This window comes from Dyadobacter sp. (assembly GCF_017744695.1).
Taxonomy (GTDB): domain Bacteria; phylum Bacteroidota; class Bacteroidia; order Cytophagales; family Spirosomataceae; genus Dyadobacter.
Genome location: NZ_JAGIAS010000004.1, coordinates 461372 through 519042, shown reverse-complemented (window position 1 = coordinate 519042; position 57671 = coordinate 461372). Strand labels below are relative to the sequence as shown.

General features: G+C 49.5%; 52 protein-coding genes and 1 tRNA gene (2 of these 53 running past the window's edge). 23 read left to right on the top strand and 30 right to left on the bottom strand.

Annotated elements, in window-relative coordinates; all coding sequences use genetic code 11:
• Positions 1 to 915 carry the 3' portion of a DUF5723 family protein gene (locus tag J7619_RS18295; RefSeq protein WP_291201579.1) on the top strand. Its footprint begins 549 nt before the window's first position, so 915 of the gene's 1464 nt are visible here — the last part of the coding sequence; the start codon falls outside the window, past its left edge; the stop codon is at positions 913 to 915.
• A 1-nt stretch (position 916) separates the two neighbouring features.
• Positions 917 to 3244, top strand: coding sequence for a CehA/McbA family metallohydrolase (locus J7619_RS18290; protein ID WP_291201576.1), 2328 nt, complete (start codon positions 917 to 919; stop codon positions 3242 to 3244).
• A 5-nt stretch (positions 3245 to 3249) separates the two neighbouring features.
• Here J7619_RS18290 and J7619_RS18285 read toward each other — a convergent pair whose 3' ends face one another.
• The 8 genes from J7619_RS18285 to J7619_RS18250 form a co-directional block, all read right to left on the bottom strand.
• Positions 3250 to 3573, bottom strand: a complete 324-nt coding sequence (locus J7619_RS18285) for a DUF6787 family protein (protein ID WP_291201573.1) — start codon at positions 3571 to 3573, stop codon at positions 3250 to 3252.
• A 6-nt stretch (positions 3574 to 3579) separates the two neighbouring features.
• A complete protein-coding gene (locus J7619_RS18280) occupies positions 3580 to 4311 on the bottom strand; it encodes an RluA family pseudouridine synthase (protein ID WP_223406131.1) in 732 nt (243 codons plus the stop codon).
• 27 nt (positions 4312 to 4338) lie between these two features.
• A complete protein-coding gene (gene panB / locus J7619_RS18275) occupies positions 4339 to 5157 on the bottom strand; it encodes a 3-methyl-2-oxobutanoate hydroxymethyltransferase (RefSeq protein ID WP_291201568.1) in 819 nt (272 codons plus the stop codon).
• A gap of 238 nt (positions 5158 to 5395) precedes the next feature.
• Positions 5396 to 6736, bottom strand: coding sequence for a murein hydrolase activator EnvC (locus J7619_RS18270; protein WP_291201565.1), 1341 nt, complete (start codon positions 6734 to 6736; stop codon positions 5396 to 5398).
• Between the two features lie 64 nt (positions 6737 to 6800).
• Complete coding sequence (locus tag J7619_RS18265; protein WP_291201562.1) at positions 6801 to 7676, bottom strand: DUF4292 domain-containing protein; 876 nt, start codon at positions 7674 to 7676, stop codon at positions 6801 to 6803.
• The gene (locus J7619_RS18260) at positions 7666 to 9447 is read right to left on the bottom strand and encodes a lipopolysaccharide assembly protein LapB (protein ID WP_291201559.1); all 1782 of its coding nucleotides are present in this window, start codon (positions 9445 to 9447) and stop codon (positions 7666 to 7668) included. Before J7619_RS18260 ends, J7619_RS18265 begins: the two co-directional genes overlap by 11 nt.
• Positions 9448 to 9581: 134 nt before the next feature.
• Positions 9582 to 12017 carry a TonB-dependent receptor plug domain-containing protein gene (locus J7619_RS18255; RefSeq protein WP_291201556.1) on the bottom strand — a complete coding sequence of 812 codons (2436 nt, stop codon included), beginning with the start codon at positions 12015 to 12017 and terminating at the stop codon, positions 9582 to 9584.
• A gap of 59 nt (positions 12018 to 12076) precedes the next feature.
• On the bottom strand, positions 12077 to 13411 hold the full coding sequence (locus J7619_RS18250) for an APC family permease (RefSeq protein ID WP_291201657.1): 1335 nt from the start codon (positions 13409 to 13411) through the stop codon (positions 12077 to 12079).
• 105 nt (positions 13412 to 13516) lie between these two features.
• Here J7619_RS18250 and J7619_RS18245 point away from each other — a divergent pair, with 105 nt between their 5' ends.
• The 4 genes from J7619_RS18245 (at position 13517) to J7619_RS18230 (ending at position 17022) form a co-directional block, all read left to right on the top strand.
• On the top strand, positions 13517 to 14635 hold the full coding sequence (locus J7619_RS18245; RefSeq protein ID WP_291201553.1) for a sensor histidine kinase: 1119 nt from the start codon (positions 13517 to 13519) through the stop codon (positions 14633 to 14635).
• Positions 14632 to 15327 carry a LytTR family DNA-binding domain-containing protein gene (locus J7619_RS18240; RefSeq protein ID WP_291201550.1) on the top strand — a complete coding sequence of 232 codons (696 nt, stop codon included), beginning with the start codon at positions 14632 to 14634 and terminating at the stop codon, positions 15325 to 15327. Before J7619_RS18245 ends, J7619_RS18240 begins: the two co-directional genes overlap by 4 nt.
• A gap of 122 nt (positions 15328 to 15449) precedes the next feature.
• The gene (locus J7619_RS18235) at positions 15450 to 16178 is read left to right on the top strand and encodes an intradiol ring-cleavage dioxygenase (protein ID WP_291201547.1); all 729 of its coding nucleotides are present in this window, start codon (positions 15450 to 15452) and stop codon (positions 16176 to 16178) included.
• Between the two features lie 127 nt (positions 16179 to 16305).
• Positions 16306 to 17022 carry a hypothetical protein gene (locus J7619_RS18230; protein WP_291201544.1) on the top strand — a complete coding sequence of 239 codons (717 nt, stop codon included), beginning with the start codon at positions 16306 to 16308 and terminating at the stop codon, positions 17020 to 17022.
• Here the strand turns inward: J7619_RS18230 and J7619_RS18225 are convergent.
• The 4 genes from J7619_RS18225 to atpD all read right to left on the bottom strand — a co-directional run bounded on the left by J7619_RS18225 (position 17003) and on the right by atpD (position 19555).
• Positions 17003 to 17374: a type II toxin-antitoxin system VapC family toxin gene (locus J7619_RS18225; RefSeq protein WP_291201541.1), complete on the bottom strand. Its 372-nt coding sequence runs from the start codon at positions 17372 to 17374 to the stop codon at positions 17003 to 17005. The genes J7619_RS18230 and J7619_RS18225 overlap by 20 nt on opposite strands.
• Positions 17349 to 17552 (bottom strand): hypothetical protein, encoded by a 204-nt coding sequence (locus tag J7619_RS18220; RefSeq protein ID WP_291201539.1) that lies wholly within the window; start codon positions 17550 to 17552, stop codon positions 17349 to 17351. The genes J7619_RS18225 and J7619_RS18220 overlap by 26 nt, the downstream gene beginning before the upstream one ends.
• A 159-nt stretch (positions 17553 to 17711) precedes the next feature.
• Positions 17712 to 17954 carry an ATP synthase F1 subunit epsilon gene (atpC, locus tag J7619_RS18215; RefSeq protein WP_223406105.1) on the bottom strand — a complete coding sequence of 81 codons (243 nt, stop codon included), beginning with the start codon at positions 17952 to 17954 and terminating at the stop codon, positions 17712 to 17714.
• An 86-nt stretch (positions 17955 to 18040) separates the two neighbouring features.
• Entirely contained in the window at positions 18041 to 19555 is a 1515-nt protein-coding gene (gene atpD / locus J7619_RS18210; protein ID WP_291201534.1) for a F0F1 ATP synthase subunit beta, read from the bottom strand.
• 245 nt (positions 19556 to 19800) lie between these two features.
• Here atpD and J7619_RS18205 point away from each other — a divergent pair, with 245 nt between their 5' ends.
• The 9 genes from J7619_RS18205 to J7619_RS18165 all read left to right on the top strand — a co-directional run bounded on the left by J7619_RS18205 (position 19801) and on the right by J7619_RS18165 (position 27033).
• Positions 19801 to 20055 carry a DUF433 domain-containing protein gene (locus J7619_RS18205; RefSeq protein ID WP_310589810.1) on the top strand — a complete coding sequence of 85 codons (255 nt, stop codon included), beginning with the start codon at positions 19801 to 19803 and terminating at the stop codon, positions 20053 to 20055.
• On the top strand, positions 20055 to 20384 hold the full coding sequence (locus tag J7619_RS18200; RefSeq protein ID WP_291201531.1) for a DUF5615 family PIN-like protein: 330 nt from the start codon (positions 20055 to 20057) through the stop codon (positions 20382 to 20384). The genes J7619_RS18205 and J7619_RS18200 overlap by 1 nt, the downstream gene beginning before the upstream one ends.
• A 26-nt stretch (positions 20385 to 20410) precedes the next feature.
• Complete coding sequence (locus tag J7619_RS18195) at positions 20411 to 23071, top strand: hypothetical protein (protein ID WP_291201528.1); 2661 nt, start codon at positions 20411 to 20413, stop codon at positions 23069 to 23071.
• Positions 23072 to 23111: 40 nt separating this feature from the next.
• Positions 23112 to 23567, top strand: a complete 456-nt coding sequence (locus J7619_RS18190) for a hypothetical protein (RefSeq protein WP_291201525.1) — start codon at positions 23112 to 23114, stop codon at positions 23565 to 23567.
• 38 nt (positions 23568 to 23605) lie between these two features.
• Positions 23606 to 24316, top strand: coding sequence for an ABC transporter ATP-binding protein (locus J7619_RS18185; protein ID WP_291201522.1), 711 nt, complete (start codon positions 23606 to 23608; stop codon positions 24314 to 24316).
• Positions 24317 to 24362: 46 nt separating this feature from the next.
• Positions 24363 to 24524, top strand: a complete 162-nt coding sequence (locus J7619_RS18180; RefSeq protein ID WP_291201519.1) for a hypothetical protein — start codon at positions 24363 to 24365, stop codon at positions 24522 to 24524.
• A gap of 120 nt (positions 24525 to 24644) precedes the next feature.
• A complete protein-coding gene (locus J7619_RS18175) occupies positions 24645 to 25367 on the top strand; it encodes an RluA family pseudouridine synthase (protein ID WP_291201516.1) in 723 nt (240 codons plus the stop codon).
• 74 nt (positions 25368 to 25441) lie between these two features.
• Positions 25442 to 26176, top strand: a complete 735-nt coding sequence (locus J7619_RS18170) for a hypothetical protein (RefSeq protein ID WP_291201513.1) — start codon at positions 25442 to 25444, stop codon at positions 26174 to 26176.
• A 56-nt stretch (positions 26177 to 26232) separates the two neighbouring features.
• Positions 26233 to 27033: a hypothetical protein gene (locus J7619_RS18165; protein WP_291201510.1), complete on the top strand. Its 801-nt coding sequence runs from the start codon at positions 26233 to 26235 to the stop codon at positions 27031 to 27033.
• A gap of 66 nt (positions 27034 to 27099) precedes the next feature.
• Here the strand turns inward: J7619_RS18165 and J7619_RS18160 are convergent, their stop codons facing one another.
• Positions 27100 to 27624 carry a hypothetical protein gene (locus J7619_RS18160; RefSeq protein ID WP_291201507.1) on the bottom strand — a complete coding sequence of 175 codons (525 nt, stop codon included), beginning with the start codon at positions 27622 to 27624 and terminating at the stop codon, positions 27100 to 27102.
• A 141-nt stretch (positions 27625 to 27765) separates the two neighbouring features.
• Complete coding sequence (gene msrA, locus J7619_RS18155; RefSeq protein ID WP_310589809.1) at positions 27766 to 28359, bottom strand: peptide-methionine (S)-S-oxide reductase MsrA; 594 nt, start codon at positions 28357 to 28359, stop codon at positions 27766 to 27768.
• 238 nt (positions 28360 to 28597) lie between these two features.
• Here msrA and J7619_RS18150 point away from each other — a divergent pair, with 238 nt between their 5' ends.
• Positions 28598 to 29143 (top strand): CopD family protein, encoded by a 546-nt coding sequence (locus J7619_RS18150; protein ID WP_291201504.1) that lies wholly within the window; start codon positions 28598 to 28600, stop codon positions 29141 to 29143.
• Between the two features lie 131 nt (positions 29144 to 29274).
• On the opposite strand, the gene J7619_RS18145 is transcribed toward J7619_RS18150, so the two are convergent.
• Positions 29275 to 30546, bottom strand: coding sequence for a M56 family metallopeptidase (locus J7619_RS18145; protein ID WP_291201502.1), 1272 nt, complete (start codon positions 30544 to 30546; stop codon positions 29275 to 29277).
• Positions 30547 to 30551: 5 nt separating this feature from the next.
• Entirely contained in the window at positions 30552 to 30923 is a 372-nt protein-coding gene (locus J7619_RS18140; RefSeq protein ID WP_291201499.1) for a BlaI/MecI/CopY family transcriptional regulator, read from the bottom strand.
• A 180-nt stretch (positions 30924 to 31103) separates the two neighbouring features.
• On the opposite strand from J7619_RS18140, the gene J7619_RS18135 reads away from it, so the two are divergent.
• Complete coding sequence (locus J7619_RS18135; protein WP_291201496.1) at positions 31104 to 31430, top strand: hypothetical protein; 327 nt, start codon at positions 31104 to 31106, stop codon at positions 31428 to 31430.
• A complete protein-coding gene (locus J7619_RS18130) occupies positions 31427 to 32170 on the top strand; it encodes an ATP-binding cassette domain-containing protein (protein WP_291201493.1) in 744 nt (247 codons plus the stop codon). Before J7619_RS18135 ends, J7619_RS18130 begins: the two co-directional genes overlap by 4 nt.
• Here the strand turns inward: J7619_RS18130 and J7619_RS18125 are convergent.
• Positions 32077 to 32745 carry an FAD-binding oxidoreductase gene (locus tag J7619_RS18125; RefSeq protein ID WP_291201490.1) on the bottom strand — a complete coding sequence of 223 codons (669 nt, stop codon included), beginning with the start codon at positions 32743 to 32745 and terminating at the stop codon, positions 32077 to 32079. The two genes, J7619_RS18130 and J7619_RS18125, sit on opposite strands and share 94 nt — an antisense overlap.
• Positions 32746 to 32976: 231 nt before the next feature.
• On the opposite strand from J7619_RS18125, the gene J7619_RS18120 reads away from it, so the two are divergent.
• The gene (locus J7619_RS18120; RefSeq protein WP_291201487.1) at positions 32977 to 35400 is read left to right on the top strand and encodes a T9SS type A sorting domain-containing protein; all 2424 of its coding nucleotides are present in this window, start codon (positions 32977 to 32979) and stop codon (positions 35398 to 35400) included.
• A 31-nt stretch (positions 35401 to 35431) separates the two neighbouring features.
• On the opposite strand, the gene J7619_RS18115 is transcribed toward J7619_RS18120, so the two are convergent.
• The 6 genes from J7619_RS18115 to hpt form a co-directional block, all read right to left on the bottom strand.
• Positions 35432 to 35809, bottom strand: coding sequence for a pentapeptide repeat-containing protein (locus J7619_RS18115; protein ID WP_291201484.1), 378 nt, complete (start codon positions 35807 to 35809; stop codon positions 35432 to 35434).
• Positions 35810 to 35973: 164 nt separating this feature from the next.
• A complete protein-coding gene (locus tag J7619_RS18110; protein ID WP_291201482.1) occupies positions 35974 to 36549 on the bottom strand; it encodes a hypothetical protein in 576 nt (191 codons plus the stop codon).
• A gap of 144 nt (positions 36550 to 36693) precedes the next feature.
• Positions 36694 to 37773, bottom strand: a complete 1080-nt coding sequence (locus tag J7619_RS18105; protein WP_291201479.1) for a type I restriction endonuclease — start codon at positions 37771 to 37773, stop codon at positions 36694 to 36696.
• A 399-nt stretch (positions 37774 to 38172) separates the two neighbouring features.
• Positions 38173 to 38256 (bottom strand) — tRNA-Leu (locus tag J7619_RS18100).
• An 84-nt stretch (positions 38257 to 38340) separates the two neighbouring features.
• Positions 38341 to 39741, bottom strand: coding sequence for an MBL fold metallo-hydrolase RNA specificity domain-containing protein (locus J7619_RS18095; protein WP_291201477.1), 1401 nt, complete (start codon positions 39739 to 39741; stop codon positions 38341 to 38343).
• Positions 39742 to 39780: 39 nt separating this feature from the next.
• Entirely contained in the window at positions 39781 to 40308 is a 528-nt protein-coding gene (gene hpt, locus J7619_RS18090; protein ID WP_291201474.1) for a hypoxanthine phosphoribosyltransferase, read from the bottom strand.
• A gap of 171 nt (positions 40309 to 40479) precedes the next feature.
• Here hpt and J7619_RS18085 point away from each other — a divergent pair, with 171 nt between their 5' ends.
• On the top strand, positions 40480 to 41706 hold the full coding sequence (locus J7619_RS18085; protein ID WP_291201471.1) for a lipopolysaccharide assembly protein LapB: 1227 nt from the start codon (positions 40480 to 40482) through the stop codon (positions 41704 to 41706).
• A gap of 85 nt (positions 41707 to 41791) precedes the next feature.
• Here J7619_RS18085 and J7619_RS18080 read toward each other — a convergent pair whose 3' ends face one another.
• From J7619_RS18080 to prmA, 4 genes are all read right to left on the bottom strand, one after another.
• The gene (locus J7619_RS18080; protein WP_291201468.1) at positions 41792 to 43153 is read right to left on the bottom strand and encodes a dipeptidase; all 1362 of its coding nucleotides are present in this window, start codon (positions 43151 to 43153) and stop codon (positions 41792 to 41794) included.
• Positions 43154 to 43256: 103 nt separating this feature from the next.
• Positions 43257 to 43907, bottom strand: coding sequence for a glycerol-3-phosphate 1-O-acyltransferase PlsY (plsY, locus tag J7619_RS18075; protein WP_291201465.1), 651 nt, complete (start codon positions 43905 to 43907; stop codon positions 43257 to 43259).
• Positions 43908 to 44061: 154 nt separating this feature from the next.
• A complete protein-coding gene (locus J7619_RS18070; protein WP_291201462.1) occupies positions 44062 to 48744 on the bottom strand; it encodes a hypothetical protein in 4683 nt (1560 codons plus the stop codon).
• A gap of 38 nt (positions 48745 to 48782) precedes the next feature.
• The gene (gene prmA, locus J7619_RS18065) at positions 48783 to 49619 is read right to left on the bottom strand and encodes a 50S ribosomal protein L11 methyltransferase (protein ID WP_291201459.1); all 837 of its coding nucleotides are present in this window, start codon (positions 49617 to 49619) and stop codon (positions 48783 to 48785) included.
• A gap of 170 nt (positions 49620 to 49789) precedes the next feature.
• Here prmA and J7619_RS18060 point away from each other — a divergent pair, with 170 nt between their 5' ends.
• Complete coding sequence (locus J7619_RS18060; protein ID WP_291201456.1) at positions 49790 to 50956, top strand: ATP-binding protein; 1167 nt, start codon at positions 49790 to 49792, stop codon at positions 50954 to 50956.
• 48 nt (positions 50957 to 51004) lie between these two features.
• Here J7619_RS18060 and J7619_RS18055 read toward each other — a convergent pair whose 3' ends face one another.
• Entirely contained in the window at positions 51005 to 52819 is a 1815-nt protein-coding gene (locus J7619_RS18055) for a glycosyltransferase (RefSeq protein ID WP_291201453.1), read from the bottom strand.
• Positions 52820 to 53208: 389 nt separating this feature from the next.
• Here J7619_RS18055 and J7619_RS18050 point away from each other — a divergent pair, with 389 nt between their 5' ends.
• Both J7619_RS18050 and J7619_RS18045 read left to right on the top strand, forming a co-directional pair.
• Positions 53209 to 54714, top strand: coding sequence for a glycoside hydrolase family 10 protein (locus J7619_RS18050; protein WP_291201450.1), 1506 nt, complete (start codon positions 53209 to 53211; stop codon positions 54712 to 54714).
• A 2-nt stretch (positions 54715 to 54716) separates the two neighbouring features.
• Positions 54717 to 55934 (top strand): NADH-quinone oxidoreductase subunit D, encoded by a 1218-nt coding sequence (locus J7619_RS18045; RefSeq protein ID WP_291201447.1) that lies wholly within the window; start codon positions 54717 to 54719, stop codon positions 55932 to 55934.
• 71 nt (positions 55935 to 56005) lie between these two features.
• Here the strand turns inward: J7619_RS18045 and J7619_RS18040 are convergent, their stop codons facing one another.
• Entirely contained in the window at positions 56006 to 57016 is a 1011-nt protein-coding gene (locus J7619_RS18040; protein ID WP_291201444.1) for an aspartate-semialdehyde dehydrogenase, read from the bottom strand.
• Between the two features lie 209 nt (positions 57017 to 57225).
• Positions 57226 to 57671 carry the 3' portion of a 5-formyltetrahydrofolate cyclo-ligase gene (locus tag J7619_RS18035; RefSeq protein ID WP_291201441.1) on the bottom strand. It continues 394 nt past the right edge of the window, so 446 of the gene's 840 nt are visible here — the last part of the coding sequence; its start codon lies beyond the right edge, outside the window; it ends in the stop codon at positions 57226 to 57228.

Sequence of the window (57671 nt, the reverse complement as noted above, 5' to 3'; positions counted from 1 at the left end):
GGTGCCCAGCTGTTGGATATTGAAGGGCACAAATTCCGCGTCGGCGTAACCGTGAAGCGCGTTTTCGGTGCACGGGTGGCCTATTTGACGGGCAATGCAGATCGGTACAGCATTCATCCGGTGAGCAGCAGCAATACGGATGTCAGTCAGCTGCAAATTGACAATCTGACTTATGAAAGCGGGTACAGCACGCCTAATCGCGGAATGAGTGTTGGAAACTTGTTTGATTCGGGCAAGTACGGCTCTGGCTGGGGGTATGACCTTGGTTTTTCATACGAAATCGGGTCGGTTTGGAAGGATCGGAAGGAAGTTTATAACGACAGTCCCGATTACCTGGTCCGACTCGCAGGCTCATTGACGGATATTGGCTCCGTCAAATACAAAACGGGCGATTCGCGGGTTATCAAAGGAACACACAGCGATGTGGTGATCGGGCAAACCGAGCTGGAAACCATCAGCGACCGCGGTCCCGAGGGTTTCATGAGCCTTTTCCCGGGCGACACCAGCTCCGCGTTGTCGCGGAAGGCAAAACTGCCCCAGGCCCTCAATCTCGAAGCCGATTTGCAGGTTTTTCACGGTTTCTTCCTGAACCTTTCGCACACGAGCCGCCTGAGCGGTGGTGGAAAGCAATCGCATGGGAGCCAGTCCGATGGTCGGCAGTCATTAGATATGTATGTGCCTAATACTTTTATCATTACGCCACGTTTTGAGGATGAGGATTCCGGCCTTTCTTTCCCGATTTCATTCATTCAGGGAAATAATAGGCCTTCGATCGGCCTTGCAGGGCATTTCGGACCGGTTTTCCTCGGTTTCAGCAATGTAAATGGCCTCATGAAAGGTGGCGGGGCACGCGGGAGCATGATGTACATTGGTTTCACCGCGTGGAAGGCATATCGTAAAAAAGACAAGGATTGATATGAAAACATCGTCTGCCCTACTCCTTTTAGCAGTTTTCTTCCCACTGATGCTGCTCGGGCAGCACGATCAGCACGCCAATCATACCGTCGCCGATGTGGAGCCGCAGCCTTTGCTCGCGCAGGCCATGCGCTTGCAGGAAGCGCTTTCGTTTTCGGGCAACGCGTTACAGGCTGCGGATGCAGCGAAACTGAAAGCATTGCAACGCGGCCCGTTGTCGAAAGAAACGGTTGCCCGAATCCAGGCCATTCTGGATCCCTATTGCCTTAACGTGGTGCACATTAACCCGGAAGGGCGCGTAAAAGTGGACCGCGGTGCCGCGAAAGCGGTTCTGGTGCAAGGTGGCTGGACGGCCTTTCTGGTTAAGGTCTATAATGAGGCAGGCATTACAGCCAAATTTGAGGCTACCAGCCCGAATGCATTAAAACCTTACCATTCCCCTTCCTTCGAGCATAGGGTCAAAAAGGAACACGAACTGACCGAGGGCCAGGTCGCCAATCGTTTTCTTGATATTCAAATTTATGCCGGGAGGCCGTTGCAGCCGAATTTGTCGGGTTTAAAACTCGAATATGCGGTGGTTCAGATTTATTCCAAAGATGCCGGTAAACGTGAAGCGGAAATCGCCTACAATGCAGGCCAGGGCTCGCAGGACATTGGTTTCCGGAATTCCACCCATATTTTATTTGATGCAAAACCGGCTGTTAAGGTCAATTTTGATGTAAAGGATGACGATGGTACGGCCACTATGGCGTCTTTCCTGATCACCGACGGGCAGGAGCATGCGTCCGGCAAGTTTAAAGGTATTTACCCGCTTCCTTCGCGCCGCGTCGCCGCCTTCGACGAATATCCCGATTTCTTTTTCCAGCCACAGATTTACCGCAAAAGCGGCGAACATGTCACCCTGCCCCCGGGCAAATACAAGGTCACCTACTCGCGCGGGCCTGAGTATGTTCCCCAGATCAAAGAAATCGTTGTTCCCGAAGGCGTAGCGTCTATAAACGTCGGATTTCAGCTGAAAAGATGGATTCAGCTGGCAAAGCTCGGATGGTACAGCGCGGATCACCACATTCACGCGGCCGGTTGCAGTCATTACGACAGCCCTACCGAGGGCGTCGATCCGAAAGATATGTTCCGGCAGGTGCTGGGCGAGGATTTGAATATGGCGGCGAATCTGGCCTGGGGGCCAAGCTGGTATCATCAAAAGACTTTTTTCACAGCAAAAGATCACCCGCTGTCGGGCAGAAAAAACGTCATGCGCAATGATGTGGAGGTTTCGGGCTTCCCATCCTCGCACGCGGGGCATATTGTTTTGCTAAGGATCAAAGAGGACGATTATCCCGGCACAACTACTATCGAACAATGGCCCAGCTGGACGGCGCCGGTTCTTTCCTGGGCCAAATCGCAGGGCGGCGTGGTCGGTTATGCGCATTCAGGCTGGGGATTGGAGCCGATGGAAGCGACTAACAAGCTTCCGAATTACGTCACCCCTAAAATGGATGGAATCGGTGCCAACGAGTACATCGTTACGGTTACCGACGGTCTGATCGACTTTTTCAGTGCCGGTGATACGCCAGCCCCCTGTGAGCTCAATATGTACTACCACACGCTCAATTGTGGCTTTAAAACGAGGCTGAGCGGCGAAACCGACTTCCCGTGTATCACGGACGCACGCGTGGGCCAGGCGCGAAGCTATTTCAAACCTAAAAATGCAATGGACTATGATGGATATGTGGAAGCCCTGCAATTGGGCCGAAGCTACGTTTCCGACGGGAAGTCGCATATAATGGATTTTAAAGTCGATGGTTTGGAGGCTGGTACCGGTGAGAGCGAAGTGGCTTTAAAATCGCCTGGTAATGTGAAAGTGACGGCCCGAATTGCCGCCTATTTGCCGGAGAAGCAAGATAGCATTGGAGCAAAAATTGCCAAGGCGCCTATTACGGAAAAGCCCTACTGGGACATCGAGCGGTCGCGGGCAGGACAATCACGGACTGTCAGGGCGGAGCTGATTTTCAATGGGGCTCCGGTCGATACCATTGAGGTACAGGCAGACGGCAAATTGACCGACATTAGTTTTTCACCTAAGATCTCCAAATCGGGCTGGCTGGCGGTGCGCATTTATCCCAGCTCACATTCGAATCCGGTTTTTGTAAAAATCAATAACCAGCCTATCGCCGAAAAGCAAAGTGCGGAATGGTGCCTGGCGGCTTTGGAACAATGCTGGAAAATGAAAGAGCCGAATATCCGTGCGGAAGAACGCAATGCGGCCGCTAATGCTTATGAGAAAGCGCGGAAGGTGTATCGTGAGCTTATCGCAACCGGAAGCAAATAGGGAGGTTATTCGGGTGTAGTTTCAGTCTTTTTGGAGCGGAATAGGCTTCCTATCCGGCTGAACATCCGTTTTTCAAACTCCCAGAAGAAGTTGAATTTGCCCCAAATCCAACCCCAGGCGAGGAGAATGACCTGGTACAGCGGTAAGATGACGAGGATATTGACCGTCCAGCGAAGCCAACCGGAAGAGTCTTCGGTTAACCCGGTAAGTTCGAAAAGCCAGCGCTTGACGTAGAGGACCGAAAAACCGGTACAGGCAAAAACGACGAGAATAATGAGTACATCCCACCCATTTCGGACGTTCCAGCGCTGTTTCAGTTTTTCGATCATCGGTTATTATTCATGAAAGAAATCCAGGTGTTCGGGTTTGATCACCTCTTTATCCAAAGTTAAGAATTCTTCCCAAAAGGCATCGTTCGGAACGCCTGCCCGGCAGATAACCGGCTCTTTTTTAACGGGGTGTTCGAAGTAAAGCCTCCGTGCGTGCAAATTGATGCTGCCGTCCGGGTTGCCTTTGGGATAACCATATTTGACGTCCCCGCGGATAGGGCAGTTCATCGATGCCAGTTGTACGCGGATCTGGTGCGGCCTGCCGGTGACCGGCATTACTTCCAGCAAATGAAATTTGTTGATCTCTCCGATCCAGCGGTATGAGAGCTCCGCTCGCTGCGAACCGGGTACTTCCTGATCGTGGGCAGTAGTAACATTGCGGGCTTCGTTTTTGGTAAGCCAATGCACGAGCTTACCCTTCTTCTCAGCAGGTTTGTTTTTCACAACCGCCCAGTAGGTCTTCTGAACATCCCGTTTGCGGAAAATCTCGTTCATGCGTTCGAGCGCCTTCGACGTGCGGGCGAACACTACGAGCCCGCTTACAGGGCGGTCGAGGCGGTGTACAGTGCCGAGAAACACGGCTCCCGGCTTATTGTACTCCTCCTTAATATAGTCTTTGACCATATCGAGCAGGCACGTATCGCCGGTGACATCGGCCTGGACCAGGATCCCCGGCTCCTTATTGACGATGATCAGGTGATTATCTTCGTAAACAACCCGAAAAGGTTTTTTAGCCATATTATTAGTTTAATACTTTTTGAAAGGTTAGTATGATTCCGACTCGTTCGGGAACGACCTTCCTTTTACATCTGAAATATAATTGGTGATGGCGTCGGTCATGACACCGTTCAAATCGGCATAATGGCGCAAAAAGCGTGGTTTGAATTCCTTGTTAATGCCCAGGAGGTCGTGAATTACGAGTACCTGGCCATCGGCATGCGGCCCGGCACCGATCCCGATTGTCGGGATTTGAATGCTTTCCGATACCTGTTTGGTCAGTTTCGCAGGGATTTTTTCGAGTACTACCGAAAAGCAACCCACTTCTTCCAGCATCTTGGCGTCCTCGATCAACTTCTGCGCTTCGGCCTCCTGTTTGGCACGGACAGTATAAGTCCCAAATTTGTAGATAGACTGGGGTGTAAGGCCCAAATGCCCCATTACAGGCACTCCCGCGCTCAGTATGCGCGTAACGGAGTCCTTAATCTCCAGACCGCCTTCGAGCTTCACAGCGTGTGCGCCGGATTCTTTCATAATGCGGATGGCGGAGTTCAACGCCTCGCGCGAATTGCCCTGGTACGAGCCAAACGGCAAATCCACGACAACCAATGCACGTTTCACCGCCCGTACCACCGATGATGCATGGTAGATCATCTGGTCGATCGTGATCGGCAGGGTCGTTTCGTGGCCGGCCATTACATTGGAAGCAGAATCGCCCACCAGGATCAGCTCGACACCGGCTGCATCCACGATTCCCGCCATCGAATAATCGTAGGCGGTTAGACAGGTTATTTTTTCGCCACGGTTCTTCATTTCCTGAATCACGTGGGTCGTAATGCGCTTGATATCAGCAGTATGTACAGACATGGTGGTTATCGGTAATGGTAATCGAAATTCGTTTAAGTGTGGTCAGGAGTTGTCATGTTTGGTCAAGGATAGTCAAGTCTTGTTATAGGGAGGAGAACTTGTGTGTCCGATACATCAAACCGTCCGATGATGAATGACAATTCCTGACCCCTTGACTATTCCTGACTACACTTGACAATCTCTGACAATTCTTGACACCTCCTGACTCCCGTGTGGCGTTTCATCCCTGCAAAACGCCTTACCGGTGTATCAGCCAGTTTTCGGGGTTCAGGCGCGAAGTATTTTTCCAGATCTGGAATTGCAATTCCGAAGTGCCGTCGCTGTCGGTGGCTACCCGGCCTATATTTTCACGTGCTTTTACCTTCTGCCCGGCACGTACAGCGACACCGGTCATTTTGGCGTAAATCGTCATATAATTCCCGTGCTGGATCGCCACTACACTTCCCATTCCGGGCAGCTCCGTTACGTCGAGTACCGTTCCGTCGTAAACCGACCTTACCGGCTCTCCGGCAGTCGTCTGAATGTCAACGCCAAGGTTATCCACCATCACCCCCTTCAAAACAGCGTGCGGACGCTGGCCGAAATGGCTGGATACAAAGCCTTTTACGGGCCATGGCAGGCGGTTTTGCGAAGCCGTGAACGATGACGCCAACGTGGTTTCTTCCTCGCTCATACCGCTAGAAACGACCGGCTCTTCCTCTACTTCCTTAGGCGCTTCTACCGCAGCCTCCCCTTTCTTTTCCCGTTCGGCATTCTCCCGGGCGATTCTTTCGCGTTCTGCTTTCCGGCGCGCTTCACGTTCTTCACGCTCGCGACGTTCCCTTTCGAGGCGTTCTTTGCGCTCCCGCTCGGCAATGCGGCGGATACTGGCTTCCAAAAGGTCGGTAGCGCGTTTATTTTCAGCAATTTGCTTCCTCAATTCTACCTCTTTCAGTGAAAGCTCCTGGATCACCTCGTTCTGTTTCACTTTCAGGCCTTCCAGCTTGGTATTTTCTGTAACGCGTGTATCAAGGACGTTTTTCTGCTGATTCTTTTTCGAAGTAATGCGTTGACGCTCGGCCATTACCTGTTTTTGCAAAGCATCGATTTCCTTCGCACGTCCCTGACGGGCTTCCGTATATTGTTTCAGATACTTATACCGGAGCACAAACTGGTTGAAAGTACCCGCCGAGAACAGGAAAACAAGTTGATTGAAATAGGCGTTCCGTTTCGAAGCCTCATAAATCATGTGGCCGTACTCTTGCTTCAATACGGCAAGGCTGCTATCCAGCGACTGACGCCGCCTTTCGAGCACTTTTAATTCCCTGTCGAGGATTTCCAGGTCGTCGGTAAGGAGGTCTATCTGCTTTTTGTAAGTGTTGATTTGCTGGTTGAGAGCTTTGAGCTGGCCGAGGTTGACGTTCTTTTGGGAAGAAGTCTGCTTTAAAATGCTCTGAATTTCCCTGATCTTGCCCTGGTTCTCAGCCTTTTCACGCTCCAACTGCTCGCGGGTCTTCTGTGCAAATGCACCTGCGCACGCACAAAGCATGAATGTAAGCACTAACCAAAAACGACGGCTACCAGGGGTACGAAAGGGCATAATATTGATTCTTGCGGCCAAAATACATCTCACGGCGGGCAAAGTTAAGCAGACTTTCTGTATTTTACCTTTTACGCTTATAGCTCGAAGGAACATTAAACGGAAAACCTGGACTTTGGTTTACCAATTCCACCTTGCTGTGTTTGAGGCGCATGGTTGTTTCGAGTTTCTGCTGTTCTTTGGAAAGCACGTTCAGATTGATATGACTTATGAACGGGAAAAGGAAGCTGCCTACTGTTCTGAAATCCTCATAATCCAACGTAAAAGTGTTCTGTGTAGGCACTTCCGTCGCTTTCAGGCGCGACAGCTTCTGGTTTTTTTCGGCAATATAGTTGTCTACTTCCAGTCTGTCGACGGCCTGTTTGAGGACATAAAAGTCATTTTCTTTCACAAAGCGACCGTTTTCCTGCATTTCAAAAGGCATATTACCGATGATGACGGATTGCAGAAGATCGAAATTCAAGTCGAAATTATATTGCTTGCTTAGCTGTTCGTAATTGAAGACAAAGTAATCGCGGTGAATTTTATCCATAAAAACGATGGAATCCCGCGTAATAATACCCCGTGCTACTTCCAGGCCCACACCCGTCACCGACAGCCAGATAATGCTGTCTTTTTTCATCCGGATATTGACATTTGTATTGTCGAAATCCTGTTTTGCACTCTTGAATGAAAACTTGGATTTGGCCGTCAGATAGTCGAAATCAACTTCGGCGACTTTCACAACCGGCATGGGTTCGCCCGCGTCGGGCACTACCGCCACAGTATCTGTCGCGGCGGTATCTGCGGCTATGGTATCTTTGGGTTCCGGGCCCCTGGTGATCAGGGTTGTATCGAGATCCGACTTTTGAGAGACACTTTTGGAAGAACGTGGTTTGTGACAAGCCGTGAACCACATCAGAGATATGGCTACCAGCCCGACGGTAATTTTACTGCTCATGTAATGCACCTGTTGCTATTTTTTTGTCAAGAAGTTCGGTGGTCTCTCCCATTCTCTTGGCTTTTTTCCATTGGGCCACCGCATTGTCCCGTTCCCCTAGTTTGAACAGGACGTCCCCGTAGTGCTCAACAATTGTGCCACTCACGCCGCTGCTGTCGAGCATTGCCTTTTCGAGGAACTCCTTGGCTTTTTTGTAGTCTTTACGAATGTATAATACCCAGGCATAAGTGTCGAGGTAAGTCGGGTTATTTTGATGCTGCTGCACCAGCTTTTCCGACATTTTGAGTGCGAGATCGAGTTTCTCCTTTCTCAGGGAAAGAAAATAGCTGTAATTGTTCAGGACGTGATCGTTGTCCGGGTCGGCCTTCAATGCGAGTTCGTAGGCGGCATCGGATTTATCGTGGTCGCCTATTCCGTTGAATGCGTCACCAAGCTGTGCGTGGATCAAAGGCACCAATTGGGGATTCTCACCGATCATTTTCAGGCTCTCTTCCAACGAAGAGGCTGCATCTTTATAGTTTTTCTTCATCAAATGCGCCGTTCCGTTGAAATACCAGAACGTGCCCTGATTCGGGAACAATTCCAATGCTTTTTCGGAATGCACCAGCATGCTGTCGGGCTGATTGAGCTGGCCGTCGAGCTGCAAAATAGCGATCCAAACCTGGAAGACATTGGGATCGGCCGCTGCCGCTTTCAGGTACAGCTGCCGTGCTTCGGGGTATTTGCCCTGGCGCGTCAGCAAATCGGCATAAATTACCGTCGCTTTGGATTCGTTCGGGTGCGTTTCCGAGAGCTGGCGGGCGAGGGAAACCGCCTCGTTGACCTCGTTTTCGGTTTTCAGCATCGTCAGATAGCCCGAAAGCACGCGGATTTTAGGGTCTGCGTCGAGGTTCGGGTTCGCAAAAACCTGTTTCAGCTCCTGGTTGCATTTCTGCACATCACCATTACGACGGTAAATATCCGCCAGCAATACGTGTGCCTGCGCCTCGTCCGGGTTGATTTTCAAAGCTTCTTCCAGCGGCGCCACCGCTTCCACAATGCGGTCGTTGGCGATCAGCATTTCGGCCAGTTCCACGCGGTAGCCAACCTCGCCGGGCTCGGCGGCAATCAGTTTCCGGCCTTCGGCCAATGCTTTGTCAAGATTGTTCTGACGGAGATAGAGCTGCTGTTTCTGGTGCGTGATCTCTTCGGTCACTCCCATCGACTTTTCCAGCTTGTTGTAAGTATCAATCGCTTTGTCGAACTGGTCGGCAAAAACATAAACGGCCGCCAATTCTATCCCGTACTCGATATTTTCAGGGTTTTTAGCGACCAGGGTTTCATAAATCTGGGCGGCTTCGGAGTATTTGCGGCGTTTCGCGTAGAGTTCTGCGAGCTGCTGGGAATAGAAAATGTTCTCTTTATCGAGGTCATGGGCCTTTTTGGAGGCATTGATCGCGTCGTCGTATTTTTCGAGCTTGATAAGCGCCGTAGCTACCAGGTAGTGTGCGGTAGCTTCCTGCGGACTGAGGAGCGCGAGCTTTTCAAACACCGGTAATGCACGGTCGGGCTCGTCCTTCATCATGAATTTCATCCCCTCGGCGGCCATCGACTCCCCTTCCAGCCTAGTGAGGACGCCTTCCTCTTTAACTTCCTGCTTGTCACGATCTTTACGACGCTGCGCGTGGGCCGGCGTCATCAGCCAGGAGGCCGATACGAGGCAAATAAGAAGGGTTATTTTCAAATATTCGGTCCTCATATATGAATCGTGCGCCATCAGATCGTGGGTCATGACCGGCTATTTCAGTGTAAATAACAAAGTTACCAAATTTTGTCAGTATGCTCTGCCCAAATGTCTTTGCAAATAAGTATACTAACGTCGAAATACGTATAATCTTATGCCGGAATTGGCCTCCATTGCGTGGTCTATCGCACGGAGTAGGCCGATTTACCAAAACCGGGCAGTCCGGCCGGGCTTAGCACTTCCACGCGGATGTCCGCCGCGCCGGCGGCATCGGAATGGTAGTAGCTTACCTGGGCCTTTCCATCGCTACCGGTTTTGAGCATAGGTGCCCAGAAAACGGTCGACCGGAAATCGGGGTTCGGAGCGGGAGGGCTGCTTGGCCCGTATTGAGGCGAATAAAACTCGCGAGGGGTGTGAAAACCGGCGATTTTGGTCACCAGTACACCCGGAACAATGTCTTGCGAATAGTCGTAATTCTCGTTTCCACGCTTGGTAAGTACCGAAATAACCCCGTTTCCTCCCCTGCTGCCATATATCGCAGCCGACGCCCCTTTCAGCACGTCGATCGACTCTACATCATACACGCTTAGCGACGTGATCAGCTGCTTATCCACCGGCATACCATCCAGTACGAAAAGAGGCTCCCCTCTGTTGCCTCGTATCGATACCACTGCATTCATCCCCGACCCCATTACCGAGACGCCCGCAACACGGCCTTGCAGCATATCGAGTATGCTCGTATAGCCGGCAGACATCTGAGGCGTCACTTTCAGGGTCGCATCGGCCGTACTGTAAAGTTTCCGTGAGTCGCGGGGCACTTCTTTTTTGGCTTTGATCGTGACTTCCCGGAGAAGCCGTTCGCGATTTTGCCTGATTTTAGTTGAAATCTCCTGATCTCTGGCCGCGTTTTTGAGGAAATCGGCCAGTCGCTGGGCGTCGACAGTCACTGGTTTGAAAGGAATTTTCACCACCGAAGCCCGAGGCGGATCGAACGGATTGAGCGTGAAGGACAGGTTCTGGTTCCCTTTTTTGTTCATTCCCTGCAGACGAAGTTGCAGAGAATCGCTGAAAGCCAGGTTATAGATGGTGAAATGGCCATTTTCGTCGGTTTCCGCCGTCATGAAATTGCTGAGACTATCGTTGCTGACAAAAAGCGACAATACTGTTTTTTCGGTCAGCTTTTTGTTGTTCCGTTTCGCATCGCCTTCGAGTGTAATGCCCTGCTCGACATACCTTTTCGTCGGCGGAATGGAGTCGCTGAGCACGTCTTCCCATTTGAAGCGCGTCCAGCCGTGTGTCATCATCAAGTAGTCGAGATGGATTTTGCGCTGCGGTTTCGCAGGGTCGAAATAATAGGCAGGTTGTTCTATAAGACCTTTTAAGTCGGAGGATAACAGTAAATAGGATGCGATATTTTGTTCAAATGGCTGCTGTAATATCTGGCCGGCATCGGTCACAGCCAGCGAAAGGTTTGCCTCCACAGGCTTGCCTGCGGAATCGGTGACCGTTACTTCCACATCGACTTTTTCGCGGGGTTTGTAGTCGGCTTTCGATGATTTGATATTGACCCGCAAGCTTCTGGAATGATCTACGAATACCAGCCGCTCGCAAACAGGCTTGCCTATGTCATCGAAAAGTGTGAGATGGGTAATGCCGTCAGGCAATTCCGTACTGGGCAGCTGCATGATTAACCCGCGGTTCCCGATTTTCCCTTTCGCCACAAATGCGACGATGCCTCGCGCGTGTCCCACGACATGAACCGGTATTTCTGCTTTCCCGGGGATTTTGGCATAAGCTATCACTCTCATTTTGAGTGGATTCGATAGGTTGTCGACAAGCATTGTAAAGCCTGTGTCGTGTACTTTCGGAAATGCGAGCGGTGTTACTTTTCCGCCTGCTTCCCTGACAAACGCCCGGTACGACTCCCCTGCTTTCGGTGCAAATTGAAACCGGCCCATTCCCAGATGCTCACTTTTAAATGAAGCAACGGTATCGCCGCTTTGGCCCAGCACGAAACCCGTTACATCCTGAGCCGGTCCGGCTTCATTTACCGCTTTGAACGCGACGCGCGTGTTGATATCGGCTACTATCTGCCCGCCTTCCGGGAAAAATTGCAGGTCTATTTTGCCAGTAGCGGCGTTGGATGTGGCATTTTCTTCATAATCAAATACATATACATTCTTTTGAAAGAAAAAATCTTCGGAAGAATTGCGCATCCAGTTGGTATAGGCCCGGATCGTGTATGCGCCGGGCGCGAGCGAATCGGCGAGGACGAACTCGCCGTGGCCGATGCCACCAGCCAGTTGCACACGTTTCAAAGCCGCGTTTTTGCCCGAACGCTGCTCGATCAGGTCGACGTAGAGCAGGTTGCTGGCACTATCCGCGAGGTGCAGCGATCCTTCGGTAAGGTATGCCTTGAACCAGAGCGTATCGCCGGTCACGTAATAAGGCTTATCGAGGTGAAGGTAGGCCTTTTCGGCAGGCAATGCGGCCCGGTATTTATGTAATTTGTTGGAAATGAATTGAATAAAATCTTCTTCCGACCATTGAAATGCAGTAATAAGTAATGTAATGGCGGCAAGTAACGCACTGTTGACGAAGGTTTTTTTCCACGGCATGTTGTTGATCAAGATTTGTTATATATGCAATTTACCTAAAATAAACTTGCAAAATAATTCTACTGATTCAGCTTACTGACCAGCAAATAGACGGGATAGCTTATCACAAGGAACAGCAGCGCATACTGGCTGCTCGGAAGGTCCTGAACAATGGCACCGACGAGAAATGCGATAGATAGAATCAGCATTAATATGGGCAAAAAAGGGTAGGCGGGGACTTTCCATGGCCTTGGCAAATGGGGTTCCTTTTTTCGCAGTGCCAAAAGCGATGCAAATCCCGAGGTATAACCCAGTACAAAAAAGAATGTTGCAATGTCGGATAGCTTTTCGGTAGCGTCTTTTCCAATGAGAATCAATGTGATAGCAACGGCCGAAGTGATCAGCATTGCCACCGCCGGTGTACCACCCTGGTTTACGGTAACCCCTGATCGGAGAAACAGCCCGTCGCGGCTCATCGAGTAAAGCACACGGGGGTTGAACAATAACTGTGCATTGACGATGCCGAGAATTGAGATCATCAGGAACAAGGTTACGATCTTGCCGGAGCCTGCGCCGAAAATCAATGTAATCGCGTCGGCCGCCGCCAGTTTCGATTGTGCGAGCCTGTCCATCGGCAGTACGTGGAGGATCGCCAGGTTGCAAAGCAGGTAAATGGCGATGATCACCAAAACACCTCCGATCATCGATTTGGGCAGATTTTTGGAAGGATCACGATCTTCTTCGGAGAAATAGGCCGCAGTATGCCAGCCATCATAGGTATAAAATATCGCTTGCAGGGAGAAAACCACGGGGGCTATCCAGGAGCCTGTTTCGATGATTTTGCTGGTTGTTACCTGGGCTTCTGTTGCCGTAACTTCATTGCCATACAAATAGCAAACTGCTACGAATGCGAAAAGCCCGATACCTTTCAGCAGACTCATAACGTTCTGAAAGCTACTCGCCAATGCCAGCCCGATCCAGTGAATGACGGTGAGCGCGAGCAGGATAGCGGCAGCTACGTACGATTCGTAGCCGGCGAGCGACGGCATCAGCAACGCCAGGTACTCACTCATCGTGTATACCCCGAAGCCCAATGCGGAACAGGTGCCGAGCCAGCTGTTGATCCCGACCACAAAGCCCGCATAGTTTCCGAACGCGCGCTGCGCATACACGTACCATGCGCCCGCCCGCGGGACCGACGTGCCGAGCTCGATCGTACACAATGTTCCAAGAAACGCGTAAAGGCTTACACCGACCCACAGCGCCATGATCAGCCCCGGATCGCCCAGCTGGGCGGCGATAGGGCCGGGCTTCCGGAGAATACCGGTGCCGATGGTGCCGCCGACAGTCACCGCGACGCCAAATCCGACGCCCAGGATCTTGAAAAGTTCGTTTCGGGTAGAAGGTTGCTGCATTGGGGGAGTGAAAATGTGCTTTTCGAAAATAGGAAACTTTTTCTGAATGTAACTCCTATCTTCGCCATCAAATACACGGGTAACCGCCAATCCTGTCACACCGCCATGTTTAAGGTTAAGAACCTTTGGATCATTCACTTGCTGGGGTGGGTATTGTTCATGAGCTTGCCGCTCACCATTGTTTCGCATGCACCCCGCGCCGACTTTCCGGTGCAGGTGCTGCAATCGGGGTGGTTCTGGCTGTTCTTTCTGGTATATGCAGCGTTGTTTTATGGAAACTTACTGGTATTGATCCCCAGACTGTATCTGAAACAGCATTATGTAGCTTACGGTGGCATATTCGTCGGGTTATTCATACTGATTTATTTTTTACAACCCTTCGAAAAGCTCATATTCAGGAAGTTTCAGCAGGAGCAACAGGGTAGGGAAGTAATATACGAACCGCCGCGGGATGGATACGGGGAGGCGAGGCCGCCCGGGCCGCCACCGGGTCATGAGTTCCGCCCGATGCCGCGGCGTACACAGGGAAGGGCTGTCGATTTCGTGAGCTTGACGCTTTTCATTGTTGTTTGGGCGATAGCGATGGCGATCCGGATTTCGCGCGAATGGCGGCAGTCGGAGCGGAGGGCAATCCTTTCCGAAGCGGAAAAGGCGCATGCCGAGCTTTCGTTTTTCAAAGCGCAGATCAACCCGCATTTTCTGTTCAATACCCTTAACAATATTTACGCCCTGGCCGTCGGCAGCAGCGCACATACCGCGCCGAGCATTCTGAAATTGTCGCAAATGATGCGATACATTACGGAGGAGGCGACCGAAAATTACGTCCCGCTGGGAGATGAGCTTGCCTGCCTGGAAAACTATGTGGACTTGCAAAAATTGCGGTTGAATGCCAAAACCAGCCTGGATTTTGAGGTGAAAGGCCAGCCGGAAGGCATTAAGATCGCCCCGCTGATCCTGATGACTTTTGTAGAGAATGCATTTAAATACGGTGTGAGCAATCATCGCGAATCGGTGATACGCGTAGCGGTGGAGGTAATCGGAAGTGATATTCAGTTTTTTTGCCAGAACCGGATTATCGAACGGAACAAAGATGAGGAGCGCAAAGGGGTAGGCATTATGAATACCCAAAAACGATTGGATTTGCTTTATAGCGGATTGTACAACCTCGATATACGTAATGACGGGGAGGTTTTTACAGTGAATCTAAAACTTTCGGGACGATGAAATGCGTGATCATTGACGATGAGCCGCTGGCGTTAAGCGTGCTCGAAAAATACATTGCCGCATTTCCGGTGCTTGAATTAGTCGGGTCGTTCGACGACGCGATCGAGGGCGGGCGGTTTCTGAATGCGAATGCGGTCGATCTGCTTTTTATCGATATCAATATGCCCGATTTATCGGGATTGGATCTGGTCGCGGGACTGAAAAGCAGACCTATGGTTGTTTTTACGACTGCCCATAAGAAATTTGCCTACGAGGGATTCGAGCTCGAAGCGGTGGACTACCTCTTGAAACCGATTACGATCGAACGTTTCGAAAAGGCTGTGCAAAAGGCCGCGGAACGTTTAGCACTGAAAAAACCGAAGGAAAAAGAGGAGTTTATCGTGGTCCGTTCGGAATACAAGGCCATCAAGATTGCGTTGAATGATATTGCGTTTATCGAGGGGATGGAGGATTATATTAAAATTCATTTGCAGAACTCCCGTCATCCGGTCATGACGCTCATGTCACTGAAAGGTATTCTGGAAAATTTGCCAGAAACCGGGTTCAGCAGAATTCACCGGAGCTATATCGTGCCCAATTCTCAGGTAAAATCTATTCAGAATAAGAAAGTTAAGCTTTTGTCGGGTGCCGAACTGCCGGTAAGTGACAGCTATGTTGATTTCATCGAAAAATGGAAGAACCAGCAAGCCTGATTTCAAGCATTCCGCCGATTCACCGGTAAAATCGGGCCGTTGACCGACACATTCCGCCTGTTCCGCAACAAAGGGAGAAACGAATACGATAATGTATTTAAACTCACAGAACTGCTGCAATTATGGAACGCAAAGAATTTTTGAAAAGAGGGTTTTCGGCATTGGGACTGGCGGCTATGATACCCGTGATCAGCTGCTCCAATGACTCTGTGGACCCGGTAGAAACTTCAACCGATACCTCCGGTAGTACTTCCGGCTCGACTTCCGGAACATGTACCGCGACGGCCTCCGAAACGGAAGGTCCATTTCCGACGAAATCTCCGGCCAGTCTGGTTTCAAACGACATTACTTCCGATCGCCAGGGTACAAAACTGACTGTCAAAATCACGATTCAGAACAAGAATAACAGCTGCGAAGGCCTTTCCGGTGCATTGGTGGACATCTGGCATTGTGATGCAGCGGGGAACTACTCGGAATACGGCGGCTCTGGAATGCAATCGACGAATTACACCAGCGTGCACTTCCTTCGTGGCCGGCAAACTACCGACGCGAATGGCCTCGTGGCATTTACGAGCATTTACCCGGGTTGGTACTCGGGCCGCGCGGTGCACATTCACGTACACGTATATAATGCGAGCGGGAAATCGTTACTGGTGACGCAAATTGCATTTCCGGAAGAGATCAGCAAGGTTGTGTTTGCACAGGGTGTATACGCGAGCCACGGCCAGGCAGATACGACCAATGCACGCGACAATGTATTTGGCGACGGTGTAAGCACTGAAATGTCGACCGTTACCGGCAGCGTTTCGGCAGGCTATGAGCTGACGCATGCGATTGTGGTAAGTGCGTGATGTACTTCGGCTGTCGGCTTTCGGCAGTCGAACTTTTTGAGTTGATGTAAAATTGTAGACCGCCGACCGGCCGCCTACTAACATAATAATCAAGCCGACGGCCGATAGCCGAAGTAATTACATCCCTATGTTCCCACCGACCGAAGCCCATATATACCTGGAAAGCCTTCGCGGGCAGTTTTTGGCGGATGGTTTCCGGAGTTTCAGGACCTTCAATTTTGAGGAATACCTTGCTGCCGACCGCGAGGCATTCGGAACATTGCAAGTCCTGAATGATGAGACGTTGATGCCGGAATGCAGCTACGAGTTGCGGGTGGAGCGGTCTTGTCAGATCATTTTGTTGCCGGTGGTAGGGGCGATCGAGGTCGAGGAAAAGGGTAGGGAACCCCGATTTATCAATTCCGGCGAGGCGTTGTTCCTCCTCGCGTCGCCGGACAAGCATTATACCATTACTAATCCGTATCCCGACGAGGCGATCAACTATTTGCAGATCAGGGTCGCGGGCGGTGAATTTTTAAGCACCCCGATGTCATTCGGCATCACCAGTCAATTTGGTCTAAGTGAAAAAAATGTACTTCTTCCGGTCCGGGGCTATGACGGAAGCTCCGCCCATCTGTTTATCGGTCAATACGACGGCCGGGAAGAAGGCATTTTCAACAGCTTGAACGCCGATCATAGCGCATTCATATTCGTGATCGAAGGGGCATTCGAGGTACAAAACCGGCTCTTGGAACGGCGGGATGGGTTGGCGCTGAGTAATGCGGAAGCGGTAGAGTTCGAAGCGTTGTCGAATGGGGCGATTTTACTGGTGGTTGATTTGGAGACTAGGGCTGATAGAAGATGAAAATTAACTCTTTAACTCTATCAAAATGATCATCCGTTGAGAGTAGTGGGACGCCCAGGAAAATGGATGTGGCAGCGATAATCGCGTCGGGGAGTTTGAGGTTGTACTGCCGCCTTACATAAGTTGTAATTTCCTTGATTCCAGAATTAATTCCAATAATGGAGCATTGATCAAGAAAAATTTCCATCCAAGCTTCTTCTTCGATGGTAATATGTCGATATCCCATCAATTCCAATTCAACAATAAAGGAAAGTTTCGCTTCTCGATCCTGCAATAAATTTGCCAGGCGAGAATCTCCTTTAAATAGATTAATCGCAATATTTGTGTCAATCAGAATCTTCGTCCCATTCATCACGCATTCGTCTCTGGATCGCCAGAGCATCTTCGGTTATTTTTATTACTCCAAGGAATTTTCGAGCGTCAAGCTTTTTACTTTTTTCAGTCGATCCGGTAGCCGGGAAAATCTTTGCCCGGGCGGCTGTTGGGAAAACATCTTCAAGCATTTGCCCTTCTTTTAAAACGAATTTCATAGTCAGCGCGCGGTTTGTTCATGTTTAAAGATAAGGATTAAAATACGAACGAACTTAACCTAATGTGCAAACGACACCACCTGAATATCAATAGGCATAAAACAAAAAACGCGGATGCCGTTTTCACAGCATCCGCGTTTTTGCATTAAATGTATATTCTTAAAGAACTGCTTCGGCGAGAACCAATACTTTGTTATTCAGCACTTCCACAACACCACCGTCAATGACGAAGTTTTGCTTTGCAGCGCCGGTATCGACTACCACATCACCTTTGCCCAGCGTGCTGACCAGCGGCGCGTGACGGTTCAGAACCTGAAACTGTCCTTCGGTACCCGGTAATGTTACAGCATTCGCCTCGCCGGCAAACACCTTTTTATCTGGGGTAATGATTTCTAAATGCATAATAGTCTATGAGTTTATAAGTCTATGAGTTTAAAGTTCATAAGTTGTATACAACTCATAGACTCTGAACTCATGAACTCCATAACTTACCTTGCGGCTTCCGCCAGCATTTTTTCTCCTTTTGCCTGAGCGTCTTCGATGGTTCCAACGAGGTTGAAGGCCATTTCAGGAAGGTGGTCATAAGCACCATCCATGATCAGGTTGAAGCCTTTGATAGTATCATTAATATCTACCAATACACCTTTCAAACCTGTGAACTGCTCAGCAACGAAGAATGGCTGCGAAAGGAAACGTTCTACGCGACGTGCACGTGATACGACCAGTTTGTCCTCTTCGGAAAGTTCTTCCATACCAAGGATCGCGATGATATCCTGCAATTCTTTGTAACGCTGAAGAATGTTTTTCACACGTTGTGCGCAGTCGTAGTGAGCTGCACCCAATGTTTCTGCATTCAAAATACGTGAAGCGGAGTCAAGCGGGTCCACAGCAGGGTAGATACCTTTCTCAGATACTTTACGGCTCAATACGGTCGTAGCATCCAAGTGAGCAAATGTTGTTGCCGGAGCCGGGTCAGTCAAGTCATCCGCAGGTACGTAAACCGCCTGCACGGAAGTGATTGAACCACGTTTTGTAGATGTGATACGCTCCTGCATCTGGCCCATTTCAGTAGCAAGCGTAGGCTGGTAACCTACCGCAGATGGCATACGTCCCAAAAGAGCGGATACCTCTGAACCTGCCTGGGTGAAACGGAAAATGTTATCGATAAAGAAAAGGATATCGCGGCCCTGACCTTCGCCATCTCCGTCGCGGAAATACTCAGCCATGGTCAAACCTGACAAAGCCACACGTGCACGTGCGCCAGGAGGTTCGTTCATCTGGCCGAAAACGAATGTTGCCTGCGAATCTTTCAGTGTATTGTAATCAACTTTGGAGATATCCCAGCCGCCTTCTTCCATGCTGTGCTTGAAATCCTCGCCGTATTTGATGATACCCGCTTCGATCATCTCACGCATCAGGTCATTGCCTTCACGTGTACGCTCACCCACACCGGCGAATACCGAAAGACCGGCATAAGCTTTCGCGATGTTGTTGATCAGCTCCTGGATCAATACGGTTTTACCTACACCCGCACCACCGAACAAACCGATCTTACCACCTTTTACATAAGGAGCAAGAAGGTCGATTACCTTGATACCTGTGAAAAGTACTTCGGTAGCCGTTGCCAGCTCTTCGAATTTCGGAGCTGCGCGGTGGATAGAGATACCGTTTGAAGAATCCAACGGAGTAAGACCGTCGATCGCTTCACCGATTACGTTGAACAGACGTCCTTTGATACCTTCGCCGATAGGCATTTTGATAGGCGCCCCGAGCGGAGTAACCTCCATGCCGCGTTGCATACCTTCAGTACTGTCCATCGCGATAGTACGGATACGGTCTTCGCCCAGGTGCTGCTGGCACTCAAGAACTACTTTCTGACCGTTTGGTTTGATGACTTCCAACGCATCAAGGATCGCAGGGATACGTCCGCTGTCCTCAAATGATACGTCTACAACCGGGCCAATTACCTGCGTAATTTTTCCTACGTTTGCTGCGTTTGCCATTATATAATTTTGATTATCTCGGATGAGGTTTTTTTCAGACCGCAAAAGTAGGAGATAATTTGGTCAGTACCAATAGCAGACGAGGCGAAAATTTGGATATTTTTTAGAAAATCACCCGTTTTTCCCGAAAACTGTGTTTAATATTTCCGGAAAGTGGGTTTGAAGGAAAGGTAAAGGGAACTTTTTAAGGAGTTCCCGAACCGGAAAAGGGATTGAGATAGTTATTAAAATCACCTAAATTTGATTTGAACATCGACAAAATGCAGATGAACATGCAACTTCTGGAACGTATAACATTCAATCCGAAACAATGCGGGGGCAAGCCTTGCATTCGCAATATGCGTATCCGTGTGACCGATGTCATTGAGCTACTCGCTGCTGGAATTACTCCCGAACAAATTGTTACAGAAGAGCTGCCGGATTTAGAACCGGAAGATATTACGGCCTGTCTGCTCTACGCAGCGGCCAAACTAAACCACCCCGTTCTGCAAGCGGCCTGATGATCATATTGGACGCACACCTGCCTCCGGCTGCTGTCTGGATTAGCGAAACTTTTGCAATTCCATGTTTTTCGGCTCAATTTCTCGACCTCCGTCATGCAGAGGATGAAGAGATTTTTGCATTTTCTAAGACTAAAAATGCTGTTGTGATCACAAAGGATGACGACTTCATTTCGCTACTTAACCGTTTTGGCAGCCCGCCGAAAGTAATCTGGCTCACTTGTGGAAACACGTCCAAAAATAGATTGAAAGAAATTTTGGGTGCAAATTTGGCGTCGGCGCTGACTTTGCTGGAAACGAACGATTTGGTAGAAATAACCGGAATTTGATCGTCCGTCGATTTAAATAATACAATATGAACGATTTACTTTTCTGGAAGGTATGGTCGCCATCCGAGCGGCGGATGGCGTTGGGTACTTTCCTGGTTTTGATTCTGGGACTTGTTTTCCTGGTTTGGCAATGCATTGATCCGCTGGGGAATGTGGTGCGCTGGAATGTGGTGAGCGAGCTGGCAGAAACGACCGCCGTGGTGGACGTGCTGCAATTAGGACAATGGCAATATGGCATTTCGACGCCCACACATCTGGTGACGGAGAGTTTTATGTCGTCGGTAATGGAGGTTAATGCTATGACTGTTTATCTGTTTTGGATAGGGGCGTTGACCGGCCTTACGCTGGTGCTGGCAGCGTTGACGACCATGTCGCGGTTCTGGTACCTGGCCGGAACGATCCTTTTTATTCTGTTCCTGGCATTCGCGAGATTGGAGATGCTAAGGGTTTTTGGAGCGGAAAACCGCCTTCTATTCCTTTCTGCTACTATTCTTTACGGCGGTGTCTCTTATTATTTTCACGCATTCCGGCCCGATCTCGGTATCGGCACGCGCATCGCGGGCATTGCCGGTGTTTCGTTGCTACTAACCGGGCTGGTGGCGTTCGGATCGGCATCGCCGGTTCCTGCACTGACAGCCGCGGCTTATTCTTTTCCGTTGTGGCTTGTCGCTACGATGCTTTTCCTTCTTGTTTCCGCCACTGAAATTATGGCGGGGCTCGTTTGGCTAAGTACAAGCGGGCAGGCAGGGAAGGGCCGTTCGGGCCTTGCACAGTTCATTGTGATCAGCGTGCTGTATTTGCTGCTTTTACTATTAATATACCTCCAAAATACCCGGCAGATAGACTGGAATGTGACTTTGATCAATCCATTTTACCTCGCACTGGCAGCGGGCGTACTCGGAATCTGGGGGTTCAGACGCCGGGCCGACTCTACTCAGGGCGTGATTCCGTTTCGGAGCACGGGTTTCTGGCTATACATCGGATTGTTTATTGTTGCCGCTTCCTTCGGTGGCTTAATGGCCGGCACGGCCAACGATCCGGTGCTCGAAACGCTGGAAGATACGATTGTGCAGGGGCAATTGGCCATGGGCCTGCTTTTTCTATTTTATGTGCTGATCAATTTCTACGAGCTCTTTCAGCAAAAGTTGGCTGTTTACAAGGTTTTATACAAACCGCTCCGGTTTGGTCTGACGCAGACGAGGCTCTTTGGTTTTGCCGGGGTGGTGATATTGTTTTCAATGCAAAGGCTTCTTCCTCTTAATCAGGCGATTGCTGGTTATTTTAATGGATTGGGCGATCTGCATTCCACTACGGAGGAATTTACACTGGCCGAGCAATACTATAAGCTCGCATTGCAGCAGGAGTTTCAAAATCATAAATCGAACTATGCGCTGGCCTCCATTGCATTGAAACAGGGCGACCGTAATGCGGCTGCATACTATTTCAGGCAGGCACTGTTGAAAAATCCTTCCCCTCAGGCATACGCGGGCCTGAGCGGCATTCTGGTTCAGGAAAGTTTGTTTTTTGATGCCGTATACAGCTTACAGGAAGGCCTGCGCCGCTTCCCGGCCAATGGCGAGTTGCTGAATAACCTTGGAATGCTTTATTCCAAAACCAATGTGACCGATTCGGCTTACTATTACCTGGACCTGGCGAACGCGAATGCGGCCCGTCCGGAAATTCCGGCGACGAACCTGCTCGCGATCCTCGCCAAAAGTACCGATTCGGGACTGCTGGATTCCCTAGCGGCGAGTTCCGACAAGCTCGATTACCTTTCCTGGCAGGCCAATTGGCTCGCTGTTCAGAATATGAGACAACAGTTTCGCAAAGAGGATTTTAACAAGAATTCGGTTCCGGACGATTCACTTCTGAGCGTATCATCCCTGGCCTATTTACTGAATTATGCTACAAACCAGGCTGCATTTGACTCCCTGCCGGCGACATTGTTGCCGAAACTGGCTGTAAAAAATCCGGTACTATCGCAAGATTTGTCCCTCGCGGCATTGTACCCGCAGTTTTATAGTGGAAACAAACTGAAGGCGCTGGAGACGCTCACCAGCTGGACAGCAGAGGAAGGGGAAAAGAGTGATCTGTACCATAAGATACTGGGGCATTGGCTGCTTCAACTCGGGTTGTATGATAAAGCGATCGAAGCGCTGTCGCCGGTGGAAGGGATCGAGGGGACGATCGGGACGGCGGTCGCGAATGCATTGTCGGACAAAAAGGAGGTAGCGGTGGTGCTGCTTGACAAAATCCAGGACAAGGAACACAATGCCGCGGTGGAACAGTTGAAGCAGTCATTGTTCTCGGGCATCAGGCCAAAATCGGTGACGGACTCCCTTTTCACGGTGATTTCGAAATCGCCCTCTGCACAAAATATACAAAGCGCAGTACACGCTAATCCGTTTGATGCGCGCATTGTTTCGACGGCATCGGAATATTACCGGGGCAAAAAGCAGGTGAAGCAGGCTTATCAACTGGTGTTGGATGCATTGCGATACAATGAATACGCACCTGAACTTTGGGAACAATATGCATTTCTGAGCCTTGAACAAGGCTTACTCGGGCAGGCGGCAGAGGGAGAAGGGAAGGTGAGGCAGTATGCATTGCCTGCCGGTTATCAGCGTTTTCTCACGCGCTATCAGCCGATGCGGGCACTTATCGAAAAACAAAGAGCGGAATTTTGATGATTTAATATTTTAGCCATCTCAAAATTACTCTTCATCAATGGCGGCTTTGTCCTGGAAATCCAATTTCACTGAAACGGAATGCCGGATTTTCCGGGGTAAAGTCATTGCCGGGATTTTGAAAACCACCCTATGGAAATATGACGGCCGCGGAGAGCTGGACGGTTATATGCTGACATTCAAGAATAAGGGTTTTTTCAAAAGGCATACTGAAATACGCGATATCGAAGGAACGAGGGTGGTAGGCGGCATCGATTACAATTTACTCGGAAACACCGCCTGGATAACCTATAATGGAATGCATTATAAATGGAAGTTCGAATCGTGGACGCGGAGGAAATGGGTGGTGGGAAACAGTGAATTCGAAGCCCGGTTCGAGCCGATCGGGTTTTGGAAAAAGGAGGGGCGGGTGATCAATGAAGATATTCCGTCGCCGGTAATCCTGGCTTCATTCTTTGTACAAGCTTATTTTCATAAAATATCCGCTGCATCGTGAACCGGCACATGCGTATTCCCAACTGAAAAATCGTCTTCATGAAAATCATAGAAACCAGCGAGATCGCCAAACGTTATGTCATGGGTAGCGAGATCATCCAGGCGCTCAAATCCGTTACCATTTCAGTTAATAAAGGAGAATATGTGGCGTTTATGGGGCCTTCGGGCTCGGGAAAGTCGACGTTGATGAACATTATCGGCTGTCTCGACACACCGACGACGGGAAAGTATATTCTTAATAATAAGGATGTTTCGGACATGACGGAGAACGAGCTTGCCGAGATCCGGAACAAGGAGATCGGCTTCGTGTTCCAGACATTTAACCTGCTTCCGAGGATGTCGTCGTTGGATAATGTGGCTTTGCCGCTTATTTATGCAGGATTGAGCAAGGCTGAAAGGACAGAGAAAGCCATGCAATCCCTCCGAAACGTAGGTTTGGAAAACCGGGCGGGACATAAGCCGAATGAACTTTCGGGTGGCCAGCGCCAGCGCGTTGCGATCGCGCGAGCACTCGTGAACGACCCCAGCATCCTGCTTGCGGATGAGCCCACCGGTAACCTCGACACCAAAACTTCCTACGAAATCATGGACCTTTTCGACCAGCTTTACAGCAAGGGCAACACGATCGTGATGGTAACACACGAGGAGGATATCGCGCATTACGCGCACCGCATCGTCCGCCTCCGCGACGGGCTTGTCGAATCGGACACCATCAACCCGAACCCCACGAAGGTGAGTGCGTTGGTTTAGATGTTGATTTTGGCTAACTTGAGTAAATTTCAAAAAGGATTTTGCTATGAAAGGGGTTAGCTATCTGACGGATGAGGTTGGTCAAAAGAAGGCCGTTGTTATAGATTTGGAATTGCTGAAACACCGGGAGAATTTGGCTGATATACTCGAAGATATTGAAGATGCCGTCGCTATTGAGACCAGAAAGGATGAGGAATCGGTGGATTGAGAAGCTTCGCAGAAACAAATAGTATAATTATCTTTGTAACGGATAAAGGCCAGTGGCCGAGAGAATCCGGATGAATGGCCCGACGAGGCGCATCATCCGGATTATTTTTATAGCGATATCATGAAGATCAATTTCAAAGACATTATCATATTCGAGGACGAGGATTTTTTAGTGGTGAACAAGCCACCGCATCTGGCAACGCTGGATGAGCGTACGGCCGACCGTGGTGGAAGCGTCCTCCGACTTGCCAAAGAATATAACCCCGACCTGCAAGCCGCCCACCGCCTCGATAAGGAGACTTCCGGCGCATTGGCTTTCGCTAAAAATGCAGCTGCTTACCGGCATCTGGCCATGCAATTCGAACACCGCGAAGTTACCAAGCGTTACCATGCAGTCGTGAACGGGATCCATGACCTGGAAGGCGTGTCGGTGTACCTGCCGATCCTGCCATTGAAAAACGGAACAGCGGTGAAGATCGACCGTGCGGAAGGGAAGGAGGCGGAAACGATATTCAATACCTTGCAGGTGTATCGCGGCTATACTTTAGTGGAATGTATCCCCATTACAGGGCGTATGCACCAGATCCGCGTGCACTTATCCTGTTTGAAAGCGCCGATCGTCAACGACCCCCAATATGGTGGCGAACCTATTTTTCTTTCCAGCCTGAAAAGGAAGTTCAATTTGAAAAAAGATACGGAGGAACAGCCTCTTATTCAACGTGTTGCATTGCATGCGCGGTCGCTTTCGTTTGCGGTTATGAACGGGGATGATATACGTGTGGAAGCGCCTTACCCGAAAGATTTCGAGGTGCTTGTGAAGCAGCTCAATAAATTCGGGATGTAGTAGCATGGTTTTTGTTGAATGTTAAAAGTTGTGTACGTTTAAACCATCTTTTTCCATTCAAAAAACCTAAAACTATGCGGGCACACACGTTACGACCTACCTCTTTTCTGGCACTCGGTTTCCTTTTTGCGTTGGTGAGTATTGTCGCCAGCGCGCAAACCGGTCGGAAAAACGACGTGATCATCAAGCGCGATAGTTCGCGCATCCAGGCGCTGATCACGCAAATGAGCTACGAAAAAATCAACTACCGTGACCTGAGCAAGGCCGATAGCGCGGCTACCTACATTTATTTGGACCAGGTGGCACGAGTGCTGCTGAAAAGCGGCAAGATCATTAATGTAAAGGACTCTATCCCGCCGGGCCGCATCCCGCCCGACAGCGTCGGACAGTATGCGGATATGAACAACCTCCCTGCCGATCCGTTTGAGAAAAGCATTGTGATGGCTAATTCGGATCAGCTGCGGGATAAATATGAATACCATCATAACCGCGCAATGGATGGTAAGCAAGGCGCCATTGTATTTACTTCGGTGGCCGTGGCAACACTGGTATCCGGTATTATTGTTGCCAGCACAGGCGATAGCCCGGATAACAAAACGATCGGAGCCTCGCTTGCCATCGCAGGTCCGGCCGTAGGTGTCGTTTTCGGGTTGATCGGATTTAAAAATTACAAAATTCATAGCAAGAAGGCCGAAAAGATCAAAAACGAGCTGCAACGAAGGAACCAGCCGTTGACGACTTTCAGCGTTATGCCGCGCGTCGATCCGTTCAATAAATCGGCACAGCTGGGGCTGAGGTTGACATTCTGATTGCGGTAAATTGATTACTTTCATAGGCGAAATCAGTTACAAAAAGCCTTTCCCTCATGAGAGTAATTCTACCCAAGCTGAAAAATCAGCTTCTAGCCATGTTAATGCTACTTTTTGTTGTTCAGGCAAATGCACAAACGCCGCGAAAGGCGGATGTGATCAGGCTGCGCGACGAGTCCAAACTGGAAGTGTATATCCAGGAAGTGGACGATCAGGTCGTGAAATACAAGAAGATAAGCGACCCGGAAGGGCCGCTTTTTTCCGTTAAAAAGTCCGAAATCGCTTCGATCCTCTACGGGAACGGAGAAGAAGAAACGTTTGAGGCCACACTGGAAGTGCAGAATTACTATTCTCCCACAAAACCGGTTCCTGCTGCAAAGCCGCAAGAACCACGTCCGGCGGCTCGAAAGCCTGTCAATGGGCCGGTAAAGCCATCGGTGCAGTTCGCAGAGGACGTCAGAAATTCTTCACCAGATCATTTGCGGAGCATGTACACCTATTATAAGACCCGCTCAAAAGGTGGCATGGTCATGGGCATTGCGGGTACTTCGGTCGGGGTCATTGTGGCGGCGATCGGTACAGGTATCGTGGCAAGCGCGATAGACGATAATGGCAATTACAAAAGCTACCAGGATGAGCTACGCGCGCGTAAGGGTGCGTACATGATGCTTGGAGGCTTCGCAGGCGCGATCACGTTCGGTACGGTCGGGTTTGTGAAGGGTGGTAAGAACGGCGCTAAGGCCAGCCGGATCCGCCGGGAGCTGATCCGCCGAGGAGAGCCTTTGACGATCAGCATCAGGCCGTCGTTCAGCCCGGCACAGCGGGCCGGAAGCCTGACGTTGGCATTGAATTTCTGAAATACCGGAAACTAAAAAAGCGGGCTCCGAATACCTCGGAGCCCGCTTTTTTATGATTTGAATTTCTTAAAATTTGAAAGCGATACCTGCTTTCAGAGCAGCTGCATTGTAACCAACTTCTGCAAATACACCCAAATTTGGTTTAAAGTAGTATCTCGCACCTGCAAATGCACCGACGAAAACACCGCTACCATATGCATCGTGACCAATTCCATCATAGGAAGAGCTGGCAACGCGATAACCGATCGAAGGACCAGCGTAAAGGTCAAGGTTATCCAGTTTCAGGAAGTGCTTGCCGTAGTGGTAAGAACCTCTTGCGGCGATGTTGATAAAGTTATAACTCCATCCATAACCATAAATTCCACCACCGTATCCCCAGTGCATATAGTCGAACTGGCCACCTACGCTGACGAAGTCATGCACGCCACCTTCGAATGAAGCACCTACACCGACGCCACCGCCGCCGTACGTACCACCAAGGTTGATACCTGCATTCAATAATTTATCTCCTTTCTCAAATTGGGCGAACGCCTTCTCGGAAGCTGCGCTGAAAAGAGCGGCAACTACCAGCATGAATAGAGTCTTTTTCATCGTAATAGATTAGTTATTGTTAAAGAATAATGGCACAAATTAAAGCCTTTATTTCAATGCTTCAAAACTTGTGCCATTTATAGTTATTAACCGGAGACGGTTACTTTATAAGTGGTTCCGCCTTCTTTATTTAATCCAAAATCAGATGTGCTTCCGGAGCTTATCCTTAAAGACCTTTTTGAATTTGTCCAGTTTTGGTGCAATCACGAAGGCGCAGTAGCCTTGCTCGGGATTGTTGGCGAAATAATTCTGATGGTAGTCTTCCGCTGGGTAAAACTTCTGGAATTTGGTGATTTCGGTTACAATCGGATTCGCGTAAGCGCCCGATTTGTCCAGTTCAGCCTTAGCCGTTTCCGCAAGCTGCTTTTGCTCGTCGGTATGGTAAAAAATGACTGAACGGTATTGTGTGCCTACATCATTTCCCTGGCGGTTCAGGGTGGTCGGGTCGTGGCTGCGGAAGAATGCTTCCAAGAGATCTGCGTAGCTGATCACCTTGGGATCATAGGTCACTTCCACACACTCCGCGTGGCCTGTCGTACCCGTGCATACGGCTTTATAATTGGGATTGGGGTCATGCCCGCCCGAATAACCCGAAACCACTTTTTTAACGCCTTCCAGTGATTCCATCACGGCTTCGGTGCACCAGAAACATCCCGTACCAAATGTTGCGACTTGTGTGTTCGCGGTGTCGACGTTGCTTTCGTCGAGTGCGGTTGAGGCTGTTTCTTTCTCCATTTTGTTCTTGTGTTTTTTGTCCGATTGTGCACACGACACGAGGGCCGCGCAGCACAAAAATATAAACGTGAAAATCGGGACGGTGGTTCTCATCATAAAATACGGGTTATCACTGTTTCGGTAACGATTACGGCATCAATAAAGTTTTATCACCGTAATCCTATAATATTTACGAAATTTGAAGGCCAATAGATCGGGGAACAATCAAATCCCGGCGGCACCAAATCTCCGGCAGTGTATGACCTATCTTCATTTCAAAGCGCTCCATATCATATTCGTAGTAAGCTGGTTTGCAGGGCTGTTCTATATGCCCAGGCTATTTGTGTACCACACCGAGGCCAACGACAAACCCAGCCCTGAGCGCGAAATCCTTTTGGCGCAATTTACCAAAATGGAGAAATTGCTTTTCAATGCGATTATGACGCCGGCATGCTGGCTCGCATTGTTGTGCGGTACTGCCATGCTGTACATCACACCCGCCTGGCTTGATCAGGGCTGGATGAAGCTCAAACTCGTATTTGTAGTTGGTTTGCTGGCCTACCATTCCATTACCCGCAAGATATTACTGGAACTCCGTGCCGGTAAGTTTCGGTACAGTTCATTTCAATTGCGGCTTTTCAACGAGGTCGCGACCATATTTCTATTCTCCATCGTGTTTCTGGTAGTGTTAAAGAACACGGTCGACTGGCTATGGGGCGTGCTGGGATTGATAGCATTTGCAATTGTGATCATGACCGCGGTGCGGATCGTGAAGCGAATGCGGGAGAAAAAGGCCGGAGTTTAGCAGTTAATGTATTTAACAGAAGGAGCCCTTCGGATATATTGTCCGAAGGGCTTTTTGCTTCATGAGTCTCAACTCGCATTACTGGCGTTTCGTTTTATAACTAAATTTTAGTTATAAAGAGCAAAAAAATTTCAGAGCTTTCTGTATTCATAAAATACACGGCCAGCTGAAAGCTTCTCGTCGGCAGCGTAATGCTGCCAGGCTTCCATAGCGTCATTTCCGTCGCCTTCGAGCTGCAAGGAAATGACAGACGTTCCTGACTTCTCATTGTTGCAGAAAAGCTGCACTTCGTTACCCGCGCTGTTGCTTTGCCATGTGCCGGCGAGTTTGTGGGTATTTGTAGCGTCCTGCATTTCGAAATGGCCATCGGCCCGAAGTTCCAGTTTGGACAGGCACACTTTCACGTCGCCTGAGCGTTCGGGGAAATCGCGGGGCGTTTTGCCGTCGTTGTCGTTGATCGTAATACGATTCATGTTTTCCCACATGCCGACGAGGTCTTTGTTGAGATATTCTGAAATGCTGTTTGCCTCACCGCCCGGCCTTTCACAAGAGAAAAGAAAAAGCATTAATGCGGCCAATGGCACAATTGCCAGAAAGCGGAGCCGGCTAACGGCCCTGGATGGAGCTTGATGTAACATGATAATCCGTGATTTGATTTGACCATAATATGAAAAGTAATGCAGGGTTGAGATTTGCGTAGATGATGACAGGCCCAGGAGTAAATGCGTATAGCGAAATCTCCCGGCCTGAAGTGCGGCCTGTTCGTCGGCGATAAATTCGTGATTGACCGTGACGGCCTCCCGCCAGAAACGCATCAGCGGATTGAACCAGCAGCACGCGCTGAGGAAGCGGATGAGCAGCCAGTCGCCCGTGTGCCCTTGCCGGCAATGCACGAGCTCGTGTGCGAGGCAGGTGCGCAAGGACGCGGATTGGCGCAGGTTCTGGTTGATAAAAATATAATTGAAAAATGACGAGGCGGGTATTTCATCATCCACCCATACGACATGCATGTTTCCCAGTTTTCTGGAAGGATATTTCCGGATTAACCGGATGGTTGCGAAAATGTCTGCCAATAATTTGTACAAATGCCACGCCGCAATGCAGCCATAAATTAGCCAGAGCATTTGTGAAAAATCGAACCCGGTTGGCGGCGGGGAATAGGAGGTAATGCCGCCTGATGGCACATAGCCCGGAACGAAGAGTGCTGCTACCTCCGAAGGACTTTCCCATTGGCCGGGAAGAATCGGGAGTTTCAATGCGGGGGCAGCGATGCTGAATACCATCCCGACAAGCAGGTATAACCGGTTAGCCGTAAAGAAGGTGAGCCTACGAAATGCAACCCTGTAAAGCAGGATCACGAGCGTCAGGCAAAAATTTACTTCCAACAGGTAGGTACCGGCCATAACAATCAGGATTTGGGGGGGTAATACGAATCGATTAGCTGCTTCAATTCATTGATTTCGTCCGGTTTCAACGCATTTTCCTGTACAATGAAAGACATGATATTCTTGGGCGAGCCTTCGAAATAATGCTTCATAAGATCCGAAAACGACCTGCGGGCGTATTGATCGCGGGCTACGGCGGGGAAATAGACGTGCGTCTTGCCGTATGCCTTATGGTCCACAAACCCCTTCTTTTCCAAAAGTCTCACGATGGAAGAAACGGTCGTGTAGGGTGGTTTCGGCTCGGGCAATTTTTCGATAATGTCGTGAATAACGCCTTCTCCAAGTTCCCAGAGAATGCGCATGATATTTTCTTCAGAGTGACTAAGCGGTTCCATGGATCAAAGGTATAACTAAAATTTAGTTATCAAACTTATTTTTCGTTAAAATTTGTAAGCGGATTGTGCGCGGCTCGTTTTAACAATAGCCGGAGAGGTAGTTGTTAAAAATCCTTAAACCCAAACCAATTGACGCGCAGGTAGTTATTTTAGCGGTTATCAAAAGTTAAGGTGCTCTCAATGAAGATGAAACTGCATCTATTAGCCATTTTTTATCGCTCTTTCGGCTTTTACCTCTGGGCTATTCCGTTGGCCGCCTGGCTGGCACTGGGTTGCCCGACGGGCCGTGATCTTTATGTATTGATACCCGCGCTGACGCTCTATAAATTGTTTTTACAAGGTGTGACCATTTATGTTTTTCGCCGCCGGTACGCACATCTGTTTTTCTTTTATGCGAATGCCAATCTCTCGCGACGGTGGCTTTTTACTGCTGCATTCGCGGCAGATTTCGTATTGTTCTTTTTAACGATGGGCCTTATCCAGTTATCGAGCGAATGGATCCGATGAAAAAACACATTTTGGAGGCAGACAGCTTTTGGCTCGAATACCACGGCAGAAAGATCCTTCAAAGCATTTATATTCAAATGCAAACCGGGCACGTAACGGCATTGCTGGGCCGCAACGGAACAGGGAAATCCAGCCTGATGCAGATGATTTTCGGGACACTCCGCGGGCAGAGCCAGTCGGTGAGGTTCAATGGTGATTATATATCTCATCCATATCGGCATCGCGGCCTGATCGGCTACCTACCGCAGCACCCTTTTTTGCCCGCGAACCTGCGTGTGCGCGAAGTGTGCAGGCTGTATGGGGTTGATTTCACCCTTCTGTGCCGGCATTTCGAAAGCCTCGAACGATATGGGCATACGAGGTTGGGCGCTTTGTCGACCGGTAACAGGCGCCTCGTCTCGACTTTGCTCGTGCTGCTGATGCCAGTGGCATTTACCTTGCTGGATGAGCCATTTGCGGCGCTTTCGCCCATTCATATGGAGCAAATGAGCCTGGTAATCGCAGAGGAAAAGGCCCGGAAAGGCATTCTGATCTCCGACCATGCCTACGAATACGTATTGGGCCTTGCAGACGAAACATATCTGATTGTTCCGGTCGGCCGAAGTGTTTTGTTGAAAGATGTGCGATCCGAACTGGCGGAATTCGGCTATTTCTCAAATACCAGTGCATCAGCCTTTGCACCCAGCTCTTCCAATGCTTCCAGGATCGATTCTGTGAATGCGTCCGGCCCGCAGACGTAAAATGGCTGGTCGAAGTGGGTGATGTGTTTTTGCAGGAAACCCTTATCGATGCGGCCGTGATAGTAACCTTCCGTATTTTCTCCTGAGATCAGGTTAAAGAAATGGTCACCCAGCATTTTTTCAAGCTCGTCTTTGAGGATAATGTCGGCGGTGGTACGGTTGGAGAAGAAAAGTTGGTTTGCCCCGACTTGTCCTTTGGAATACAAATCCCTGAAAATGGCCAGAAATGGCGTAATACCGGCACCTCCGGCGAGAAATACACCTTCGCCTTTGTATTCGATGGCGCCCCAGGCGTCGCTAATCTCGAAATGGTCGCCCGGCTGGACTTTCGTCAATGCATTCGTTACGCCATCATGGTCGGTATAAGATTTGATCGTGAATTCGAGCGTGTCCGCGGAAGGCAGCGATGTAAAAGTGAAGGGCCGTTTTTCTGCTGTCCAGGGTTCTTTCAGAATTGAGAAATCCGTTGCCTGGCCGGGCGTGTAGGTGAAACCCGCAGGTTTTTCCACCGTATAGGCATTTACATTATGGGTAACAGGCTTTTTCGCAAGCAGTTTAACGGAATAATCGGCCATGATGGTAGGTTTGGGGACGTTATGGATACAAACTTTCTGCAAAATACGCACTCGTGCAACCGCTGTCAAGGACGGTTTTATCGAATTGCGTGGTTTTCTGGCAACGGCTGAAAGTTGCTGGTGTGAGAGCAAAACAATTGAGATAAGATCAGCTTTTACCGGTAAGTTGTTAAATATGCCGATCGTTTCGTAGAAGGAAAATTAGCTGGTAGTTTCTCTTATCTTCGTAAAGTGGTCGCCAGCCCGGCCTGGAAAAATGGAAGTTTAGATAGTGCGGGAGCGGTAACCTGGTGCGATGGCGCATCGGGACGAGTGGGTGTTGAAAGCGCGGCGATTTCATTAATAGGCGGTAGTGCAAAAGATAAGGTAGGGCTTCTGAAACCTGTTGGCCTTACCAATGGGAACTACGTATTCAGCAGCCCGTACTGGAAGAATGGCTCTGCCGAGAATGCGGGAGCTGTTACGTGGTGTAACGGGGCGACTGGTGCAACCGGGTTGGTAAGCATATCGAACTCGCTGGTAGGAACCGACGGGACTGATTTCGTAGGAGGTGTCCAGCCTGTTTACTGGCCGATTTTTTCCCTGGAGAGCGAATCTCCGCGAGCCACAGTTGTACCACTCACCAATGGAAATTATGTGGTCATCAGCTTTAACTGGAACCGAAGCGGGATTAAGTGGGCAGGTGCCGTAACCTGGGGGAACGGCGCTACCGGGACTTTTGGTGCCGTATCACCTGTAAATTCCCTTGTGGGTACTGTCGCCATGGACCGCGTTGGCCAGCTGGGCGTAACAGCGCTTGCCAACGGTCATTATGTGGTATCCAGCCCACTTTGGAACAATGGCGCCAAGCTGCGGGTAGGCGCGGTGACCTGGTGTGACGGCTTCACAGGTCGCGTGGGCGATGTAACTATCGCCAATTCATTTGTAGGAAGTAATCAGGACGATCATATTGCGGGAACCGGAACAACGGCATTGACGAATGGTAACTATGTGATAAAAAGCCGCGATACCCAGGTTAACGGTATGGAGCAAGCGGGGATGGCTACCTGGGCTGATGGCTCCGGGGTCCTTACAGGAAGTCCCGATTTGACAAACTCCATTTATGGTAGCAAGCCATCGGACTTGGTGGGATGGTATGTTATTCCTCTTCCAAATGGCGGCTATCTTGTAAACAGTAATTCGTGGAATGGTGCTGCCGGTTATGAAGGTGCATTGACATATGGGAACGGAACAGCGCCGATAGTCGGCCCTGTGAGCAGTGCCAATTCATTGGTGGGGACATACCATAGCGATCGCGTCGGTATTGAGGGGGTCAATGTACTACCGGATGGAAATTTCTTTCTTGTTAACAGGCATTGGAACAACGGGGTAGGTGCTGTAACGTGGGTTAATAGTGCAACTGCCGGTACCTCTGGGGAAGTCAATGATTGTAACAGTGCGTTGGGGAACCCTGTGGGTCCGCTTGGTACTACGGTAGGCGTATACAATCCGGTGTATAATTATGTCATTTCAGGTAAAATTGGCAGGACAGTACTGGTATTTTATTATCCGACCGGCGCCCCATTCCTGTCCAAAAACGCTGATACCGGCTCCGCCATGCTTAATCCTTCGCAAGCCACCTCACTTATGGGTGGAACCGGCTGCCGCATTATCGCGACGGTCGAATCGCAAGGAGCCAGCCCGGTTACCGGCAATATAAGCGCCAAAACGTGGCTGGAAACCGCTGTTCCTACATTCGGCGCAGATCCATTCGTAGCCAGGCATTACGAGATTACGCCCGAGCAAAACGCGGCAACCGCCACAGGGCGCGTGACGCTGTATTTTTCGCAAGATGACTTCGATGCCTTCAATGCGGCCTCCGGCAGCACGCTTGATCTGCCGGCCAATGCAGCTGACGCTGCGGGTAAGGCCAACCTCCGCGTCGGGAAATACAGCGGTAGCAGCAGCGACGGCACCGGGTTGCCGGGGAGTTATCCGTCGGTGGCCTCCACGATTATCGATCCTGTCGATACTGACATCGTATGGAACGACACATTCAAACGTTGGGAAGTCACTTTCGATACCCAGGGTTTCAGTGGCTTTGTTGTCCAGACGAGCCCGGTTCCGCTGCCGGTCCGCCTGGTTGCATTCAGTGCAAAACCCGAAGGAAAAGCTGTTAAACTCGATTGGCAGATCGCCGACGCGGTCAATTTCAGCCATTTCGAAATCGAGCACGGCCCGGATGCGAAACAATTTGAATCTTTCGGGAAGGTTGATTTTGAAGAGAATACAGCATACTACTCCGCGACCGATGACCAACCGCGGACGAATTCCGCCGGACAGACCTATTATCGGTTAAAAATGCTTGACCTGGACGGGAGTTATGCGTTCAGTAAGGTCCTGAGCGTACAACTGGATGGCGGTAATACAGCTTACGTATATCCTAATCCGGTTAATGATCATGTCAAACTTTCGTTGCCCGGCTATGACGGTAAGACAGGCATTGTAAAGCTCGTCAACGCGTCGGGCAAAGTACTGAGGCAGGAAACCCGCGTTGTCGCCAACGGCGAAATACGCATGGATATGAAGCCATCGCAGCTCGAAGAAGGTATTTACACCATTCAGCTGGAACTGGGCGGTGAGCGACGCCAGTTCAAAGTGGCTTACACCCGCTAGCGGGCATGAGGTACGCAGGAGCTGTGTCTGATCAGCTCCTGCCCGCCAACAATTCCGAAATTAACACGCCGTCGATCCGCAGACCTTCGATATTACAACCGGAAAGCTCCACTCCGCTTAGATCGCAGCTGATGAACCTGCTTTTGTGCAAATCGCAATGTTCGAAATGCAAGGGCCGCTGCTCCGCATCGGGGTCGTACATCGGATGGTCGGGAGGGCACATTCCGATGTTCTCAAATACAGCCCCGCCCAACTGAGCCCCTTCGATCTTCAAATCGCTCAGATTGGCGTCCGAAATCGATATATTGCTCATATTCACATCACTAAATGTTGAATGAGAAAGCATGACCTGCCGGGCGGTAATCACCGCGCATTCACTGTTCAGGCTGATTTGTTTGATCGTTTCCATGATGGTGGATTGGATTTGGGATACCCAGGATTATTTATGTAAAAATAGGCGAGGAATACCAATGCCGAAAGGGCTATTAGCGACCGATTTGATGTGTAATCAGGACAAAATTTCCTCTGCATCGTTTTGCAAACGCGGCTTGATCAGCATGAGCATCAAAAGAACTACTGAAAGTTGACGCCATACCAATAGAGCGGCGTCATGGTGATGGCCTGTTTTTTATGTGTCAGGATCGGATTCACAAAATAAATATCCATATGCAAATCCTGATTGAACCTCCCGAGCGTTCTGAATGAATAATGCACACCTCCGATAAATCTATGTACCGCAAATTCGTTGATCCGGTAATATCTGACCACTTCGTGTTTGCGAATTTCCTTCACATTTTTGACCTCCCGAACCTGAGCCGTGGCCGTAGTCAATAGAAATTGCGAGAAAATCAACATCGGGGCCATGCCTACCCACGCGATTACCTGCATTTGCCAGCTTCCCTTATCTGTTCCGGCCTTGTATTCAAGCTGGTTGAACCGGGGTTTAAGCCAGATCAATATCGGTATCCAGGGTGCTACAACCGGTATCCAGTACTGCCACATATCCTCATCCAGCTCCATAATGGGAAATTTTCCCAGAAATAACCACCACCTTATAAAAGCAAGAAGCAACAACGTACCCCACGCTGCAATTACAAATGGAATGACAATGCGTTTGAGTTTTGTGAGGTAGGTTGGGTTAATGTGCATTAATAGAATATGCTTGATTGAATGCGATTTGGTACAAGAAACGTCAAGAATCTCAGAATATCTCCACTATGCTATAAAAAAGGACAATCAACGCTAATGCAAATTGCCTTTTTTATATATTTCAATGGTTTATCTTAACATCATTCATTTCTTCGTATCCAAATATATTTCGACAGTATTATCTAGTTGGCTACCAAACTTATAAATATCATCAATTGTTTGGATCTCCATTTTCGACTCCTTTTTGTCAGAATCAAATAGCCCGATGAATTTCTTAGAATTGTTGAGATAAAGGCGGCAAAGAGGTTTCCGGTTATTGTCATCCAGGAAAATCGCAAAATAGGAGAGCGCATCCCGGTGAGTAATACGGCTGGAAGGTACTTTCTGCCGTAGCAGCGATCTTACTATATAGAATCCTTCTAGCTCTTCCTGAGTCGTCACAATTTCTCGTTCCTGTGCATTCGCTCCCCCAGGAAGGGTAACAGGTGTTGATTCTTCCTGGATTGGAGAGTCGGGCTTGCTGATCGCTGATTTCAAACGGTCGTTGATGGTGTCGTTTATGATGTTTGCAATCGTCCGTTTGACTAAAACACGAAATGCTTCAAGCACTTTGGATGTCACAACCGATGGATAAACCTGTCGTGCAAAATATTTTACAAACTCATCATTAGGCTCATAAAATTCTTGATTTATGAGCTGCCTGATTTCATTGATGTATTTCAGTTCGCTCGCTGACTGATAAATGTTGTCAATATCGAAATATGCCTTGTGGAACTCTTTTAATTGCTCTATTTGTCCGTCCTTTATTTCTTCAATGTTGAATTCCAAAAATGGCTTTTCATCCATTTTGTTAGGTTCTACAAGGTCGGTATAAAACCTGAAAATCAACCCGTTAGTTAACATGGAGAACTTTGCTTTCGACACGTGGAAGTACCGGAGCAGTTGTCCGTCGTGAACATCCAGTTTCTGCTTCCAGTGTTTACATTCGACGAGAATGATCGGAGCGCCATCCCGTAATATTGCGTAGTCTATTTTTTCACCCTTTTTGATTCCGACATCACATATAAATTCGGGAACGACTTCCATTGGATTGAAGACATCGTACCCTAGTATCTGTAAGAACGGCATAATAAAGGCATTTTTCGTAGCCTCCTCGGTATGAATGTTGTCTTTTAATTTGGATACCCGGTCGCTAAATTGTTTGATCTGATCTTTGAAGTCCATGGTAGTGAAGGATTTTTTAGTGATATTTTGTAAGAAAACTAATATCACTGATTCTACCTTGACTTTTCAGGTAATTGACGATAATTTTTAGCGAACGGATGATTCGTTCTGACTAGGAAGCGGCGGTGCTGCTGAGAGGTTTCATTTTCAATGAGGCATATAGAATAGTATATCTTACGACGATGGACTTCCTATGTCAGGCGCTCAGTTCGGGTAAAATGTCATTGGAGCAATGCAATAGCTTTATTTCTGCGGTGAAAGAGAGAAGAGGAAGATTGCCGGTGGACAAAATGGAAGATTTCAAAAGCCGCGAAATAGACCTTGAGATGCGAAGCTAATGTCCCGCTATTTGTCCCGAAAAGCAAAAACGCCGTTCCTGATAACAGAAACAGCGTTTTGTGCCGAAGGCGGGACTCGAACCCGCACAGGATTGCTCCCTCACGCCCCTGAAACGTGCGTGTCTACCAGTTTCACCACTTCGGCTTGAAATCGGTGCGCAAAGATAGCAATCTTGTTTTGGACTTTACAAGCGTTTCGGGTTTCAAAAGGTGAAAAAATCTGGAAAATTTAAATTTTTACGCCTTCGTACAGGGCTGGAATGTGGATTTTGCGGTATCCGGCCTTTTCCAGCTTCAATTTGAATGCAATTTGTGTCTCATATTCGCCGTGGACGAGGAACACTTCCTTCACACGCTCGGGCTTCTGGCACGAGAGAAATTCCAGCATTTCGTTGTAATCGCCGTGGCCGGAGAAGGAATCCATCGTTTCGACGTGGCATTTGACGTCGAAGCGCTCTCCGAAAATGTTCACTTGCTTGTCGCCGCGCTTCAATGCCCCCGCGAGGGTGTTTGCAGAGGCGTAACCCACGAGCAGGATGGTCGAGTTCGGGTCGCCGATGTTGTTGGCGATATGGTGCTTGATACGCCCGGCTTCGGCCATTCCCGAGGCGGAAATGATAATGCAGGGCTCGTGCCGGTCGTTCAGCGCGATGGAATCCTGCACGTCGGATATGTAGTTGAGGTACGGGAATGCAAATGCGTCGCCGTCCTTTTCAATATAATCGAGAATTTCGGGGTTGAAGCATTCGTCGTGTTCCTTCATGATGGCCGTGGCACGGATCGCGAGCGGGCTGTCGATGTATACGGGGATCTGCGGGAGCTGGCCGGAGCTCGAAAGCTGGTCAAGGGCGTAAATAAGCTCCTGCGTACGGTCGACGGCAAATGCCGGTATAATGAGCTTGCCACGGCGTCGAATGCATGTCTCCTGAACGATGCGCAGCAAATGCGCATGCATATCAATCTCCTTTTCGTGCAGCCGGTCGCCATACGTCGACTCGCAGATGATGTAGTCGGCCTGGGGAAACTCTTCGGGCTTGCGGAGGATGCGGTCCTCGGGCCGGCCAATATCGCCCGTAAAAGTCACCTGTTTGAATGTACCTCCGTCGGGGATGCTCAGATGCACGGCGGCACTGCCGAGCAAGTGTGCGGCGTCGGTCAGGATTACCGATACTTCGTTGTCTTCTCCCAAAAAGAAAGTCTGACCGTACCGCACGGTTTTGAAAAGCGACAAAGCGTGAGCGGCGTCTTCTGCGTTGTACAGCTCTTCGAGCAGCGGCCGGCCTTGCTTTTTGCGGCGTTTATTGATGCGTTCAAGGTCTTTTTCCTGAATATGGGCACTGTCGAGCAGCATAATGCGGCAAAGGTCGGCGGTGGCGGGAGTACAGTAAATGGGCCCTTTAAAGCCCTTGCGCACGAGACGCGGGAGCAGGCCCGAGTGGTCGATGTGCGCGTGCGAGAGGATCACGTAATCCACGTCGGCGGGTTTGAAACCGAACTCCTGGTTGAACTCGTCGGTCTGGATGCCCTGGAAAAGGCCGCAGTCGAGTAATATTTTGGTTCCTTTTTCGGTGGTAATAAGGTGCTTGCTTCCGGTTACGGTGCGTGCGGCGCCAAAGAATTGGATAAGCATAAAGGTTGGGAATTTAGAACGTTGTTGGAAAAAGAGGGGTCAGGCGAGAACGTAGATTGCGTCGAGGTTACGCCCGATGCCGTCGTAGTCGAGGCCGTAGCCAACCACAAATTTGTTTTCGATTTCGAAGCCGACATAACGCATATCCACCGGCGTTTTCAGAGCTTCCGGCTTGTGCAGCAAAGTAGCAATTTCAATGGATTTAGGCGACATCGACCTCACTTTTGTGATCAGCTGCGACATCGTCAGCCCCGTATCGACGATATCTTCGATGATGATCACGTCGCGCCCCGCAATGCTGGCGTCCATCCCGATAATCTCCCGCACCGAGCCAGTGGAGGAGGTTTGGGAATAGGAAGAAAGCCGTATGAAGTTGATCTCGCATGCCAGTGAAATATTCTTGACCAGTTCGCTGGCGAAAAGGAATGCGCCGTTCAGCACGATGATGAATACAGGGCACGAGTCTGCATAATCGGAATTAATGCCGGCAGCTAACTCTGCAATGCGTTTTTCGATTGTTTCGCGCGAAATAAAAGGGACAAATGTTTTATCCAGAATGTTAATCATAATTTTGAAGTGCGAATCAAGTTCCAACAAATGACGATACGTTTGTTGGAATCCGGGCGCCGGAGCGTGTTAAATACTCTGAGGATCAATATTAACTCTTTTTTTAAAAACCGGGCTGCTGACAAACGCAAAATATAAATCCGGCGTTAATAGGACAGATTTCCCCCTGCTATGAGAAGATCAGTTGTTAACATAATCATATTCTGCTGCTTAACTGTATTTACAAGCCACATTGTGACCGCGCAATTATATTCTTCGGCCGAGCTGGACAAGAAGTATGCGATGGTTCTCCAGAATCCCGGGGTACAGATCGAGTCGACCGAGGCGATCAATAAATTGTACAATTACCAGTTCTACGAAGCAGATGCGGAGTTTCGGTGGCTCAAATACCGGTACCCCAAACACCCTATGCCCCATTTTTTGATGGGCCTGGCGGAGTGGTGGAAAATTGTACCGAACACAGAGAACGAAGCTTACGATAAAACCTTCCTCGCACAAATGGATTCGACCATTACGCTCGCGGAGGAGTTGTACGACGATCAGGAAAATAAAATTGAGCCTGCATTCTTCCTCGCCGCCGCCTATGCATTCAAAGGCCGGCTGTATGCGGAACGCGAAAGCTGGGCGAAAGCAGCATTTGCGGGCAAGAAGTCATTGAAGTATTTCGAACAATGCAAGGGTAATGGAGACCTTTCGCCGGAATTGCTATTCGGCGATGGACTGTACAACTACTATGCAGAATGGGTCCCTAAAGAGTACCCCATATTGAAACCGATCCTGGCGCTTTTCCCGAAAGGCAATAAGAAACTGGGCGAGCAGCAGCTCGAAAAGGTCGGGAACAATGCATTCTACACCCGTGTGGAGGCCCGCTATTTCCTTTTGCAGATTTACAGCATGGAAAACGAGTACAGTAAAGCCTACGAAATGGCTAAGTACATGTGGCAGACGTTCCCGAACAACCCCTATTTTGAACGGTATTTCTGCCGGACGGCTTTTGTTACCGGTAAAATGGCCGAAGCGGAGCAGGCCGCGCAGAATATCATTACAAAAATTAACCAGGGAATGCCAGGCTATGAAGGCGTAAGCGGCCGGAATGCAGCATATGTGCTGGCTTATTACAACATGAACTACCACCGCAACTATGACGCGGCCAGCGAATATTATAAGAAAGCAATAGACTATTCAACACAGACCAATTCCCTGAATGCAGGATACTACGTTTCGTCGTTGTTGGGTTTGGGCAAAATCGCAGAGCAAAAAAAGGACTACGACGAGGCATTGCGCTACTACAAACTCGCCGATGATCGGGCCGATAAAAAGTCCAGCCAGGATAAGGAGGCAAAGGCGGCGATCGCGAATTTGAAAAAGATGAAGCGCGAACAGCGGCGGAAACGGTAAGATGGCATCAATGCAAATGCTTCGACTCCGCTCAGCATGACATTGCGTTGTCACCCTGAGCGGAGTCGAAGGGCAATGCAAGATGCTACTTTTTCAATTCCGCATAATGTTTGAAAAACAGCGGGATCGTTTCAATGCCTTTGTAATAATTGAACAATCCATAGCTCTCATTCGGCGAGTGCAGTGCGTCGATATCCAGGCCGAAGCCCATCAGAATGCTCTTGCAGCCCAATTCCTGTTCGAAAAGCGCGACAATGGGAATGCTTCCGCCACCCCGGGTAGGGATTGGTTTTTTGCCAAATGACTCTTCCATGGCCAGTTCGGCCGCACGATATTCAACCGAATCAGTCGGAGTTACGTAGGGTAAGCCGCCGTGGTGAGGTACTACTTTTACCTTCACAGATGCCGGTGCGATGGATTCGAAATGCCTGGTGAAAATTTCGCAGATTTCGTCGTCGTTCTGGTGGGGCACGAGGCGCATCGAGATTTTGGCATGCGCTTTGGATGGCAGCACGGTTTTGGCTCCTTCGCCGATATAGCCGCCCCAGATGCCGTTTACATCCAAAGTAGGGCGTACAGAGGTTCGTTCGATGGTCGTATAGCCCCTTTCGCCCGCGACGTCGTCGATAGCGAGGTCCTTTTTATATTCTTCCAGATCAAATGGCGCCGCATTCAGTGCGGCGCGCTCGGAGGCGCTTAATTCCTGAACCTTGTCGTAGAAGCCCGGGATGGTAATATGCCCGTTTTCGTCTTTCAGCGAGGCAATCATTTCGCAAAGGACGTTAATCGGGTTCGCAACACCACCGCCGTACACGCCCGAATGCAGGTCGCGATTGGCACCCACAACTTCCACCTCCACATAGGTAAGTCCGCGGAGGCCGGTTTCAATTGAGGGAACGTCGTTAGCGATGATACTTGTGTCGGAAATGAGGATCGTGTCGCATTGCAGCATTTCCTTGTATTTTCGGACAAATGTCCCCAGGTTGGACGACCCGATTTCTTCTTCCCCTTCAATCATTACCTTCACGTTACACGCGAGCGTACCCGTGGCGAGCATAATTTCGAGGGCTTTGATATGCATATAAAACTGCCCTTTGTCGTCGCAAGCTCCGCGCGCGTAAATGCGGTCGTTCTTGATCACCGGCTCAAATGGGGGCGAATTCCAGAGTTCGTAGGGATCCGCCGGCTGCACGTCGTAATGTCCGTAAACCAGCACGGTGGGCAATGCTGGATCGATGATCTTTTCACCGTAAACCACCGGGTGGCCTTCGGTTTCGAAGATTTCAGCACGGTCGGCACCGGCTTCGGCGATGCGGTCGCGCACATATTCCGCGGCTTTGAGCATGTCGGGTTTGAACTTCGAATCGGCGCTTACCGACGGAATGCGTAGCAAATCGAGTAGCTCGTTCAGAAACCGGTCGCGGTTCTTTTCAATATATTCTTGCATTGAATGGTTGTTTTAGTCTTACTGAATCGGCGGTCAAGTTAAAAAAATAACCCCTAAGGTTGTGCCTCAGGGGTTAGGATTAACAAGGGTTAGATTAAGAATATCAGCTCCGGGCTTTCGATTTCGCGAAAATATTCACGCGGTTTTCGTTACCGTTGAGCAGGCGGACAATGTTTTTCTGGTGCGTAAAAACAACCAGGATGAACATCGTAAATCCGAAAACGACCAGCAACGGCTCAGGGTGCCCGAAAGCGCCTGTCCAGGAAAGTACCGGAAATGCCAGCGTCGCGAGGATCGAGCTCAACGATACGTACTGAGATGCAATTAGTGTCAGAATAAATATAGTAATACAAACGGACGCCAGTTCAGGATGAATAGCGAGTACCATTCCGAGCAGCGTGGCAATACCCTTGCCGCCTTTGAAATTCACGAAAATAGGGAAGATATGGCCGATAATAGCGATGATCCCGAAGATGATCTTATACATCAGGAGCTCGGTTTCGCCGATTTCGTTCATATAAAAAAGCATGGAAGCGAGGCAAGTGGCCGTCCAGCCTTTCAGTACGTCGATGAGCATTACAACTGTCCCGGCGCGTTTGCCTAATACCCGGAACGTGTTGGTGGCACCCGCGTTACCGCTGCCGTGTTTCCTGACATCTATTCCAAAATACCCAATGCCGTACCAGACTGAACTTGGGATGGAACCCAGCAAATAAGCAGCAACAATCGCAACTATTAATAAGGCAACACTCATTTTGTACTATTCAAAGATAAATTTAAATTACAAAAAGTTTTTCTCAAAAATACGATAGTTGGAGGATTTTACAAGCGAATGTGGTGTAAAACTACATTTCAGTATACTATTTTTCAAAAATTAGCAGAAACTATTGTGAATACTGCCAATCACATCAGAATCCTTCTGTGGCTTCCGCTTTTTTCTTCTTTTCTTCGGCTTGGGATGGCGCTGCCTTCTTCTTCGCAGTTTTCACGAGCTTCGCTTTCTTAAGGGCAGGTTGATAGAAATCGTCGAAGCGGTTAACAAACATTTCCTTCTCTTCAGTTCCAATGCTTACCAGCGTCATGTCCTTGGATTTCACATTCTTAGACTTCGCGACGATCTCGTCATTGAAATCCAGCATCGAAGAAACGACGCCCAGCTCGCCGGCTTTCAGGTCGAAATAATACCATACGTCCGGAGAAGCTTCCAAGTAAAGGCTAAACTCATCGCCTTCCACCCCGCGGCGGAGTTCCAGCACGCCGGTCATTTGTGCATTGATATTATTGCGGCCAAAATGCGACACGCCTATGGGGCCCTGCGAGTAGTACGCATTATGCACGGGCGACCAGTGCAGGTTCACATTCGAAAGTACCATGGGCATATCCAGCAGCGGCGAAGCTTCGAAAATCGGTTTGTAACCCCCGGCCGTCAGTTTCATGTAGGCATCCACACCTTTCGGGCCGATTAGTGCGGATAGTTTGCGGTTCAGCTGTTCGGGATCGTCGTCTGCGGCGGTGCTGTTCGATTCCGCGAGATTCGTTTCCACGATTTTGGCAGCGAGCGTGGGAGCGATCGGCGTCAACGCGGGCGCATTGAAGAGCAGCATGGTGTTGAATCGGAATTTCGAGCTATCCACCTGCACCTCGGCGCTCCCGACTGTTTGCAGCCAATTAGCCTGCATGAGTTTAAATGGCCCTGCGAAAGTGGCGAGGCCGGTTTTATCGTCAAAGCTTAGTGCACTGCCTTCGTCGATCAGTCCGTCGGCACCCGGTGGCGGGTTTACACGAAATGCTTTTTTATCCTCGTCGTAGCTCAGGTTACCTTGCGCCTGGTAAATATCCTCGTCCCCGTCCGAATCCTTCGGCGACAGGAAGCTCATGTACATACCCTTTGCTTCATTATAATGTAATCCGACAGAAAGTGGGATCTCATGCTCGTTTTTAAGGTCCTTATTGATTTTGATGGAAACCGATTCCCCCGGAGAATCCTTGTATACGATCCATGAACTCTGGAAATCCTTCCGGAACTTGATCACCGGTTTCACGAAACCATCCAGTTTCAGCGACGGCTCGTAGGCAACGAGGTTAATGGCGCCTTTATATTGAATGCGTGGTGACAGGAAAAGGTTTTCCGCTTCCTTGATATCTGCTCTTGCCGTGGTATAATACTTCACGCCCGGCGTAGCAGCTTTGTCTTTCGCTTTGCGCTTACCTTCCTCGCCCGATCCTACTTCCACGAGCTCGAAATTCTGCATTTTGATATTGAATGTATCCTTCCGCGCTGTAATGTACTGGTAAGTCGCCGAACCTTCGAAATGGTTTCGGGAATCGATGCGGATGTCGGCGTCGCGCAGGTGATGCGAGACATTCAGCGTATCGATCTCAATGCGCGCCTTTTTCAGCGGAACGATTTTACCTTTGCTATCAACGGCTACCATGCCGCGGTCCGGAATGATTTTCACGTCGGCAGTTTGAATGAAAGGCACCCCCCGGATATTCAAAGTCACTTTTTCGATGTCGTAAATGGCCTCCGAGCCGTTAAAGGTCAGGCCTTCCTGGTCCGGATCCGTAGAAGTATAGGAAGAAGTTTCACCCAAACCTTTCATCAGGATCGTCTTCTTGGTCATGTCCCATTTGGCGCTTCCGATGAGCGTCTGGTAGGAAGCGGTCGGGATTTGCATACCCGAAGAGTCATTCCCGAAACCCGATTCGTCGGTCACGAAGTTGGCAATGCCGGTTTTGAAGTTGAAATCAATATTGACATTGTTACCGGTCAGCAGCTTTTTGGTAGACTTCACATCCGCACTGTTGATCGCAAATGAGGATTTGTTAGCCAGAAACCCATCTTTATTGAACTTGATATCGGGCGACGTAAGCTCGGAATCGGCTCTTTTCAGCTTACCGTTTCCGTACAGGCCCGTCGAGCGCAGCAGCAAACTACCTTCCAGATTGGTCGTTCCCTGGTGGAACGCGAAGGATTTACCCGTGGTGCTGATAAACATGCTATCCGCATTGGGATACCATTTCAATGCATAATCCTTCAATGCCACTGCGGGGAAATAGCCCTTGCCAATCGTGGCTTCCTTAATGCTCGCCACATCGCCGGTTGCCATCAGGGAGTCGGAGGTAAGCAACACATTTTTGGCATTCATCGAAGCCGACAAGTATTTCAACACCGCTTTCGAATGCAAACCGGTGTTGTCCATGGTGAGCGTGTCGGTAAACTTCGCCAGTGCTTTGCCCTCGTACAGTTTTATGTCTGTAACCGGCGGTTTGTAGTCAAACCCGAGCGAGTTATCGGGCATGCTCTTCAAAATGGTCTGAATAGGCGGGATAATGCCATTGGAATTAAATGTACCCTCGAAAATGACGTCGCGTTGGTCGAGGCCGTCCATATCGATCTTGGGGATCTTGAAAAACACCTCCCTTGGGTAAAGCACGGTCCCTCGTTCCGGCTGGTCGAAATAGACGATCATACCATCGGGCACGACGAGCCTGGGTGACTTTTTAATGCCTTTCTGGATTCCCGACTTGTTTTTCGGATCGCTGAGATAGAATGTACCGCCTTTTTCATACTTCACGTGTCCCCCGACTTCGCCTTTCTGCCCTTTCGCGAACTTCTCGCGGGGCGTAAAGGTGATCGAATCGGACGGCGCCACATTCACGAAAAACTGGTTATAATCGAATTTGATATTCTGGCCGCGGAACTGATAGTTGGATGCGACCATCTGTCCGTTCAGCGTGAAATTGCGGTTTTTGCCAATAATCACCTTTTTGTCGGACGGAACGGCATATATTTTCAACGAATCGCTGACGATGAATTTCGAAACGCCCAGTACCGTGAGCATGGTATCGGGCAAGTAAATCGTCGCGTTGGCGACCTCATCGTTGGCTGCAAACTGGCCGCTCACCTGGAAATTGTCATAATCGGCCTTGTCCAGGTTGGCCAGGACGTACATCACGCCCTTTTTACTCAATGCGTATTCATCTGTTTCTTTATTGTAAATGAAATAGTCGTCGAGCGCGAGCCTTTGCAATGCATTGCGGATAATCGTCGGATTCTGCTTGAATTTGGTAGCGAGTTCTTCCGGCAGAAAAGACGTTTTTTTGGTCGTCTGCGCATAATTGGCAGCCATGATCAGCGGCTGGAAGCCAAACTCTTTGTTAATCTCCCTGAAACGCTCTTTTTTAAAATAATCGAAGGATTCGAGGCGGACTGGCACTTCTGTCTTACCATTAATCCGCAAAAACTCCACCTTATCGGTCGGGAAGCGCCAACGCATGGCTTGTGACCAGATATTCATTTTGTGATAGGAATCGCGGTAGGGAAGCGGGCCGTAGTCGGTTTTGTCCATCCGGCCGAGCCTTACCAGCCCTTCGTCATCATTGTATTTAAATGTAACGCCCGGGTGGATCAGCGAATCCGCGCCCAGCGGCATCGAGTACAGCGCAAAACTGGCTGTAAAAACGGAGTCTTTCAGCGCGAAACGCTTGCTGCGCGCCGTGAATGCCGGTTTCTCCTGGTATTTGACCTTAATGGTCGAATATTTGTCATTTAAAGCCGAGCTATACCTGTCCAAACCGATGAGCGAATAACCGCCCTTGTAATCGATATTCTTACGGACTTCTTTCAGTTTGGCATCGATGTCATTTGAAACGAAGCGCGGATATTGTGCCGGCTGGCCTTTGATGCGTTTCACACCGCGATATTCCACCGTTCCTTTGACCGGCGCCGCCAGGTAGTTGTCCGAATGCAGGGTACTGTTTTCGGCAACGAGTTTGGGGTGATTTATATTAAAAGAGTAGGCGTCGAGATCTGCATAAATACTTGAATCGCCCGCGGTTTGCCAGGTAAACTTGCCATTTTTACCGACAAACACCCCATCACGAAGGGATACACTGCCATTTGCCGGCCCGAAAACAATTGAATCGCCGCCGGCAACCATGGCAAAAGTGGCATTTTCAAGATCCATTAGTGGGCCTGCAATGACCGGTAAAGGGACCGGTTTTGTCGGCGCGATCACAAAGTTGGAGTCCACCGGAGTGTCCCAGCCGTCGTTAGCTGCCTGGGTTTCTTTGGCTACGGTCGTGTCTGCTTTTGTGTCGAACCTGTATTTGAAATCCCCGCCCAGCAAATAGAGCGTATTATAATTGCTGGCGTACAATTTGTTGCTTTCGGTGATCGGCAGGCTGGTTTGAAGTATCTTTTGGAAGGTTTTCGCATCGTATTTGTCGCTGGCATTGGCTGCTACGTCGAGGAAGCCATCCAGCTTATCGGGCGATTTTTTGGCCAGTGCCTGGGTGTTTCGGATGAGTAATGCCAGCAACGGCCCTCCTTTTTGCCCTTTTGCCACCTGCGTTTTGACAATCCCGATGAATTTCGCCTGCTGTTGTGCATTAACCCCCGACATCCAGACGCTGTCCAGCTGGGCCGTCGAGCGGATAAATTGGGGGTTCCGGCTGCCGTCCATGATCTTCCGGAGTTGCGGCATGAACTGCGCGGGATCGTCCGACAGTTTGACACCCTGTGCCATTGCGTTTTTTCCGATAAAAGTCAGCAGGTAGAGCAGTATGGCAAAGCGAAATATCTTCATGGTTTGTAGCTGTTAGCTTTCAGCAATTAGCTAATGGACTATTTGATTTTTTCAAAAACAACGGTTGCCCATTGGTTGCGCGTATTGGAGCGGAGTTTTTTCAAACCGTTTTCCATTGCACATTTTTCAATATCGGCCTGATCGGTTTCATAAAACCCGCTGGTGACAAGCCAGCCGCCTGGTTCCAGATGTTTTACATACGTCGGAATCTCCGCAAGCAGGATATTCCGGTTGATATTCGCCAGAACCCCTCCGAAAATTTTTTCTTCAGGCACATCCTGAATTGTTCCCTGAAACACCTCCGATTCGGCAGCAAGCCCGTTCATCGCAAAATTCTCGCGGGTATTTTCCACCGCCCATTCGTCAATATCGAAGCCCAGCAGATGCGAAGCGCCCAGCTTGTGCGCCAGAATGGCCAGGATCCCGGTCCCGCAACCTACATCCATGATCGAAAGACGTTCATGAGGCAGACTAAGTTGCTCGTTCATGACCAGCCACGTCGTTTCGTGATGCCCCGTACCGAACGACATTTTGGGTTGGATCAGCAAATCGTATTTAAAAGAGGGATCGGGCTCATGAAACGTTGCCCGCACGCGCACCTGGTCACCTACCTCAATCGGCTCGTAGCTTTTCTCCCATTCCTCGTTCCAGTTTCTCCTTTCTAACGATTTCCAGGTTGCGGCTATTGTCGTTAAATCCAGGTATTTGGCCGTTAAGTCATGGATCGCCTGCTCGTCAAAATCGCCCTCCTGAATGTAGGCGAGCAATCCTTCATCCGTTTCTACAAACGATTCAAACCCCGCTTCGCCCAGCTCTGCCATCAATATCTCCGAAAACTCGGGATCCACTTTCAAATCCAGTTCGATGTAATTCATTGTAATTGGTTATTGGTAAAAATTGTGGGGTGAAGGTGTTGAAAATTTTCAGGAATGCAAGCAAGTGGCTTGTAAGGATTGTTTCAAGCGTTTAATCCGCTCTTGGATTTTCAAATTAATACCGGTATTTTTAAATCAAACTTTAAAATAACGGGATTAATTTTTTAAATATGTTTCCCAGGACGATCGAAAAGGAAATCATTGAACTGGTATCGGACACACCGGCGATAGCGTTGCTTGGCCCCAGGCAGGTCGGCAAAACTACACTTGTCAAACAGCTAGCCACGCAATTTGCCCATCCCAGCATTTACCTCGATCTGGAATCCGACACCGACCTTAACAGATTGCGGGATGCCGAACTATATCTTGGAGAAAGAGAGGAATCTACGATTATCATCGACGAAATTCAGCGTATGCCGTCACTTTTCCCCTTGCTAAGATCATTAATCGATAAAAAGCGCGTTCCCGGGCGATTCGTTCTGCTCGGTTCAGCTTCGCCGGATTTACTCAAAAATAGCTCGGAAACGCTGGCAGGACGGATATCCTACCTGGAATTACATCCGCTAATGTTCGAAGAAGTGAAAGAAAAGGTCTCTTATCGTGAGCATTGGCTGCGCGGCGGCTTTCCTGATGTTCTGCAGGCGGCATCCAATAATTCCGCATTTCGGAAAATGGGAGATTTCATAAGTACTTATCTCGAAAGAGATTTGCCGTTACTGGGCATTCCTGCCAGTCCGCGTGATATGCGCTTGCTCATGAATATGCTCGTGAGCGTGCATGGGAGTTTACTGAATGTATCACAACTGGCGAATTCGCTCAAAATGAGTGTTCCAACAGTTCAAAACTATCTGGGCTATCTGGAAAATGCCTTTTTGATCAGAAGGTTGCAGCCGTGGTTCGTGAATATCAGTAAAAGGTTAGTGAAAACGCCGAAACTGTACATTCGAGATAGTGGAATGCTTCATTCGCTAGCCGGAATTACAGATTCCGAAGAGCTGGCAGGGAATATCTTGCTGGGCAACTCGTGGGAAGGTTATGTAATACAACAAGTAATTGCCGGCCTGCCTTACAACATTCAGCCCCATTTCTATCGTACGCAAGACGGTGCCGAACTGGATCTGGTGCTGGTAAAAGGCAACAATGTCAAAGTGGCGATCGAGATTAAATACACCAACAGCCCGGTACTAAGCAGAGGCAATACATTGGCCCGGGAAGATCTCGGAAGTCCGCCATTGCTGGTTGTAACACCATCCGCAGAGGATTATAATTTGAGAGAAAATGTGATTGTTTGCAGTATTGGGACGTTGGCGGAGCATTTGGAGAGGCTGTTAAAGTAGAAAACCCACCGATTTTTTCGATGGGTTCTATTATTAAATGCCTCCAACTTACGGCTTTCGCCGCTTCGCGGCCAGATCATGCGCCGTGTCATAGTACGATCGCAAGTTCATCCAGTCAAACACATCCGAAATGTTCTCGACGCGGTTGCGTTGCATAATGCGGTCGCGGCGCTGCATACGGACGAATTTGAATAGGATATCGGCCAGTTGGTCTGCGGCTTGCGAGAAGGTCTGCGATTTGCGGTTGATGACATAAATGCCCCGGTTTTCGTAGTCACGCATGATTTGCATGATGTAGTCGCCGAAACCTGACAAGTCGCTGGTGACTGTCGGAACACCGCGGACGACACATTCGAGTGGGGTATAGCCCCAGGGCTCGTAGTAGCTCGGGAAAACGCCCAAATGGCAGCCGCGCACAAATTGTCCGTAATCCAGACCGAATAATGGATTGGTCGAAGCGATAAAATCCGGGTGATAAACGATTTTGACGCGGTCGCGCTCGTTGTTGACCAGGTTTGCACGCTTGCAGAAATCGGTAATGCCGTCTTCCTGTTTGAGGTCGTGCGTGACAAATGCGGGAAGCTTGTCGGTTTTCCAGCTCTGGATCGTCCTTCTCAAACGCAACCGCCAGTATTCATCCACAAACTCGTTCAAATCGGGCATTTTGTGATCGGCTCCCGAAGCAGTGGCAAGGAAAAGCTTTTCACCTACTTCTTTCTCGATGGCCGTACAGGTCTCCTGCAACTCGTTCAGCACCGCACGCGATTGCAGAACATCAGGGTTGACCGACGTATAGGGCTGTTTCGTTACAATGAACATCACCACTGTCATATCCATATTGGCCTGCACCATTTTCCAGTTCAGGCGCGCCAGGGCTTCCAGCGTGAGGTCGTAACCTTTGTTGGAATACTCATAACGGCCGGAAGTAAAGAAATAGAGCGTCTTGTCCAGGTCGAACGAGTAGCTGGGAAAGAAATGCCCCATCACAAATTCATGGATGCGTTCCTTATGCTTCAAATGCAGGTTCTGGAATTCGTGTACCGCCTGGAAGCGTACGACGTTGAGACCGTTTGGCGTAACCAGGTCGGGCATACGGCCGAGGAACACTTCGCATTCGCGGGCGGTAACGTCGCTTACCGTAGTGAGCACGTGAGCACTCAATGCTGCCTGGCGTTCAATTGAGCATTGCGCAAGGATACCGTAGTTTTTAGCTTCCTGTTCCCAGTCGAAGAAAGGCAGTTTGTTATAAAAACCCGATACATTCTGCGCCAGGTAACGGCCCAGCATGGTCGCGTGCGTTGTGAACGTCATGGCGATCTTGACATTCTCGCGTTTCAGCTCCGGGAGCCCGGTACTTGCCATCCATTCGTGGAATTGCGCCGAGATTTCTTCGCGTTTAGCATTCTCTTCCGCGTATTCTTTCAGGAATATACGTACGAGTTCTCCAAAACAAAGTGTCTGATTGACAAGGTGTTCGACGTTGATCGTCGGGATACGGTTCTTTTCCCAGAGGTTAAATTTGATCGCATCGAGCTGGCCCATAATGCTGTCGACATCGAACAGCACCACGCGGGGCTTCCCGGTCACGAGCCAGTAGCCGTAATACACCGCGAAACCCATATCACGCATCCGCTTCACGACCCGCCCTGCCGGGGAGTCGTCCAGATCGTGAATCATTTCAAATTCGGAAGACGCTTTCTTTTCGAAATAAGGCCCAAGGAGAAAATAGTTCTCTTCCCATTTCTCAACCATGGCGGGCACCTTGGTCCTTATTACGGTATATATCCCTCCAACTTGATTACAAACCTCCCATGCAACTTCGAACAGGACGTTTTTCTTAGTGGTTTTGACAAATGGTTCCAATTAGGGTACAGTTTAAGCGTTACTAGGGTATTTAATGGGACTCTGCTTCCGGTTATGTCACAAAAATCCTTGTTATTACACAATAAATATGCAGAAAAATAATTCAGAATTACAACACCTGAATGTTTGCGCACACAGCCGGAAAGCCGGTTTAAAACATCATTCCAGGGTCAAAATATAACTAAGTCAAGAAAAGGCAACTAGCGCCGATTTTCATATACCGATCCAAATCAATCCGTTATTGCTCGAAATTAAGACGGTTGTCGGCTAACTTTGTTCCAAAATACGTTACTTTGGTTGGATTAACATTTTGCATTGGTCAGATAGTGAAAAAATTTAAAATTGTTGCGCTTTCCTTCGTTATTATCATGTTTTTGCTGGAAAGTTGCATGGCTCAGAGCGCGGAAACAGAGAGTAATCTGCCCCCGAAGAGAGAGTTTAGAGCGGTCTGGATTGCCACTGTCGACAATATTGATTGGCCAAGCAGCAAGACCCTTCTCCCCGAGGAGCAGCAGGAGGAATTCTCTGAGCTGCTTGATTTTCACAAGCGGGTAGGGATGAATGCGGTGTTCGTGCAGGTGCGCGCGGCGGGAGATGCTTTCTATGCCAAAAGCCCCGAACCATGGTCGGAGTGGCTCACGGGCGTGCAGGGGCGCAAGCCCGAGCCTATGTGGGACCCGCTCGACTTCATGATCACCGAGGCGCACAAGCGAGGCCTTGAATTTCATGCCTGGCTGAACCTCAACCGCCTCGTGCACAAATCTTCCAAAAGCGTTTCAGCAGAGAATATCAGCCGACTCCATCCGGAATGGATCCTGACTTACGACGGTTATAAGCTCTTCGATTTCGGGATCCCGGAAGTGCGGAAGTTTATTACCGATATGACGGTCAATGTCGCAAAGAACTATGATGTCGACGGCATTCATTTCGACGATTATTTTTATCCATACGCCGCTCCGGGGCAGGTTATTCAGGACGATGCGACGTTCCGTAAATATTCCGACGGCTATACCAACAAGGCCGACTGGCGCCGCCACAATGTAGATCTATTGGTAAAACAAATCCACGAGGCGCTCGAAGCCTTGAATCCGCGGCTCAAATTCGGGATCAGTCCATTCGGTGTGTGGCGTAATCGGGACCGCGATGCGGAAGGTTCCAAAACTTTCGGAGCGCTGGCGTCGTACGACGATCTTTTCGCGGATAGTCGCCGATGGGTGAAAGAAGGCTGGATCGATTACATTGCACCGCAGGTGTATTTCTCGTCGGGTTTCAACAGGGTACCTTATAAAAACCTCGTAGACTGGTGGACCGAGAACTGCTTCGAAAGACATTTATATATTGGTATGGGTGCTTACCGCGTCGGATACAAGGATAAAGACTCACATTGGTCGAACCCCGCAGAGATCCCGAATCAGGTCCGGTACTTCCGCGATAGTGAAGCTGACGGGTCGATTTTTTTCAGTTCAAGATCTTTAAGGGCTAACAGTCTGGGGTTTGTGGATTCGTTGAGAAGGGACCTTTTTAAATACCCGGCATTGATCCCGACTATGCCCTGGAAGGATAAAATTCCGCCGCTGTCCCCGAAAAGCCTGAAAGCCACGCTGCTTTCGCGCGGCATTGAACTTACATGGGAACAGCCTGATGAAGCCGCCGACGGCGATAAGGCCTGGTACTACGTCATTTACCGCTTCCCGCCCGACGAAAAGGCCTCCGCCCACGATCCGCGCCGCATTCTCGGGATGTGTTATGAAGGCGAAAAGTTTGTGGATATGACTGCCGAGGCGGGCAAAAGATATGTTTATTATGTTACGGCGGTGGATCGGCTGCACAACGAAGGGCGGCCGATCGGGCCGTTGCGCGTGGAGGTACACGATCAGAAGCTAGTCAGGTTTTAGGTATGAGCAATTCTATTCAATACGAATATAAACCCGAGCATTTCATTGCTTCGGCACCTACCAAATACAATTCGGAAAACCTCCGTACGGAGGAGATGGTGCTCAATATGGGCCCGCAGCACCCGTCGACGCACGGTGTATTGCGGCTGGAAGTAGTGACCGATGGCGAAGTTGTGATCGACGTCGTGCCGCATTTGGGTTACCTGCACCGGTGTTTCGAGAAGCACGCCGAGTCACTGCCATTTAATCAGATTATCCCTTATGTGGATCGCATGGATTACGTGGCTGCGATGAACTCCGAGCATGCCTATGTAATGGGTGTGGAAAGAATGCTGGGTATTGAAAACGATATTCCCAAACGTATTGAGTATATCCGCGTCGTGGTGGCCGAGCTGAATCGGCTGGCCTCACACTTTGTCGCACTTGGTACGTACGCGATGGACATAGGCGCGTATACGCCCTTCCTGTGGATGATGCGCGACCGCGAGCAGATATTGCGCCTGCTCGAATGGACGTGTGGCGCGCGGATGCTGTACAATTATATATGGATAGGCGGATTATTCTACGACCTGCCCGTCGGTTTTGAGGAGCGCTGCGGCGAGTTTATCAAATATCTGAAACCGAAGCTCACCGAACTACAGCAGCTAGTGGTGGACAATAAGATATTCATTCAAAGGACCGCAAATGTGGGCGTGTTGCCATTGGATGTTGCTATTAATTATGGTTGTACGGGCCCCATGTTGCGCGGTTCGGGTTTGCGATATGATTTGAGAAAAGTAGACGGCTATTCCGTTTATCCCGAGCTGGATTTCGAAATACCCATTGGCGAAGGCAAGCTGGGCAAAGTGGGCGATTGCTGGGACCGTACCTGGGTGCGGGTGGTGGAATGCTGGGAATCTGTGAAAATCATTGAGCAAAGTCTCGTACGGTTGCAGGGAGATTACAAAAGAACCCGTGATTTCGACCCACAAGCTATTGTTCCTAAAAAGATTCGCCCGAAAGCGATGGATTTCTACGTGCGTGCGGAGAATCCGAAAGGGGAGCTGGGCTTCTATTTCCGGACGGACGGCCGCTCTGACATTCCGGTGCGTTGCAAGGCGCGGGCTTGTTCCTTTAATAACCTTTCGGTAATTGGTGAAATATCAAAAGGCGCATTGCTGGCTGATTTGGTCGCGGTGATTGGCTCTATCGACGTGGTAATGGGAGAGGTCGACAGGTAATTTTTTAGAATAGTATATAAATGCAAAGAGCCGCATCAAGCGGCTCTTTGCATTTATACTGTATGCGTCGATTATGCTTCCGCAGCTACACCTACCAGGTCATGCTTTGCCAGAAACTCAGCGATCTGTACCGCATTGGTAGCAGCTCCTTTGCGCAAGTTGTCCGCTACGATCCACAGGTTCAGTGTTTTAGGCTGAGATTCGTCGCGGCGGATACGGCCTACGAAAGTTTCGTCTTTGCCGTGAGCCGTTAATGGCATTGGGTACAATGCATTTTTCGGATCGTCCTGCACGATTACGCCTTCGGTTTCGCTCAGGATCTGGCGTACTTCGTCGAGATCGTACTCATTTTCGAACTCGATGTTAACAGCCTCAGAGTGACCGCCGATCGTAGGGATACGAACAGTGGTCGCAGTTACCGCGATGCTGTCGTCGCTCATGATCTTCTTCGTCTCGTTGGTCATCTTCATTTCCTCTTTGGTATAACCATTGTCAAGGAATACGTCGATGTGCGGCAGCACGTTGAGGTCGATCTGGTGCGGGTACACTTTGCCTTTGCTGTGGTCGCCGGCGCGCTCGGAGAACAATTGATCCACAGCAGCCTTGCCAGTTCCGGTTACCGACTGGTAAGTGGAAACAACCACACGTTTGATTTTATATTTTTTGTGCAACGGGTTCAGCACCACCACCATTTGAATGGTAGAGCAGTTCGGGTTTGCGATAATTTTGTCTTCTTTCGTCAATTCACTTGCATTGATTTCAGGAACCACCAGTTTTTTGGTAGGATCCATACGCCAGGCCGAAGAGTTATCCACTACTGTGATACCAGCTTCCGCGAATTTCGGTGCAAGGGCCAGTGAAGTACCACCGCCGGCCGAGAAGATCGCGATCTCCGGTTTGGCAGCAATCGCATCCTCGAAGCCGATCACCTTTATCTGTTTACCCTTGAATGTAACTTCCTTACCAACAGACCTTTCAGATGCGACGGCCAATAGCTCCGTCACCGGGAAATTACGCTCTTCGAGCACTTTGAGGATTTCGCCGCCCACCAAACCGGTAGCGCCTACTACTGCGATTTTCATTCTTGCATTAAGATTAAAAATGGATAGAATATGATTTACTCTCTGCGAACGACTTACTCCGCCCTCGCGAAAAGTGCCGCAAATTTACGCAGTTTTTTAAAATGATACCGGAAAATCACCCATTAATGCATTAAAATTCAGGAAGGAACGGGCAAAGCCGACATTTCAGAGTCGTTTACTAGGCTTTTCAGGACTCGGAATGTTGCCGTTTAATTTCTGAAATCGTACATACGCTCAGGCGTAATACACAGGTCGAGCGGGATGTCATACTGATCGATATCCTCAATTGCATCGACTTCTTCAAATAGCGAAAGGCCCATTTTAATGCAATCGGGACGGGTTTGCGGCAGGAACCTGTCGTAATATCCCCCACCGTAGCCGACCCGGTAACCCTGGCGGTCAAACGCAAGGAGTGGGACCAGGACAATGTCGATTTCTTCCGGCCGGATTTTCTCGGACGTCGTTGGGTCTGGCTCGGGAATGCGCCATTGATTCGTGACCAGATGGGTGAAGGGCGTCACCAGAAAATGTTCCATCTCACGCGTACCAGGTATGATGTACGGCGCGGCAATGCGTACGGTCGGGAATGACTTTCGTAACTCGGTTATTATCCGGAACGTATCGACTTCACGAGCGTTTATCTGCGGCAGAAAAG

Coding starts and splice junctions, on each gene's coding strand:
- J7619_RS18290 (WP_291201576.1), top strand. CDS start 917: ATGAAAACATCGTCTGCCCTACTCCTTTTAGCAGTTTTCTTCCCACTG.
- J7619_RS18285 (WP_291201573.1), bottom strand. CDS start 3,573: ATGATCGAAAAACTGAAACAGCGCTGGAACGTCCGAAATGGGTGGGAT.
- J7619_RS18280 (WP_223406131.1), bottom strand. CDS start 4,311: ATGGCTAAAAAACCTTTTCGGGTTGTTTACGAAGATAATCACCTGATC.
- panB (WP_291201568.1), bottom strand. CDS start 5,157: ATGTCTGTACATACTGCTGATATCAAGCGCATTACGACCCACGTGATT.
- J7619_RS18270 (WP_291201565.1), bottom strand. CDS start 6,736: ATGCCCTTTCGTACCCCTGGTAGCCGTCGTTTTTGGTTAGTGCTTACA.
- J7619_RS18265 (WP_291201562.1), bottom strand. CDS start 7,676: ATGAGCAGTAAAATTACCGTCGGGCTGGTAGCCATATCTCTGATGTGG.
- J7619_RS18260 (WP_291201559.1), bottom strand. CDS start 9,447: ATGACCCACGATCTGATGGCGCACGATTCATATATGAGGACCGAATAT.
- J7619_RS18255 (WP_291201556.1), bottom strand. CDS start 12,017: ATGCCGTGGAAAAAAACCTTCGTCAACAGTGCGTTACTTGCCGCCATT.
- J7619_RS18250 (WP_291201657.1), bottom strand. CDS start 13,411: ATGCAGCAACCTTCTACCCGAAACGAACTTTTCAAGATCCTGGGCGTC.
- J7619_RS18245 (WP_291201553.1), top strand. CDS start 13,517: ATGTTTAAGGTTAAGAACCTTTGGATCATTCACTTGCTGGGGTGGGTA.
- J7619_RS18240 (WP_291201550.1), top strand. CDS start 14,632: ATGAAATGCGTGATCATTGACGATGAGCCGCTGGCGTTAAGCGTGCTC.
- J7619_RS18235 (WP_291201547.1), top strand. CDS start 15,450: ATGGAACGCAAAGAATTTTTGAAAAGAGGGTTTTCGGCATTGGGACTG.
- J7619_RS18230 (WP_291201544.1), top strand. CDS start 16,306: ATGTTCCCACCGACCGAAGCCCATATATACCTGGAAAGCCTTCGCGGG.
- J7619_RS18225 (WP_291201541.1), bottom strand. CDS start 17,374: ATGAATGGGACGAAGATTCTGATTGACACAAATATTGCGATTAATCTA.
- J7619_RS18220 (WP_291201539.1), bottom strand. CDS start 17,552: ATGAAATTCGTTTTAAAAGAAGGGCAAATGCTTGAAGATGTTTTCCCA.
- atpC (WP_223406105.1), bottom strand. CDS start 17,954: ATGCATTTAGAAATCATTACCCCAGATAAAAAGGTGTTTGCCGGCGAG.
- atpD (WP_291201534.1), bottom strand. CDS start 19,555: ATGGCAAACGCAGCAAACGTAGGAAAAATTACGCAGGTAATTGGCCCG.
- J7619_RS18200 (WP_291201531.1), top strand. CDS start 20,055: ATGATCATATTGGACGCACACCTGCCTCCGGCTGCTGTCTGGATTAGC.
- J7619_RS18195 (WP_291201528.1), top strand. CDS start 20,411: ATGAACGATTTACTTTTCTGGAAGGTATGGTCGCCATCCGAGCGGCGG.
- J7619_RS18190 (WP_291201525.1), top strand. CDS start 23,112: ATGGCGGCTTTGTCCTGGAAATCCAATTTCACTGAAACGGAATGCCGG.
- J7619_RS18185 (WP_291201522.1), top strand. CDS start 23,606: ATGAAAATCATAGAAACCAGCGAGATCGCCAAACGTTATGTCATGGGT.
- J7619_RS18180 (WP_291201519.1), top strand. CDS start 24,363: ATGAAAGGGGTTAGCTATCTGACGGATGAGGTTGGTCAAAAGAAGGCC.
- J7619_RS18175 (WP_291201516.1), top strand. CDS start 24,645: ATGAAGATCAATTTCAAAGACATTATCATATTCGAGGACGAGGATTTT.
- J7619_RS18170 (WP_291201513.1), top strand. CDS start 25,442: ATGCGGGCACACACGTTACGACCTACCTCTTTTCTGGCACTCGGTTTC.
- J7619_RS18165 (WP_291201510.1), top strand. CDS start 26,233: ATGAGAGTAATTCTACCCAAGCTGAAAAATCAGCTTCTAGCCATGTTA.
- J7619_RS18160 (WP_291201507.1), bottom strand. CDS start 27,624: ATGAAAAAGACTCTATTCATGCTGGTAGTTGCCGCTCTTTTCAGCGCA.
- msrA (WP_310589809.1), bottom strand. CDS start 28,359: ATGGAGAAAGAAACAGCCTCAACCGCACTCGACGAAAGCAACGTCGAC.
- J7619_RS18150 (WP_291201504.1), top strand. CDS start 28,598: ATGACCTATCTTCATTTCAAAGCGCTCCATATCATATTCGTAGTAAGC.
- J7619_RS18145 (WP_291201502.1), bottom strand. CDS start 30,546: ATGGCCGGTACCTACCTGTTGGAAGTAAATTTTTGCCTGACGCTCGTG.
- J7619_RS18140 (WP_291201499.1), bottom strand. CDS start 30,923: ATGGAACCGCTTAGTCACTCTGAAGAAAATATCATGCGCATTCTCTGG.
- J7619_RS18135 (WP_291201496.1), top strand. CDS start 31,104: ATGAAGATGAAACTGCATCTATTAGCCATTTTTTATCGCTCTTTCGGC.
- J7619_RS18130 (WP_291201493.1), top strand. CDS start 31,427: ATGAAAAAACACATTTTGGAGGCAGACAGCTTTTGGCTCGAATACCAC.
- J7619_RS18125 (WP_291201490.1), bottom strand. CDS start 32,745: ATGGCCGATTATTCCGTTAAACTGCTTGCGAAAAAGCCTGTTACCCAT.
- J7619_RS18115 (WP_291201484.1), bottom strand. CDS start 35,809: ATGGAAACGATCAAACAAATCAGCCTGAACAGTGAATGCGCGGTGATT.
- J7619_RS18110 (WP_291201482.1), bottom strand. CDS start 36,549: ATGCACATTAACCCAACCTACCTCACAAAACTCAAACGCATTGTCATT.
- J7619_RS18105 (WP_291201479.1), bottom strand. CDS start 37,773: ATGGACTTCAAAGATCAGATCAAACAATTTAGCGACCGGGTATCCAAA.
- J7619_RS18095 (WP_291201477.1), bottom strand. CDS start 39,741: ATGCTTATCCAATTCTTTGGCGCCGCACGCACCGTAACCGGAAGCAAG.
- hpt (WP_291201474.1), bottom strand. CDS start 40,308: ATGATTAACATTCTGGATAAAACATTTGTCCCTTTTATTTCGCGCGAA.
- J7619_RS18085 (WP_291201471.1), top strand. CDS start 40,480: ATGAGAAGATCAGTTGTTAACATAATCATATTCTGCTGCTTAACTGTA.
- J7619_RS18080 (WP_291201468.1), bottom strand. CDS start 43,153: ATGCAAGAATATATTGAAAAGAACCGCGACCGGTTTCTGAACGAGCTA.
- plsY (WP_291201465.1), bottom strand. CDS start 43,907: ATGAGTGTTGCCTTATTAATAGTTGCGATTGTTGCTGCTTATTTGCTG.
- J7619_RS18070 (WP_291201462.1), bottom strand. CDS start 48,744: ATGAAGATATTTCGCTTTGCCATACTGCTCTACCTGCTGACTTTTATC.
- prmA (WP_291201459.1), bottom strand. CDS start 49,619: ATGAATTACATCGAACTGGATTTGAAAGTGGATCCCGAGTTTTCGGAG.
- J7619_RS18060 (WP_291201456.1), top strand. CDS start 49,790: ATGTTTCCCAGGACGATCGAAAAGGAAATCATTGAACTGGTATCGGAC.
- J7619_RS18050 (WP_291201450.1), top strand. CDS start 53,209: ATGGCTCAGAGCGCGGAAACAGAGAGTAATCTGCCCCCGAAGAGAGAG.
- J7619_RS18045 (WP_291201447.1), top strand. CDS start 54,717: ATGAGCAATTCTATTCAATACGAATATAAACCCGAGCATTTCATTGCT.
- J7619_RS18040 (WP_291201444.1), bottom strand. CDS start 57,016: ATGAAAATCGCAGTAGTAGGCGCTACCGGTTTGGTGGGCGGCGAAATC.